Origin of the sequence: Mesorhizobium sp. M0037, assembly GCF_040323635.1 — a bacterium.
Classification (GTDB): Bacteria; Pseudomonadota; Alphaproteobacteria; order Rhizobiales; family Rhizobiaceae; genus Mesorhizobium.
Map to the genome: position 1 here is coordinate 1 of NZ_JAMYVB010000030.1, position 45815 is coordinate 45815.

General features: G+C 63.0%; 48 protein-coding genes and 1 tRNA gene. 20 read left to right on the forward strand and 29 right to left on the reverse strand.

Annotated elements, in window-relative coordinates:
- Nucleotides 1-338 precede the first annotated feature (338 nt).
- The 9 genes from NKJ78_RS29135 to hemE all read right to left on the reverse strand — a co-directional run bounded on the left by NKJ78_RS29135 (nucleotide 339) and on the right by hemE (nucleotide 10964).
- Nucleotides 339-1226 carry a ParB/RepB/Spo0J family partition protein gene (locus tag NKJ78_RS29135; protein WP_352460982.1) on the reverse strand — a complete coding sequence of 296 codons (888 nt, stop codon included), beginning with the start codon at nucleotides 1224-1226 and terminating at the stop codon, nucleotides 339-341.
- A gap of 53 nt (nucleotides 1227-1279) precedes the next feature.
- Nucleotides 1280-2077 (reverse strand): ParA family protein, encoded by a 798-nt coding sequence (locus tag NKJ78_RS29140; protein ID WP_023672118.1) that lies wholly within the window; start codon nucleotides 2075-2077, stop codon nucleotides 1280-1282.
- A 65-nt stretch (nucleotides 2078-2142) separates the two neighbouring features.
- Nucleotides 2143-2775 carry a 16S rRNA (guanine(527)-N(7))-methyltransferase RsmG gene (rsmG, locus tag NKJ78_RS29145; RefSeq protein ID WP_031197487.1) on the reverse strand — a complete coding sequence of 211 codons (633 nt, stop codon included), beginning with the start codon at nucleotides 2773-2775 and terminating at the stop codon, nucleotides 2143-2145.
- Complete coding sequence (mnmG, locus tag NKJ78_RS29150; protein ID WP_352460980.1) at nucleotides 2772-4646, reverse strand: tRNA uridine-5-carboxymethylaminomethyl(34) synthesis enzyme MnmG; 1875 nt, start codon at nucleotides 4644-4646, stop codon at nucleotides 2772-2774. The genes rsmG and mnmG overlap by 4 nt, the downstream gene beginning before the upstream one ends.
- A gap of 429 nt (nucleotides 4647-5075) precedes the next feature.
- Nucleotides 5076-6398: a tRNA uridine-5-carboxymethylaminomethyl(34) synthesis GTPase MnmE gene (gene mnmE, locus NKJ78_RS29155; protein ID WP_352460978.1), complete on the reverse strand. Its 1323-nt coding sequence runs from the start codon at nucleotides 6396-6398 to the stop codon at nucleotides 5076-5078.
- A gap of 397 nt (nucleotides 6399-6795) precedes the next feature.
- Nucleotides 6796-7791: an aromatic amino acid exporter YddG gene (yddG, locus tag NKJ78_RS29160; RefSeq protein ID WP_352562767.1), complete on the reverse strand. Its 996-nt coding sequence runs from the start codon at nucleotides 7789-7791 to the stop codon at nucleotides 6796-6798.
- A 170-nt stretch (nucleotides 7792-7961) separates the two neighbouring features.
- Nucleotides 7962-9227 carry a transcription termination factor Rho gene (gene rho, locus NKJ78_RS29165; protein ID WP_023672113.1) on the reverse strand — a complete coding sequence of 422 codons (1266 nt, stop codon included), beginning with the start codon at nucleotides 9225-9227 and terminating at the stop codon, nucleotides 7962-7964.
- A gap of 163 nt (nucleotides 9228-9390) precedes the next feature.
- Complete coding sequence (gene hemJ, locus NKJ78_RS29170; protein ID WP_352460975.1) at nucleotides 9391-9933, reverse strand: protoporphyrinogen oxidase HemJ; 543 nt, start codon at nucleotides 9931-9933, stop codon at nucleotides 9391-9393.
- Entirely contained in the window at nucleotides 9933-10964 is a 1032-nt protein-coding gene (hemE, locus tag NKJ78_RS29175; RefSeq protein WP_352460973.1) for a uroporphyrinogen decarboxylase, read from the reverse strand. Before hemE ends, hemJ begins: the two co-directional genes overlap by 1 nt.
- 284 nt (nucleotides 10965-11248) lie before the next feature.
- Here hemE and NKJ78_RS29180 point away from each other — a divergent pair, with 284 nt between their 5' ends.
- From NKJ78_RS29180 to dnaQ, 5 genes are all read left to right on the forward strand, one after another.
- On the forward strand, nucleotides 11249-12187 hold the full coding sequence (locus tag NKJ78_RS29180; RefSeq protein WP_373420152.1) for a pyruvate, water dikinase regulatory protein: 939 nt from the start codon (nucleotides 11249-11251) through the stop codon (nucleotides 12185-12187).
- Between the two features lie 58 nt (nucleotides 12188-12245).
- Nucleotides 12246-12845, forward strand: coding sequence for a Maf-like protein (locus NKJ78_RS29185; protein ID WP_023698100.1), 600 nt, complete (start codon nucleotides 12246-12248; stop codon nucleotides 12843-12845).
- Complete coding sequence (locus NKJ78_RS29190; RefSeq protein WP_023740217.1) at nucleotides 12838-13665, forward strand: shikimate dehydrogenase; 828 nt, start codon at nucleotides 12838-12840, stop codon at nucleotides 13663-13665. The genes NKJ78_RS29185 and NKJ78_RS29190 overlap by 8 nt, the downstream gene beginning before the upstream one ends.
- Nucleotides 13666-13692: 27 nt before the next feature.
- The gene (gene coaE / locus NKJ78_RS29195) at nucleotides 13693-14277 is read left to right on the forward strand and encodes a dephospho-CoA kinase (RefSeq protein WP_023698098.1); all 585 of its coding nucleotides are present in this window, start codon (nucleotides 13693-13695) and stop codon (nucleotides 14275-14277) included.
- A gap of 125 nt (nucleotides 14278-14402) precedes the next feature.
- Nucleotides 14403-15107 (forward strand): DNA polymerase III subunit epsilon, encoded by a 705-nt coding sequence (gene dnaQ, locus NKJ78_RS29200; protein WP_023698097.1) that lies wholly within the window; start codon nucleotides 14403-14405, stop codon nucleotides 15105-15107.
- 260 nt (nucleotides 15108-15367) lie between these two features.
- Here the strand turns inward: dnaQ and secB are convergent, their stop codons facing one another.
- Nucleotides 15368-15868 carry a protein-export chaperone SecB gene (secB, locus tag NKJ78_RS29205; protein WP_023672105.1) on the reverse strand — a complete coding sequence of 167 codons (501 nt, stop codon included), beginning with the start codon at nucleotides 15866-15868 and terminating at the stop codon, nucleotides 15368-15370.
- Between the two features lie 164 nt (nucleotides 15869-16032).
- Nucleotides 16033-16533, reverse strand: a complete 501-nt coding sequence (locus tag NKJ78_RS29210; RefSeq protein WP_023714414.1) for an FxsA family protein — start codon at nucleotides 16531-16533, stop codon at nucleotides 16033-16035.
- 196 nt (nucleotides 16534-16729) lie between these two features.
- On the opposite strand from NKJ78_RS29210, the gene NKJ78_RS29215 reads away from it, so the two are divergent.
- From NKJ78_RS29215 to NKJ78_RS29230, 4 genes are all read left to right on the forward strand, one after another.
- Nucleotides 16730-17434: a Tim44/TimA family putative adaptor protein gene (locus NKJ78_RS29215; RefSeq protein ID WP_023672103.1), complete on the forward strand. Its 705-nt coding sequence runs from the start codon at nucleotides 16730-16732 to the stop codon at nucleotides 17432-17434.
- Nucleotides 17435-17513: 79 nt separating this feature from the next.
- The gene (gene mltA / locus NKJ78_RS29220) at nucleotides 17514-18614 is read left to right on the forward strand and encodes a murein transglycosylase A (protein WP_023740218.1); all 1101 of its coding nucleotides are present in this window, start codon (nucleotides 17514-17516) and stop codon (nucleotides 18612-18614) included.
- Nucleotides 18611-19129: a Smr/MutS family protein gene (locus NKJ78_RS29225; RefSeq protein WP_023740219.1), complete on the forward strand. Its 519-nt coding sequence runs from the start codon at nucleotides 18611-18613 to the stop codon at nucleotides 19127-19129. The genes mltA and NKJ78_RS29225 overlap by 4 nt, the downstream gene beginning before the upstream one ends.
- On the forward strand, nucleotides 19129-19497 hold the full coding sequence (locus NKJ78_RS29230) for a helix-turn-helix domain-containing protein (RefSeq protein ID WP_023686054.1): 369 nt from the start codon (nucleotides 19129-19131) through the stop codon (nucleotides 19495-19497). Before NKJ78_RS29225 ends, NKJ78_RS29230 begins: the two co-directional genes overlap by 1 nt.
- A gap of 95 nt (nucleotides 19498-19592) precedes the next feature.
- Here the strand turns inward: NKJ78_RS29230 and NKJ78_RS29235 are convergent, their stop codons facing one another.
- The 4 genes from NKJ78_RS29235 to NKJ78_RS29250 form a co-directional block, all read right to left on the reverse strand.
- Complete coding sequence (locus NKJ78_RS29235) at nucleotides 19593-19799, reverse strand: hypothetical protein (protein WP_023672099.1); 207 nt, start codon at nucleotides 19797-19799, stop codon at nucleotides 19593-19595.
- Nucleotides 19800-20135: 336 nt separating this feature from the next.
- Complete coding sequence (locus tag NKJ78_RS29240; RefSeq protein WP_023672098.1) at nucleotides 20136-20753, reverse strand: transglutaminase-like cysteine peptidase; 618 nt, start codon at nucleotides 20751-20753, stop codon at nucleotides 20136-20138.
- A gap of 192 nt (nucleotides 20754-20945) precedes the next feature.
- On the reverse strand, nucleotides 20946-22223 hold the full coding sequence (locus NKJ78_RS29245) for a polyhydroxyalkanoate depolymerase (protein ID WP_352460971.1): 1278 nt from the start codon (nucleotides 22221-22223) through the stop codon (nucleotides 20946-20948).
- Nucleotides 22224-22475: 252 nt separating this feature from the next.
- Nucleotides 22476-22835 (reverse strand): septal ring lytic transglycosylase RlpA family protein, encoded by a 360-nt coding sequence (locus tag NKJ78_RS29250; protein ID WP_023672096.1) that lies wholly within the window; start codon nucleotides 22833-22835, stop codon nucleotides 22476-22478.
- Nucleotides 22836-23145: 310 nt separating this feature from the next.
- On the opposite strand from NKJ78_RS29250, the gene NKJ78_RS29255 reads away from it, so the two are divergent.
- Nucleotides 23146-23331, forward strand: a complete 186-nt coding sequence (locus NKJ78_RS29255; protein ID WP_023740221.1) for a hypothetical protein — start codon at nucleotides 23146-23148, stop codon at nucleotides 23329-23331.
- A 320-nt stretch (nucleotides 23332-23651) separates the two neighbouring features.
- On the opposite strand, the gene NKJ78_RS29260 is transcribed toward NKJ78_RS29255, so the two are convergent.
- The 4 genes from NKJ78_RS29260 to NKJ78_RS29275 all read right to left on the reverse strand — a co-directional run bounded on the left by NKJ78_RS29260 (nucleotide 23652) and on the right by NKJ78_RS29275 (nucleotide 27428).
- Complete coding sequence (locus tag NKJ78_RS29260; RefSeq protein ID WP_023740222.1) at nucleotides 23652-24455, reverse strand: ATP-binding cassette domain-containing protein; 804 nt, start codon at nucleotides 24453-24455, stop codon at nucleotides 23652-23654.
- Between the two features lie 7 nt (nucleotides 24456-24462).
- Nucleotides 24463-25239, reverse strand: coding sequence for an ABC transporter permease subunit (locus NKJ78_RS29265; protein ID WP_023706945.1), 777 nt, complete (start codon nucleotides 25237-25239; stop codon nucleotides 24463-24465).
- Nucleotides 25236-26405, reverse strand: a complete 1170-nt coding sequence (gene ssuD, locus NKJ78_RS29270) for an FMNH2-dependent alkanesulfonate monooxygenase (protein WP_023702435.1) — start codon at nucleotides 26403-26405, stop codon at nucleotides 25236-25238. Before ssuD ends, NKJ78_RS29265 begins: the two co-directional genes overlap by 4 nt.
- Before the next feature lie 69 nt (nucleotides 26406-26474).
- Nucleotides 26475-27428, reverse strand: a complete 954-nt coding sequence (locus NKJ78_RS29275) for a sulfonate ABC transporter substrate-binding protein (RefSeq protein WP_023687582.1) — start codon at nucleotides 27426-27428, stop codon at nucleotides 26475-26477.
- Nucleotides 27429-27711: 283 nt separating this feature from the next.
- On the opposite strand from NKJ78_RS29275, the gene NKJ78_RS29280 reads away from it, so the two are divergent.
- Entirely contained in the window at nucleotides 27712-27999 is a 288-nt protein-coding gene (locus NKJ78_RS29280) for a GIY-YIG nuclease family protein (protein WP_023710330.1), read from the forward strand.
- Nucleotides 28000-28135: 136 nt separating this feature from the next.
- On the opposite strand, the gene NKJ78_RS29285 is transcribed toward NKJ78_RS29280, so the two are convergent.
- From NKJ78_RS29285 to tauA, 4 genes are all read right to left on the reverse strand, one after another.
- Nucleotides 28136-28318: a hypothetical protein gene (locus NKJ78_RS29285; protein WP_023672089.1), complete on the reverse strand. Its 183-nt coding sequence runs from the start codon at nucleotides 28316-28318 to the stop codon at nucleotides 28136-28138.
- A gap of 80 nt (nucleotides 28319-28398) precedes the next feature.
- A complete protein-coding gene (locus NKJ78_RS29290) occupies nucleotides 28399-29259 on the reverse strand; it encodes an ABC transporter permease subunit (RefSeq protein ID WP_352460969.1) in 861 nt (286 codons plus the stop codon).
- Complete coding sequence (locus tag NKJ78_RS29295) at nucleotides 29256-30047, reverse strand: taurine ABC transporter ATP-binding protein (RefSeq protein ID WP_023740226.1); 792 nt, start codon at nucleotides 30045-30047, stop codon at nucleotides 29256-29258. The genes NKJ78_RS29290 and NKJ78_RS29295 overlap by 4 nt, the downstream gene beginning before the upstream one ends.
- A gap of 160 nt (nucleotides 30048-30207) precedes the next feature.
- Entirely contained in the window at nucleotides 30208-31221 is a 1014-nt protein-coding gene (gene tauA / locus NKJ78_RS29300; protein ID WP_023710332.1) for a taurine ABC transporter substrate-binding protein, read from the reverse strand.
- A gap of 232 nt (nucleotides 31222-31453) precedes the next feature.
- On the opposite strand from tauA, the gene NKJ78_RS29305 reads away from it, so the two are divergent.
- The 6 genes from NKJ78_RS29305 to NKJ78_RS29330 all read left to right on the forward strand — a co-directional run bounded on the left by NKJ78_RS29305 (nucleotide 31454) and on the right by NKJ78_RS29330 (nucleotide 37055).
- Nucleotides 31454-31615: a hypothetical protein gene (locus tag NKJ78_RS29305; RefSeq protein ID WP_023740227.1), complete on the forward strand. Its 162-nt coding sequence runs from the start codon at nucleotides 31454-31456 to the stop codon at nucleotides 31613-31615.
- Nucleotides 31616-32031: 416 nt separating this feature from the next.
- Nucleotides 32032-32508 carry an RrF2 family transcriptional regulator gene (locus tag NKJ78_RS29310; RefSeq protein WP_023692934.1) on the forward strand — a complete coding sequence of 159 codons (477 nt, stop codon included), beginning with the start codon at nucleotides 32032-32034 and terminating at the stop codon, nucleotides 32506-32508.
- Nucleotides 32509-32524: 16 nt separating this feature from the next.
- A complete protein-coding gene (locus NKJ78_RS29315; RefSeq protein ID WP_023672083.1) occupies nucleotides 32525-33892 on the forward strand; it encodes an FAD/NAD(P)-binding protein in 1368 nt (455 codons plus the stop codon).
- Between the two features lie 227 nt (nucleotides 33893-34119).
- A complete protein-coding gene (locus NKJ78_RS29320) occupies nucleotides 34120-35553 on the forward strand; it encodes a pyridoxal-phosphate dependent enzyme (RefSeq protein ID WP_352460966.1) in 1434 nt (477 codons plus the stop codon).
- Entirely contained in the window at nucleotides 35550-36731 is a 1182-nt protein-coding gene (locus tag NKJ78_RS29325) for a trans-sulfuration enzyme family protein (protein WP_023698084.1), read from the forward strand. The genes NKJ78_RS29320 and NKJ78_RS29325 overlap by 4 nt, the downstream gene beginning before the upstream one ends.
- A 132-nt stretch (nucleotides 36732-36863) precedes the next feature.
- On the forward strand, nucleotides 36864-37055 hold the full coding sequence (locus NKJ78_RS29330; protein ID WP_196814852.1) for a hypothetical protein: 192 nt from the start codon (nucleotides 36864-36866) through the stop codon (nucleotides 37053-37055).
- A gap of 39 nt (nucleotides 37056-37094) precedes the next feature.
- Here the strand turns inward: NKJ78_RS29330 and NKJ78_RS29335 are convergent, their stop codons facing one another.
- From NKJ78_RS29335 to NKJ78_RS29355, 5 genes are all read right to left on the reverse strand, one after another.
- Nucleotides 37095-37400, reverse strand: coding sequence for a UBP-type zinc finger domain-containing protein (locus NKJ78_RS29335; RefSeq protein ID WP_023672079.1), 306 nt, complete (start codon nucleotides 37398-37400; stop codon nucleotides 37095-37097).
- Nucleotides 37400-39067, reverse strand: a complete 1668-nt coding sequence (locus NKJ78_RS29340) for an FAD-dependent oxidoreductase (RefSeq protein WP_023740229.1) — start codon at nucleotides 39065-39067, stop codon at nucleotides 37400-37402. The genes NKJ78_RS29335 and NKJ78_RS29340 overlap by 1 nt, the downstream gene beginning before the upstream one ends.
- Before the next feature lie 233 nt (nucleotides 39068-39300).
- Complete coding sequence (locus NKJ78_RS29345; protein WP_084014401.1) at nucleotides 39301-42492, reverse strand: amino acid permease; 3192 nt, start codon at nucleotides 42490-42492, stop codon at nucleotides 39301-39303.
- 884 nt (nucleotides 42493-43376) lie between these two features.
- The gene (locus NKJ78_RS29350; RefSeq protein WP_023681214.1) at nucleotides 43377-43583 is read right to left on the reverse strand and encodes a hypothetical protein; all 207 of its coding nucleotides are present in this window, start codon (nucleotides 43581-43583) and stop codon (nucleotides 43377-43379) included.
- Nucleotides 43584-43657: 74 nt separating this feature from the next.
- The gene (locus NKJ78_RS29355) at nucleotides 43658-43957 is read right to left on the reverse strand and encodes a DUF1236 domain-containing protein (protein WP_023740232.1); all 300 of its coding nucleotides are present in this window, start codon (nucleotides 43955-43957) and stop codon (nucleotides 43658-43660) included.
- Nucleotides 43958-44133: 176 nt separating this feature from the next.
- Between NKJ78_RS29355 and NKJ78_RS29360 the strand changes: the two genes are divergently transcribed.
- From NKJ78_RS29360 to NKJ78_RS29370, 3 genes are all read left to right on the forward strand, one after another.
- Nucleotides 44134-44394, forward strand: coding sequence for a hypothetical protein (locus tag NKJ78_RS29360; protein ID WP_245263031.1), 261 nt, complete (start codon nucleotides 44134-44136; stop codon nucleotides 44392-44394).
- Nucleotides 44395-44442: 48 nt separating this feature from the next.
- A complete protein-coding gene (locus tag NKJ78_RS29365) occupies nucleotides 44443-44751 on the forward strand; it encodes a DUF1236 domain-containing protein (protein ID WP_023710337.1) in 309 nt (102 codons plus the stop codon).
- Nucleotides 44752-44949: 198 nt separating this feature from the next.
- The gene (locus NKJ78_RS29370; protein ID WP_023672069.1) at nucleotides 44950-45294 is read left to right on the forward strand and encodes a low affinity iron permease family protein; all 345 of its coding nucleotides are present in this window, start codon (nucleotides 44950-44952) and stop codon (nucleotides 45292-45294) included.
- A gap of 101 nt (nucleotides 45295-45395) precedes the next feature.
- On the opposite strand, the gene NKJ78_RS29375 is transcribed toward NKJ78_RS29370, so the two are convergent.
- Nucleotides 45396-45480, reverse strand: a tRNA-Leu gene (locus NKJ78_RS29375).
- Nucleotides 45481-45815 lie beyond the last annotated feature (335 nt).

Below are 45815 nucleotides of genomic sequence, written 5' to 3' on the forward strand. Positions count from 1 at the left end.
AACCAGCGCCGGAAACCACCTCGCATTGCCCTTGCCGTCTCTCTCCACGCCCAAAGCCTATAACGCAACGGGCCCCTTGAGGGGGGAGATGTCGCCAAAGGCGACAGAGGGGGTCGCGGCGCGTGGAGCGCTGGCGCCTTTCGCAACGACAAACGAGGTCGGCGCTTGATGGGAGACGACCCTTCTGGCCTGCCGGCCATCTCCCCCTCAAGGGGGAGATCAGCAGTTCGATCCCTTCGGCAATCGCCAATAAAAAGAAGAGCCGGCAACCGCCAAGCCCTTTCTTCATCCTAAGCCAGACTTCATTCGCCGGCTAAATATGGCGCAACCCCAACCCTCTACCGCTCATCCTTCAACCGCCGGCATAGCTCGTCGAGCTGCTCCAGACTGCGGTAGTCCACGCGGATCGCGCCGCCCCTGCCCTTGTGCTCGATGGTGACGATCATGCCGATCGTGTTGGTCATCAGCCTTTCCAGCGCCAGCGTGTCGGCATCCTTGCCCGATACGCCGTGTGATGGTTTTGCCTTGGGCGGCGTGCCGCCCGCCGGCATCTGCGCCAGCGCTTCCGCCTGGCGCACCGAAAGCCCCTCCTCGACAATCTGCTTGGCGAGCCCAGCTGGATCCTGCGCCGTGACCAGCGTGCGGGCGTGACCGGCTGACAGCGCGCCGTCGACCAGCATGTCTTGGATGACGTCGGGCAGCTTCAGCAGCCGCAGCGTGTTGGCGACGTGGCTGCGGCTCTTGCCGATGACATTGCCGAGATCGGCCTGGGTGTAGCCGTGATCGTCGATCAACTGCTGGTAGCCGAGCGCCTCCTCGACCGGATTGAGGTCGGTGCGCTGGACGTTCTCGATGATCGCCAGTTCGAGCGCCGTGCGGTCGTTGACGTCGCGGACGATGATCGGAATCTCGGTCAGCCCGGCGCGCTGCGCGGCGCGCCAGCGTCGCTCGCCGGCGATGATCTCATAGCGCCCGGCCTGCGTCGGCGAAGGCCGCGCCACCACCGGCTGCACCACGCCATGTTCGCGGATCGACTGGGCGAGATCGGTCAGGTCGGCGTCGCCAAAGTGCCGGCGCGGGTTTTTCGGGTTCGGGCTCAGGAACTCTATCGGCACCTTGCCGTCCGCATTCAAGCCCGGCTTTTCGGCTGCCACCGGGCGGTCGATCTCGCCGATCAGCGCCGCCAGTCCACGCCCCAGTCTCTTTCTCGAAAGGTCTTCGCTCATCTCAATTCCAGATTCTTGATCGTTTCGGTGCCGGATCGCTTTGTTTATCGACCCTATGCGGCGCGCAATTTACGCTCGCGGCGGATCACTTCGGACGCCAGCTGCAGATAGGCCTGGCTGCCTGAGCACTTGAGATCGTAGAGGATTGCCGGCTTGCCGTAGGACGGCGCCTCGGACACCCGCACATTCCTAGGAATGATCGTCTCGTAGACCTTGTCGCCCATGTGTGCCCGCACGTCCTGCACCACCTGGTTGGCGAGGTTGTTGCGGCCGTCATACATGGTCAGCACGATGCCCTGGATGATCAGGTCCGGATTGATCGAACGGCGCACCTGCTCCACCGTTTCCAGGAGTTGGCTTAGCCCTTCCAGCGCGAAGAACTCGCACTGCAGCGGCACAAGAACAGAATCGGCTGCCGCCATTGAATTCAACGTCAAAAGGTTGAGCGAGGGCGGGCAGTCGATCAGCACATAGCCGAACGGCGCACCGCGCTCGGTGGCGGCGCGCAGCGCGTTGCGCAGCTTAAGCACGCGATCCGGCGCCGAGGCGATTTCCATCTCGATGCCGAGCAGATCGAGCGTCGACGGCACGATCGACAGGCCGGGCACCGCCGTCGGAATGGCCGCCTCTTCCAGGCCCAGTTCGCCGGTCAACACGTCATAGGAGGAGACGGTGCGATCCTTGCGGTCGATACCGAGACCCGTCGAGGCATTGCCTTGCGGGTCGAGATCGACGATCAGCACCTTTTCGCCGATCGCGGCCAGCGCCGTGGCCAGATTGATGGCGGTGGTGGTCTTGCCGACGCCGCCCTTCTGGTTGGCGACGGTGATGATGCGAGGTCCGGTTTTCATGGGTCTGTGCCAGGTATTCATGTGGGCCAGGTATTCATTGCGTCGCCAAGGTTGCGAAGGAGAGCTTACGCCGTCCGCAGATCGGTCACTTCGAGGATGACGCCATGGGCGTCGGTCATGCTAGGATGTTCTACCAGATCGAAAGCCCAGCGGTGAGTGCTTTCTTCCACCTCGGAGCGGTAATCCCGGCCTTTGTGGAAAAGCGCACGTGACCCCTTGGTCAGCCATGGCGCCGACAGGTCAAGCAGCGCCGGCAGCGCGGCCAGCGCCCGCGCCGTGATGATTTCCGGTGCGGAAACAAGCGCATAGCTGTCGTCGATGCGCCGGGCGACGACCCGTGCCGGCAAACCGAACTGGCCAATGACCGCCTGCAAAAACGATGCTTTCTTGCGGTTGCTCTCGACCAGATCAATCGACGCGCCTTCGCGTTCGACCAGCAGGAAGGCCAGCACCAGGCCCGGAAAACCGCCGCCCGAGCCGAGATCGGCCCAGCGTTTGGCCTGCGGTGCGATTCGCGCCAGTTGCGCGCTATCCAGAATGTGGCGGCCCCAGACGTCGTCCAGCGTCGACGGCGCGGCCAGATTGATGCTTCGGTTCCATTTCAGGAACAGCTGTTCGAACGCCACCAGGCGATCGAATGTTTCACGTGAAACCGGTCCCGCAGCCTCTTGCAGGCTCGCCCATGAGGCAGAGCTCACGCAACGGCCCTTTGGGCGGCCGACTCGGCGTTGCGGACGTGCGCGACGATGATGGCCAGCGCCGCCGGCGTCATGCCTTCCATACGCTGCGCGGCAGCGATCGAACGCGGCTGACGCGTTAGCATCTTCTGCTTCAGCTCATTGGACAGGCCGGGAACATCGGCGAAATCCACCGACGCCGGGATCAACCGGCTTTCCTCGCGGCGGATCTGTCCGACATCCGCCTGCTGGCGATCAAGGTAAACCGAATATTTCGCTTCCGTTTCGAGCCGCTCGGCGGTTTTGACGTCGATTGCGCCAAAGGCCGGCGCAACACGGGCCAGCCAGGCGATATCGACGCCGGGATGAGCGAGCAATTCATAAGCGGAGCGGCGCACGCCGTCCCTGTTGATCTCCAGCCCATGCCGCGCCGCTTCGTTGGGCGTCATCGTCGTCGCAACTGCGAGTTCGCGCGCCCTATCAAGATCCTGTGTGACTTGATTGAACCGCTGCGTCCGCTCCGGCGACACGATACCAAGCCGATTTGCCAGAGGCGTAAGCCTTTCATCGGCATTGTCGGCGCGCAGCGATAGGCGAAACTCCGCCCGCGAAGTGAACATGCGGTAGGGCTCGGCAATGCCGCGGCTGGTGAGGTCGTCGACCATCACACCGATATAGGCTTCGGTGCGGCTGAGCACGATTTGGTCGTCGGCCGCCGCCTTGCGCGCGGCGTTGAGCCCGGCGAGCAGGCCCTGGGCTCCGGCTTCTTCATAACCGGTGGTGCCGTTGATCTGACCGGCTAGGAAAAGCCCCGCAATACGTTTGGCCTCAAGCGTCGGCTCCAACTCGCGCGGATCGACATGGTCGTATTCGATGGCGTAGCCGGGCTGCAGCATGGTCGCCCGCTCTAGCCCGGGTATAGTTTTGAGAATGTCGAGTTGCACATCCTCGGGCAGGGAGGTCGAAATGCCATTGGGGTAGACCGTGTCGTCGTCCAGCCCTTCCGGCTCGAGGAAAATCTGGTGGCCTTCGCGATCGCCGAACTTGACGATCTTGTCTTCGATCGACGGGCAATAGCGTGGTCCGACCCCCTCTATCGAGCCGGAATACATGGCGGAGCGGCCGAGATTGGCGCGGATCAGCTCGTGCGTCGCCGGTGTCGTACGCGTGATGCCGCAATGGATTTGCGGATTCTTGATTGTGTCGGTGAGCAGCGAGAACGGCACTGGATGTTCGTCAGCCGCCTGGCTTTCCAGCGACGCCCAGTCGATGGTGCGGCCATCGAGCCGCGGCGGCGTGCCGGTCTTCAGCCGTCCAAGCGCGAAACCGGCGCGGCTCATCGTCGCCGACAGGCCAAGGCTCGCCTGCTCGTTCATCCGCCCGGCGACAATCTTCCTGTCGCCAATGTGGATGAGGCCGCGAAGAAAAGTGCCGGTGGTCAGGACGACTGCACCGCACGCCAACCGGCGCCCGTCGGCCAGGAGCACAGCGGCGATCCGTCCTTCTTCGATCTCGAAATCCAAGACTTCGCCTTCGACGACGTCGAGACCGTTCTGCTGCCGAATCGCTTCCTGCATGGCCAGCCGGTAAAGCTTGCGGTCGGCCTGCGTGCGCGGCCCGCGCACGGCAGGGCCTTTGCGGCGATTAAGCAGGCGGAATTGGATGCCGGCAGCATCGGCGATGCGGCCCATCAGCCCGCCCATGGCGTCGATCTCACGCACCAGATGGCCCTTCCCGAGGCCGCCGATCGCCGGATTGCAGGACATGACACCGATCGTGTCGAAGCGCAGCGTGATCAGCGCAGTCCTGGCACCGGCGCGCGCGGCAGCGCTCGCAGCCTCGCACCCGGCATGGCCACCGCCCACCACAACCACATCATAGTGATCGATCATTGTCCCTTCCAGATTCAGAGATTTCCCGACACATGTCCCCACGAGAGGACGCTGTCAAGGATTGCAGGTTGATTCGTTCACGGGGAACGGAGTACTGAAAGCCGCAGAGGTGTTTCACGTGAGTCAGGGAAGCGGCGACAATTACCTCGGCTGGCGCTGCCCCTCATCTGCCTGCCGGCATCTTCTCCCGGTGAACAAGGAGGAGCTCAAGCGCTGGCGCGCTTCGGTGGTTGGCGAATCCCGGATAACAGTATCTTTCTCCCCGTCACTGCACGTGAGAAATGCCCGGGAGGACAATGAGGGGCGGGGCCGGCCTTCGGCACTTGCCGTTTTTGCCAAACTCCTCATTTCACGTGAAACACGCACTAGGGCGGCCCCCTGTGTTTCACGTGAGTCACTCACACAGCGCGCCCCCCTGTTTCACGTGAGTCACTTTCCAATGCAAAACTGCGAAAAGATTACGTCCAGCAGGTCCTCGACATCCACCGCGCCGACAATCCGGCCGAGCCGGTCCGCCGCAAGACGCAACTCCTCCGCCCGCAGCTCCTGGCCGCGCTCTTGCCCCGACAAAGCCGAGATCAGAAAGCGCCTGGTCTCATTGAGCAGCTCCACATGCCGCAACCGAGACGGCAGGATGTCACCGGCATCGCCGATAGCAGCCGCGGCGCGCCTGCCGATCTCGGCCAGGAGTTCAGCCAACCCAGTGCCGTCCACCGTCGAGATCAACGCATCATACGCCTCCAATCGCGGCGAACCTTTCAAGAGATCGACCTTGGTGCCGATTCTCAAAACCGGGGCCTCGACAGGCATGTTGCCGATCGCACTCGGGTCCGCCAGATCTTCCAGCAACAGCACCAGGTCAGCCGTGTGCGCCTTGGCCCGCGCCTTTTCGATACCGATCGCTTCGATCTTGCCGGGCACCTCGCGCAGGCCCGCGGTGTCGGTTACCCTGACCCGCACTCCGTGGACATCCAGCACCACTTCGAGCAAGTCCCGCGTCGTGCCGGGCTCGTCGGTAACAATCGCCGCCTCACGCCTGGCCAGCGCGTTGAACAGGCTGGATTTGCCGGCGTTCGGTGCACCGAGGATGACAACCTCAAACCCGTCACGGATGATCTCGGCGGCATGGAAGCCATCGACATGCCGGCCGATCTCGCCCACCATTGCGCGCACATCGGACCAGACCGTGTCCGAAACCGAACCGGGCACGTCGTCTTCGTCGGCGAAGTCGATTTCCGCCTCGATCATCGCCCGTGCATGGATCAGCCGACGGCGCCAGCCAAGATAGAGTTCGCTTTGCACTCCTTCGGCATTCTGCACGGCAAAGCGCCGCTGCGCTTCGGTTTCGGCGTTGACCAGATCGGCCAACGCCTCCGTCTCGACCAGATCCAGCTTGCCGTTGAGAAGAGCCCGGCGCGTAAATTCACCAGGTTCCGCATGACGCACGCCGTCAAACCCGGCAATGATCCCCAGCATCTTGCCGGCCACGGCGCGGCCGCCATGGACGTGGAACTCGGCGACATCCTCGCCGGTAAAACTGTTCGGCCCAGGAAAAAACAGCACCATGCCGTTGTCGATAAGCGACCCGTCCACCGTCCGGAGCTTGCGCAGGGTCGCGCACCGGTCCTTGACCGTGCCACCAGCCACCGTTTCGACGACGAATCGAGTCCTCGGTCCGGAAATGCGGATGACAGCGATGCCGGCGGGCAGGCGCCCGCTGGAAAGCGCAACGATCGAATCGCCCGAAATCATTTGCCCGTTCTCACCAGTCGCCTAGGTGTCAACAATCCCACAGTGTCGCGGCCGTCATGAACCGGCTGTCCGTCAATATCAAGGTCGATCGCGAGAGCGACCGGATTACCAAATCTGTATAGCCGCCTTGTCATCCATGTGCGAGCAGGCGGGTCCTAATCCCGACGCCAAGCAGTTCTGGGAGGGCCAGCAAGCCCTACGGCTGGCCGGCATCGTGAACGCCTGTTCCTGGCCCGGAACCGTGAAGCTGGAGCCCATCTCCCCATGGGGAAAGCCTCGTTCCGGTTGCGAATCGGAAATCCCGACCCGCGTCACGCCGATCGTCGCCCGATTGGAACGTATGCGAATCGACTTAACATTGGCCAGTGGCATCCGGCCGCCGACCGGCAGACCGGGGCTATGCACCGCTATCATGCCGGTGGCGATGGATCCGTAGGAACCGAGCCGCTGCTGCGACGCCGGTAGCGCAACCCGTGTTTCCGTCCAACGCCGAACGAAGCGGCTTCACATCAATGGATGGCGGCCGCGGCCCGAACAGCAAATCCTTGGCTGCGACCACCGCTCCGACCGTGATCAGGATGCAAGCAACAGCCACCGACCAGTGAAACACACCAAAGCCTGCCAGCAAAAGCACGATGACCGAGAAGAGGGGCGCGGCATAGGAGAGGGCGCCGAGGATCATGATGTCCCCGTGCTTGCAGCCATAGTCCCAGGCGTAAAAGCCGGCGCCTAGCGGTATTACGCCCAAGATGACGATGGCGCTCCACTCCGTCGCCGTCTGTGGCCAGACGGTGGTCTCAAGCGTGAGGTGCAGCACCAAGGCGACCGCAGCCGTGATGAAGCAGTAACCGACGACCACATCGGTCGGCACCTTGCCAAAGCGGCGCGATAAAACCGAATAGCCGGCCCAGATGAAAGCGCAGAACAGCGCGATGACATGCCCCTTCATCACACCATTGGCCAGTCCGATCGTGCCGCCCTTGGTGATCACCACAATGGCGCCGGCAAGGCCGAGCATGACGCCGGCAATGTGATGGGCCCTCAGCTTTTCTCCAGGCAGGAAGGCGGCAAAGACGACGATCAGCAACGGCCAGAGATAGGCGATCAGGCTGACCTCGACCGGCGGCGCCGACTGGATGGCGAAGAAATAGGCGCAGTGGTAGATGCACAGCCCCGCTGTGCCGAGCGCCCAGACCTGCCACGGCTGGCGCAGCGACTTGATCGCCGCCGGACGGACAAGCCAGCTCGACGCGCCGACCAGCCCGCCAAGCAGAAACGTCATCGCCGCCAGCTGAAAGGGCGGAATCGGTCCCGCCGCCGTCGAAAGCAGCGCCAGGAAGGACCATGTCAGGATGGCCGAGAAGCCGATCAGGGTCGGGATTGTTTTCTCCATGCGGCTTCCGATCTTCGAGACGCGATTACTCGCATGACGACAGCTATGGAAATTGCCGCCCAAGGCCACGCCCTGTCGGAAATGCGACCTGTTTGCCCCCGCAATGAAAAACCCCGTCCCGGTTTCCCGGAACGGGGTTTCATGCATGACCGATGATCCGGTGAAACTGCTTACGTGTTCATTGAATCGAAGAAATCGGCGTTGGTCTTGGTCTGCTTCAGCTTGTCTATCAGGAACTCGATCGCGTCGGTGGTTCCCATCGGCGCCAGGATGCGGCGCAGGACGAAGATCTTCTGCAGATCCTGCTTGGAGACCAGCAGGTCCTCCTTGCGGGTGCCTGACTTCAAGATGTCCATGGCCGGGTAGATGCGCTTGTCGGCGACCTTGCGGTCGAGCTGGATTTCGCAGTTGCCGGTGCCCTTGAACTCTTCGAAGATGACTTCGTCCATGCGGCTGCCGGTGTCGATCAGCGCGGTGGCGATGATCGTCAGCGAGCCGCCTTCCTCGATGTTGCGGGCCGCGCCGAAGAAGCGCTTCGGCCGCTGCAGCGCGTTGGCGTCGACACCGCCGGTCAGCACCTTGCCGGAGGACGGCACAACGGTGTTGTAGGCACGGCCGAGGCGGGTGATCGAATCGAGCAGAATAACGACGTCGCGGCCATGCTCGACCAGGCGCTTGGCCTTTTCGATGACCATTTCGGCGACCTGGACGTGGCGCACCGCCGGTTCGTCAAAGGTCGAGGACACGACCTCGCCCTTCACCGAACGCTGCATGTCGGTCACTTCTTCTGGCCGTTCGTCGATCAGAAGTACGATCAGATAGCATTCCGGATGATTGGCCGTGATCGAGTGGGCGATATTCTGCATCAGCACCGTTTTACCGGTACGCGGCTGCGCGTTGATGAGCGCGCGCTGTCCCTTGCCGATCGGCGCCACCAGGTCGATCACCCGCGACGAGATGTCCTTGCCGGTCGGATTGTCGATCTCCATCTTCAGCCGCTTGGTCGGATAGAGCGGCGTCAGATTGTCGAAATGGATCTTGTGACGAATCTTTTCGGGATCGTCAAAATTGATCGTGTTGACCTTGAGAAGGGCGAAATAGCGCTCGCCCTCTTTTGGGCTGCGGATCGGCCCTTCGACGGTATCGCCGGTCTTCAAGGAGAAGCGGCGGATCTGCGAGGGCGAGATGTAGATATCGTCGGGACCCGGCAGATAATTGGCGTTGGCTGAGCGCAGGAAGCCGAAACCGTCCTGCAACAACTCGACCACACCATCGCCGATGATCTCGACGTCCTGGGCGGCCAGTTTCTTCAGGATGGCAAACATCAGTTCCTGCTTGCGCATGACGCTGGCGTTTTCCACTTCGAGCGATTCGGCATAGGCGATCAGCTCTGGCGGCTTCTTGTTCTTGAACTCTGCGAGTTTCATTTCTTGCATAGACGGACTCTGAATCTGCTTTGGGGAAAATATATCGGCTGGATGCGATAAATGCCGGGCGCGGCCGAAAGCAATCAAGGGCGGCGCATGACGGGAAGGAAGACCCGTCTTTTATCGTCGGTCGGGGGAAAGAGCAAGCTGCGTTTTGTCGACCGAAATGGGCCTAGAACGGCTTGACGACAACCAGGATGACGATGGCGATCAGCAGCAATGTGGGGATCTCATTGACGATTCGCCAGTGCCGCGCCGGTTTTTCATTGCGGTCCTCGGCGAATTTCCTGACAGCACCGGCCAGATAGCCATGCACGCCCGACAGCAACAGCACCAAGCCTATCTTGGCGTGCAGCCAGCCGCCGTGAAAGCCAAACACTTTCCAGGCAAGCCAAAGCCCGAACACCCAGGTGACGATCATCGCCGGATTGATGATGCCGCGCAGCAGACGCCGCTCCATCACCTTGAAGGTCTCCGATTGGACGGACCCCTTCTCTGTGTCGGCGTGGTAGACCAGCAATCGCGGCAGATAGAGCATGCCGGCCATCCAGGAGATGACGGCCAGGATATGGATTGCCTTCGCCCAGGGAAAGAAACCCTCAGGCGCAAAGAAAAACAAAAGTGCGGTGAGAACAACCAGCACTCCGATGCCGATGGTCATCCGCATCATCGCCCCACGAGTGCTGTTGCCGCCCGTATTATCTGATTGAGCCATCAGCGTGTCGCGCTCCGCACCTGCTTCACCATCGCCTCGACATGCGCCACCGGTGTCTCCGGCGTGATGCCATGGCCGAGATTGAAGATCAGCGGTCCGTCTCCCAGCGCCTTGAGGATCGCATCGACGCCGTCCGACAGGGCTTTGCCGCCGGCCACCAGGCGCAAGGGATCGAGATTGCCCTGGACCGCCCCTGAATGCTGCAGTTCGTTCGCAGCCGCCAGGGGCACGGTCCAGTCGATCCCCAGCCCCGTCACCCCGGTCTTCTCACGATAGGTCTCGTAGCGGGCGCCGGCGCCCTTGGGAAAGCCGATGATCGGAACATCGGGATAAACCGCACGAACTTGCCTGACGATCTCCGCCACCGGCTGCACGCAGAACTGCTCGAAAGACGCATCATCAAGCACGCCGGACCAGGAATCAAAGATCTGCACCACGTCGGCACCGGCTTCGATCTGGCGGATCAAATAGGCCGCGGAGTGATCGGCGAGCACTTTCAGGAGATGCTTGAAGGCCATCGGTTCGCGATAGGCAAACAGCCGCGCCGGCGCTTGGTCGGGTGTGCCGTGGCCGGCGATCATGTAGGTCGCCACGGTCCACGGCGCGCCGCAGAAGCCGATCAGCGTGGTCTCGTCAGGCAATCTTGCCCGCAGCCGGCCAACCGTCTCGTAGACCGGTTCGAGATTCACGTGAAACGTTTCGCCGTTGAGAGCCGAAATCTCATCTGCAGTGATTGGCGTCAGCAGCGGCCCGCGGCCCTCCTCAAAGCGGACATCGCGCCCCAGCGCATGCGGCACGACCAGAATGTCCGAGAACAGGATCGAGGCATCGAAGCCAAAGCGCTCGATCGGCTGCAGCGTCACCTCGACGGCCAGATCAGGATTGTAGCAAAGATCGAGGAAGGACCCGGCGCGCTTTCTGGTCTCGCGGTACTCCGGCAGATAGCGCCCGGCCTGGCGCATCATCCAGAGCGGCGGCGGAAATGCTGCCTCGCCTCTCAGCACGTCCAGCACGATGCGGTTCTCGGGCATTGAGCGCTCTCTTCCCCTGCCTTCTCTATAATTAAATAGTTTATTTCTAGAATCTTCTGATTCTAAGAGTCTGTTGGTATCGGTGGTTGTCACCTGTCCCGCTTTGCCCTGGAAAAGACCAGCCAGCATTTTGTCGCGTGCTTCTTCCGCGGGATTGGCAAAGAGTGTGGATGACCAGGATTCCATCACTGGCGTCAATGGTTTGGCGTAGCCGCTGAAAAACCGCCTCTGTGGATGAAGCGCTGGCAAAAACGCCCGTCCCCAGATTTGTCCCCAGCCGCACCGTGGAGCTGACAGCGCATCGAATTGTGGACAACTGGCCTTCTGATACAGTCGCCTCCAGCCGGTCGCCTTTGCGGTCCCTATTTATCCACACAAGCCCACAGCCTGAGGCGCCCCCTGTGAACAAACCCCAGAGCTTCTTTCACCTGCACCTGATCTCCGACGCCACCGGCGAGACGCTGCTGGCGGCCGGCCGCGCCGCCTCGGCGCAATACAAGGATGCGCGCGCCATCGAGCATATCTATCCGCTCATCCGCACCGAAAAGCAGGTGGCGAAAGTCTTCGAGGACATAGAGGAGGAACCGGGCATCATCCTCTACACCGTCGTCGACCAGAAGCTGGCGCGCGGCATTGACGAGCGCTGCGCCACCATGGGGCTGCCCTGTGTTTCGGTGCTGGAGCCGGTCCTCACCGTCTTCCAGTCCTATCTTGGCACGCCGGCCGGCCGCCGCGTCGGCGCCCAGCATGTGCTCGACGCCGATTATTTCCACCGTATCGACGCACTCAATTTCACCATGGAGCATGATGACGGCCAGCTGCCGCTCAATATGGACGACGCGGATGTGGTGCTGATCGGCATTTCCAGGACATCGAAGACGCCGACCAGCATCTATCTCGCCAACCGCGGCATCAAGACCGCCAACATCCCGATCGTGCTCGGCGTGCCGGTGCCCGAAAGCCTGGTCGCTGCCACCAAGCCGCTGATCGTCGGGCTGATCGCCACCGCCGAACGCATCTCGCATGTCCGGCAGAACCGCGTGCTCGGCAACAGCAGCACCTACGAAGCGACCGATTATGTCGACCGTGCCTCGATCGCCGAAGAGCTCGCCTATGCCCGCCAGATCTGCACCCGCCACAATTGGCCGATGATAGACGTCAGCCGCCGCTCGATCGAAGAGACCGCGGCAGCCATTGTTGCCCTGCGGGGGAAGAATAGATGATGGGATGGCAACGCGACCTCCTGCCCCAATCAACCACTATCGACCAGGCCCAGAACCCATGACCGAAAAAATCATCCTCGCCTCCGGCAGCCCGTTCCGCAAAGCAATGCTCATCAATGCCGGGCTCGGCATCGAAGCGGTGCCTGCCGATGTCGACGAGCGTGCGCTCGAGGCGCCGTTGCAGGACAGCGGTGTGTCGCCGGAAGATGTCGCCCTGATACTCGCCGAAGCCAAGGCGACCGAGGTCAGCGAACGCAGATCGGGCGCCTTGGTGCTCGGCTGCGACCAGACTTTGTCACTGGGAGATGAAGTGTTCCACAAGCCGGCCGACATGGAAGGCGCCCGCCGCCATCTGTTGGCGCTGTCAGGCAAGACGCATCAGCTGAACAGCGCCGCCGTGCTCTGCCGCAACGGCAAGGTGCTGTGGCGCCATGTCGGCATCGCCAGCCTTACCATGCGCAAGCTCGATCCGGCCTTCGTCGGCCGGCACCTGGCCCGCGTCGGCGCCAAGGCGTTGTCGAGCGTCGGCGCCTACCAGATCGAGGGCGAAGGCATCCAGCTGTTCGAAAAGATCGAAGGCGATTATTTCACCATTGTCGGCCTGCCGCTGTTACCGGTGCTGGCGGAATTGCGTGCGCTCGGAGCCATCGATGGTTGAGAAAAAAGCTTTCGTCACCGGCCATCCGATCGCGCATTCGCGCTCGCCGAAGATCCACGGCTATTGGCTGAACACATACGGCATCGACGGCAGCTATTATGCGATCGATGTCGCGCCGGCCGATTTTCCCGAGTTCCTCTCGTCGCTCGAGGCCAATGGCTATCAGGGCGGCAACGTCACCATTCCACACAAGGAAGTCGCCTTCGCCCGGGTCGAGCGCCGCGACGAGGCGGCGGAGATGATCGGCGCGGTCAACATGCTGTGGCTGGACGACGGCGTGCTGTGGGGCGGCAATTCGGACTGGATCGGCTTTGCCGGCAATCTCGACGAGCATGCCCCGGGCTGGGAGAGAAGCGCTCCGGCCGTGGTGCTCGGCGCCGGTGGCGCCTCGCGCGCGGTCATCCACGCGCTTAAAGTGCGCGGCATTAAAGATATCCGCATCGTCAACCGCACATTGGCGCGGGCGCAAGAACTCGCCGACCGCTTCGGGGCCGGCGTCTCGGCGCATGGCGCGGTCGGCGACTTGCTTGGCGATGCCGGCTTGCTGATCAACACGACGGCACTTGGCATGCATGGCGATGCGACGCTGGCCGCCGATCCGGCCGGCCTGCCAGCTCACGCCATTGTCGCAGACATCGTCTATGTGCCGCTGGAAACACCGCTGCTTGCCGCTGCCCGCGCGAGAAATTTGAAGACGGTCGACGGGCTCGGCATGCTGTTGCACCAGGCTGTGCCCGGTTTCGAACGCTGGTTCGGCAAGATGCCGCAGGTCACGCCTGAGTTGCGACAGATGATCGTCGCCGACATCCTCGCCAAATGATGGGTCGCAAATGATGGGCGCCAAATGATGACCGTGCTCGGCCTCACCGGATCGATCGGCATGGGCAAGTCGACGACGGCGAAAATGTTCGTCGACGCCGGCGTGCCGGTGCATGACTCCGACGAGACCGTGCATCGCCTCTATGCCGGCAAGGCAGCACCTCTCGTCGAGGCGGCCTTTCCCGGCACCGTGATTGCCGGTTCGGTCGACCGCACCGAGTTGGCGCGCCGCGTGCTCGGCAACGCTGCTGCGCTGAAGACATTGGAGGCGATCGTCCATCCGCTGGTGCGGGCCGATGCCGATGCCTTTCTGGCAAGGCACCGCGCCGCCGGCGCGCCGCTCGTCGTGCTCGACATTCCGCTGCTGTTCGAAACCGGCGGCCGCAACCGTGTCGACAAGGTCGTCGTCGTCACCGCGCCGGCCGATATCCAGCGCGCCCGCGTGCTGGCGCGTCCTGACATGAGTGAGGAAAAGCTGGCGGCAATCCTGGCCAAGCAGGTGCCCGACGCCGAAAAGCGCCGGCAGGCCGATTTCGTCATCGACACCGGTGAAGGCATGGACGCCGCCCGCACCGCGGTCGGCGCGATCATTGCCGAGCTCTCAGGACGCTGAGCTCGCCTGCTAACTCCTGGGGGATAAGTCGCGCCCATCAGGCCCCTGACGGCAGGCTGTCGGCATTACCCATTGCCATTTTGTTCCGCTCCATGATTCTACTCCTCCAGGAGTAGGTTGATTCTATGCGTGAGATCATTTTCGATACCGAAACCACCGGACTCGACATGCGCGACGACCGCATCATCGAGCTTGGCGGCGTCGAGCTGGTCAACCGCTTCCCGACCGGCCGCACCTTCCACAAATTCATCAATCCGCAGGGGCGCGCCGTCCATGTCGAGGCGCAAGCCGTGCACGGCATCAGCGCCGCCGACCTCGTCGGCAAGCCGACCTTTGCCGAAATCGCCGAGGAATGGCTCGCCTTCACCGACGGCGCCAAGCTCGTCGCCCACAACGCCAGTTTCGACATCGGCTTCCTCAACACGGAATTCGGGCGGCTCGGCCAGCCGGCCATAGACACCGGGCGCGTCGTCGACACGCTGGCGCTGGCGCGGCGCAAGCACCCTATGGGACCCAATTCGCTCGACGCGCTCTGCCGCCGCTACGGCATCGACAACGGCCACCGCACCAAGCACGGCGCGCTGCTCGATTCCGAGCTCCTGGCCGAAGTCTACATCGAACTCATCGGCGGCAAGCAGGCCGCACTTGTCCTCGACGCCGTCGTGGTGCAGCTCAACAGCAATGGCGACGTTGCCGATATCGACATCTCGATCGCCGCCAGGCCAATTGCCCTGCCGCCGCGCCTGACCGAGGGCGAGCGAGCGGCGCATGCGGGGCTGGTGGCGACGCTCGGTGAAAAGGCGCTGTGGCTGAAGGTGGCGGCGGGGTGAGCGGATCGCGGAGGTAGCGTTCCGTCACACCCCTCTCTGGCCTGCCGGCCATCTCCCCCTCAAGGGGGGAGATCAGCAGCTTCGCCGCTCCAGCCCATTCCTGCAACGTCTAAAGTTGGCGAAGGTCGCGATGACGGCCATCTCCCCCCTTGAGGGGGAGATGCCTGGCAAGGCAGAGGGGGGTGCTGTCCCGCCAGCATCTCAGTAGACAAAACCCGGCACGAAGCCGGACTTTCAATTCATGCGCGCGACGCGAGCCTTCAGCTCACCTTGACCTTGGATGCCGCCTGGTCCTCGGCCAGCTTCTGCTGGAACATCTGGGCGAAATCGATCGGGTCGAGCATCAGGGGCGGGAAGCCGCCATTGCGGGTGGCTTCGGCGATGATCTGGCGGGCGAACGGGAACAAAAGCCGCGGGCATTCGATGAACAGGATGGGCAGCATGTGCTCCTGCGGGAAGCCGGCGATGGCAAAGACGCCGCCATAGACCAGTTCGACATTGAACAGCACTTCCTGGTCGAAGGACGCCTTGGCGTTCAAGGTCAGATTGACGTCGAACTGCTTGTCGGAGAGCGGGTTGGCATTGACATTGACGTTGATCGCGATGCCGGGGGCCTTGTCGCGGCCGCGCAGCGAGTTCGGCGCGCCGGGGCTTTCGAAGGACAGGTCCTTCACATACTGGGCAAGCACGTTGAGCGACGGCTGCGCCGTTTCGCCGTTGCCGTTGGCGGCGCCGACCGGCGCGTCATCTTTGCTGGCCATGAGCCTTGTTCCTTTTGCCTGGACAGCAGCGCTGACCGAATTGAAATCGGGCGTTGGCTAGCATGGTCGGCATGACAAGACAAGGTTTGCCGCCTTCAGGCCGAAGGGGTCGATGTAGCCTCAGTCGTCCTGAAGGCGACGGTCAGTCGTCCTCAAGGCGACGGTCAGTCGTCCTTCAGGCGGCGCCACGGCGAGTTATGGTCGGGACCGCGCTTGAAATCGTCCTCGCGCGAATAGTCGCCGTCGTCGAGGTCGATGACCTTGTCGCGCGACCTGCCGCGAAAACCGCCGGCGGTGAAATCGGTCGCGACGACGATGCGGCCCTTGAGCCTGCGCCAGGCAAGGTCGCGCACCGGCGGCAGGAACAGCAGCAGGCCGATAATATCGGTAATGAAGCCGGGGATGATCAACAGGATGGCGGCGACCACGATCATGGCGCCATGCGCGAGCTGGCGGCTGGGGTCGCCGCCGCCGGCCATCTCGGCGCGGACCCGCGCCATGACACCAAAACCCTGGTGCCGGAGCAGAAGCACGCCGGCAATGCTTGAAGCCAGCACCAGGCCGACCGTGGCGAGCGCCCCGACCTCGCGGCCGACAATGACGAAACCGGCGATTTCCAGCAGCGGCAGCGCAAGCAGGAACAGAGGAAGGAAGGAAATGCGCAAGTCTTGACCGATCGTTTCCATGTTTGCCGGGCGGCGCATAATCGCCGCTGGCACTGAGGCCGTTAGATAGGTATGCCTGCCTTTGATTTGAATGATTGCGCCATGCGTTCTATATGCTTTGCATGTTTAACGCCATGCGACCGCCGCCCGATTGGCTGGCGGTCCCGGCCAGGTCAGGGATTGATTGGCGAAAGATATGGGATTCTTCGACTTCGGCACCATTTTCTTTCTGATTGCGGCGGTGGTGATCTTTTTCCAGCTGCGCAACGTGCTTGGCCGCCGCACGGGCAGCGAGCGCCCGCCCTTCGATCCGTACACGGCCAGCCGCACCGAGAAGGACGCGACCCAGAAGCCCGAAAATGTGGTTTCGCTGCCACGCAAGCGCATGCCGGGCGAGACGGCTGCCGAGACCTATGCGGCCATCGATGCCTTCGCAAAGCCCGACACCGACCTCAACAAGGGCCTGCGCGCGATCAAGGATAATGATCCCTCCTTCGACCCCAAAGTCTTCGTCGACGGCGCCAAGATGGCTTATGAGATGATCGTCATGGCCTATGCCGATGGCGACCGAAAAACGCTGAAGAACCTGTTGTCGCGCGAGGTTTTTGACGGCTTCGTTGCCGCGATTGGCGACCGCGAGGCGAAAGCCGAAAAGATCCAGTCCTCCTTCGTCGGCATCGACAAGGCCGACATCGTCTCGGCCGAGATGAAGGGCGGCGAGGCCCACATCACGCTGCGCATCGTGAGCGAACTGATTTCGGCGACCCGCGACAAGGCGGGTGCCGTCATCGATGGCGATCCCGAGACGGTGGCCGAGGTCAAGGATGTCTGGACCTTCGCACGCGACACACGCTCGCGCGATCCGAACTGGAAGCTGGTCGCCACCGAGGAAGAAGACTGAGCCTATGCATGTCGCCCGGCGCGGGCAGCTTTTTTGGGATAGCGACATGCAGGCAAACATGGGCAGTGGCGAGGCTGAGGTGTCGCTCTCGCCGCTTTTCGTGGAAAAGTCCTTCGATGATCTTCCCGGTTGGAATTCCGATGACCATCTGCCCGCTTTCGAAGCCTTCCGCCGTTCGGCCTTTCATGTCCTGAACAAGCCCTACCGCACCGGTTCGTTGGGCGTCCGGTTCGACGCGTTTGCCGGCGCTTATGACGAGGCGCGTACCGTTTCGCCGGCGAATCGGTCGGCGGCCAAGGGTTTTTTCGAGCGCCATTTCGCCCCGGTCCAGATTCGATCCGAAAACCCCGGCCTGGTCACCGGCTTCTACGAGCCGGAAGTCGAGGCCTCACCAGTGCGCACGGATGAATTCACGGTGCCGCTGCTGGCGCGGCCTTCCGATCTCGTCGACATCGATGATGCCAACCGCCCCAAGGGCATGGACGACTATCTCGCCTTCGCCCGCGATACGCCGCAGGGCCTGGTGGAGTATTTCGACCGCAGTGAGATCGAGAGAGGCGCGCTGGCCGGCCAAGGCCTGGAAATCGCCTGGCTTGCCGACAAGGTCGACGTCTTCTTCATCCATGTGCAAGGTGCGGCCAGGCTGAAGATGACCGACGGCCGGCTTTGCCGCGTCACCTACGCCGCCAAATCCGGCCAACGTTTCAGCGGTCCGGGGAAGATTCTCGCCGAACTCGGCGAAATCCCACTGGAAAAAGTGACGATGCAGTCTATCCGCGCCTGGTTCAGGGCGCATCCAGACCGCATCGACGAGATCCTCTGGCAGAACCGCTCCTACATCTTCTTTCGCGAAGCCGATGTCGACGATGCCGCACTCGGTCCTATCGCCGCCGCCAAGGTGCCGTTGACGCCGGGCCGTTCGCTCGCGGTCGACCGGCTGCTGCACACATTCGGTACCCCCTTCTACATCGACGCTCCGTCGCTGACCGCCTTCGACGGAAAACCGTTCCGGCGGCTGATGATTTCGCAGGACACCGGCTCGGCCATCACCGGACCGGCGCGGGGCGATCTGTTCGCCGGCTCCGGGGATGCGGCCGGCGAGATCGCCGGCGTCGTTCGCAACGCGGCCGATTTCTATGCCTTGGTTCCACGCGCTCTCGTTTCGGAATCGAATCGATGAGCAAGCGTCCCGATAAACTCAATGAAGACGACCGGGTGCTGTGGAACCTGGTGGCGCGCACCGCCCGACCGCTGAAGGGCCGGACCGCGGTCGACATTCCCGACATCGTCGTCGACCCTAAGCCGGCACAGACGCCGGTCGCTGTCGGTCCGGTCCTCGCCGCCAAGCCGAAGGCGCAGCATGTTTCGCATGCGCTGGACGAACCGACGCTGGACAAGCTTAGGAAAGGCCGGCTGCCGATCGAAGGCCGCGTCGATCTGCATGGCATGACCCAGGACGAGGCCTATTCGCTGCTGTTTTCGTTCCTGCACCGGGCCCATGCCGGCGGCATCCGCTATGTCCTCGTCATTACGGGAAAAGGGTCGTCGTTGGGCGGCGACGGCGTCTTGCGGCGCGCCGTGCCTGCCTGGCTGTCGACGCCTGCCTTCCGGCCGCTGGTCTCCAGCCACGATCACGCCGCCCGCAACCACGGCGGTTCGGGCGCGCTCTACGTTCGGCTCAGGCGAACCCGCTGATGACGCCGTTCGGCGAAAAACTGCGGGCGCTTCGAGCCGAGCGCGGCTTGCGCCAGAAGGACATGGCGCAGGCGATCGGAGTCAGCGCCGCCTATCTGTCGGCGCTGGAACATGGCCGCCGCGGCGCGCCGACCTGGACGCTGATCCAGAAGATCATCGGCTATTTCAACGTCATCTGGGACGATGCCGAAGAGCTGGCGCGTCTGGCCGAGGCCTCACATCCGCGGGTGAGACTCGATACGTCCGGCCTCAGTCCTGCCGCCACCGAGTTGGCCAATCTCCTGGCCGAGAACATCGAGAAGCTGAGCGAAGCCGAGCTTGCCCGCATCACCGCCTCGATCCGGGCCGCACTGGAGCGGCGTAAGTAGGGCGGCGCCAAGGCCACGAATGCTCATCAATAGCGCCGGCATTTCATCCTGAAGGCGATGCCCGCCGGCCGTTAGCCAGCGGGCATATAGCGAGATTACTTCGCGCCGGCCTGGCCGCCACGGCCGCCAGTGCTGTCATGATCGCCGCCGCGGCCGCCACCCAGGCAGTCCGAGGTGAGATCGCAACAGCGATTGCCCCACTGGTTGTTCTTGGCGCAGCCGGTCTGGTCGGCCATAGCGGATCCGGCCAGGGACGATACCGCGATGGCGGCGAGGAAAGCATTACGCAGGAAAGCAGTCATTTGAAGTCTCCATGGTTGGGTTTCTGTTTACGGCTGTGTGTCGCCGCTGGAGACGGTTTGGTTCACGCAGGTAGCGAAACTTTTTGAGGAGGCGTTTCGAGAGATAAGATTTCGAGGTCAGCGCTGCCCTCATCCGCCGCGCTGCGCCTATTTTGCAACGTTGACGATTGGCGAAATCACCGATGGCAGCATCTTTCTCCCCGTCACTATACGGGGAGAAATGCCCGGCAGGGCAATGAGGGGCAGCGCCGACTTGCGGTTATCTCGTGAAAGTTATTAGCCGCGGGCTTCCCACGAAGCTGTTCGCAGCGACGCGCTCACATGCATCGTCCTTATTTACTGAACCGCGCCGACCAGCACCTGCTGGCCGCCGCGGATCGAGACCCAGCGGCCGGTGTTGTCGATGGCCTGCCGCTTGAGGAAGCGATAGCCGGTGGCGTCCCAGATCTTCACCTTGTCGGTCAGATTGTCGAGGACGTAGTCGCCCTTGTCGGTGCGCACCGTCAGCACGGCATGGCCTTCGCCGTCCGGCTTGCGCACGACGGTGATCAAGAGATCGGCCAGCGACACGCCAGAGCGCGAGAGCTGGCGGCGCTTTTCCAGCACATAGTCTTCGCAATCGCCGACGCCCTTGTCGGGATAGGCCCAGACCTCGTCCTTGCCATAGATGTCGTAGTCGCTCATCGGCTTGACGGCGGCGTTGACCCTTGACGTCACGTTGATCAGCTTGCGCATGAAGGCGTCGGTCATCGCGGCGGGGTTGAGGTTGCTCGGCCGGATCGAGCATTCGCCGGGCTGGGTTTTACAGAAATCATAGTGGCCGATCGGCTGCGAGGTCATGCCGCCCGTCGCCATGGCGCCGCCTGCAAGTGCCGGCACTGCCCAGCACGCAGAGATCGCCAGCCCTGCTGCCGCCCACAAGCGCAGCGTCCGTGCCATCGGTGAGGAAGTCATTGTCCCCGTTCGCCCTTGTTCTTAACGAAAGGTTAAAGGGGATTTACACTCCGTGTCAATTATCGGGGGAGCCAGATTCTTCGGCATGGTTACCCGCGCCCGCCCAACAGCGTCTATTGTGCAACAGAACGCCTGTGGCGCGCAAAATCGCCCCGCTTTTGCGGGCAATGCACGCTGCAGCCGGATCGAGCCTCAGCCTTTGGCGGAGCGGACCAGCTTGGGTTTCACCGCTACGCGTGTTTGGCGGCCGTAGCTTGTGATGAAATCGACGATGCGCGGCACGATTTCCGAGCGGAATCGCGACCCGTTGAAGACGCCGTAATGGCCGACGGCCGGCTGCATGTAATGCGCATGCCGGTCAGCCGGGATGTTGGGGCAGAGATCGTGGGCGGCCTGGGTCTGGCCGAGACCGGAAATGTCGTCGTTCTCGCCTTCGACCGTGAACAGCGCGACATTGCGGATCGCCTTGGTGTCGACAACCTCGCCGCGATGCGTCATCTCGCCCTTGGGCAGCGCATGGCGCACGAACACCGTGTCGACGGTCTGCAGATAGAATTCCGCCGTCAGGTCCATCACCGCCAGATATTCGTCGTAGAAATCGCGGTGCTTCTCGGCATTGTCGCCGTCATGCTTGACCAGGTGCATGAAGAAGTCCTTGTGGGCGGTGATGTGCCGGTCGAGGTTCATGCTCATGAAGCCCGACAACTGCAGGAAGCCCGGATAGACTTCGCGGCCGAAGCCCGGCACCGGCCAGGGCGCGTGCATGATGACGTTGTCGCGGAACCAGTCGATGCCCTTTTCCTTGGCCAGAAGATTGACCGCGGTCGGATTGCGGCGGGTGTCGATCGGCCCGCCCATCAACGTCATGGTCGAGGGCACGAAGGGATCGCCGCGCTTTTCCATCAGCGCCACCGCCGCCAGCACCGGCACCGAAGGCTGGCACACCGCCATCACATGGGTGTCCGGCCCCAGCGCATGCAGCATGTCGATGATGTAGTCGATATAATCGTCGAGGTCGAAATGGCCGTCGGTCACCGGCACCATGCGGGCATCGACCCAGTCGGTGATGTGCACGTCGGCATAGGGCAGCACCGCCTCGACCGTGCCGCGCAGCAGCGTCGCATAATGGCCCGACATCGGCGCCACGATGAGAAGCTTGGGGTCGGCCTTGCGCCCGGCGGGCACCGACCGCTCGAAGCGGGTGAGATTGCAGAACGGCCGCGACCACACGGTCTTTTCGCTGACCTCGACGCTTTTCCAGTCGACCACGGTCTTGCTCAGGCCGAAATGCGGCTTGCTGTAGCGGCGCGTCGTGCGCTCGAACAGTTCGGCGGTGGCAGCGACCGAGCGGCCCCACGGCGTATGCGAAAACGGATTGAGCGGGTTGGTGTAGAACAGCCGCACTGCATCGGCATAAAGCCGCGCGGGCTGCAAGGCGGCATGGTTCATTTCATAGAGCTGATAGAACATCAGGTACTCCGCAGCTGCCGTGACCGAAGGGACGACGGACAGCGCCGAGCCTTGAATGTCTCGCGCGGAGGTTAACAAGATATTGCTGCGATGCAATACGTCACGTGGCGTGACATATGCCAATTTTTCGTCCAAGGCCTTGAGAAACCGCGTTGGGCGGGTGCAGCCGGCTCAATGTGCACTGCAAAATGCAAGGCTGTTGGACGACGGGGCAGGATGTGTCCGGCCCGATCGGGCCGGACTTGGACAGATCTAGACGCGCGCCATGCACACCGAGGTATGGCCGGAGCCGATGAAGCCGAGTTGGCCGGCGGCACCCTTGGACAGATCGAGCACGCGCCCTTTGATGAACGGGCCGCGGTCGTTGATGCGCACGATGACGCTGCGGCCATTATTCTGGTTGGTCACTTTCAACTTGGTGCCGAAAGGCAGGCTGCGGTGCGCGGCGGTCAGCGCCGACGGATTCATGCGTTCGCCATTGGCGGTCCTGGAATGCAGTGCGTACCAGGAGGCGCGGCCGCACTGGCCGGCGGCGGAGGAGGCGGATGCACCGACCATTAGGCCAGCCGCGATCGTTACCGCGACAAGCGCGGTCTGGTTTGTTTTCTTCATGTTGGGGGGATTGGCTCCGTTTTCGACAGACCCCAGCCGTTAAGTGCCGAATAAGGCGGGAAATGCGGCAAGCATCGGGCAGTTCCGTGGCACCGGCACACGTTTGGAGTCGCTGGGAAACAGTTTGTCAGGCATCTTTCGTGTGGCGCGGCCGTATCGCCGGCGATATTGCGAGCTGTTTCACAGATTCCGTGAGCAAGGCAGGACGTTATAGTACAAGTAGAAGAGAGCGCGATTGGGCGCCGTCCTTTCGCTCTGTCATCACGGTCATGGCGCAGTTGACGATCGACTTCGGAAAGGAATCTTGGCGATGAGACTGTTCAGATATCTGCTGGCTCTGATCGTACTGACCATCGGCGCGCTGTGGTCGCTGCAAGGCATTGGCGTGGTCGGCGGCAGCTTCATGACCGGCCAGTCGCAATGGCTCTATATCGGCATCGTGACCATGCTGGTCGGTTTCGCCGGGCTGGTATGGGCGAGCCGTTCGCCGGGGTGAGTTGCGACGAAAGTCGACCGCCACAGATCGACCCCCACTCCGTCGGGCGTCGCTCGGCACCACTGCCCCGCTCGACGGGGGGGGGGAAAGGCGCGAGCCTTGCAGGGGCGCGGACTTTTGCGGCCGGGCTCCCCACCACACCCTCCGGAGGGGGGAGAGGTGGCGCCGCGAAGCGGTGACGGAGTGGGGGAAGGCGCTGGTCAAACCCGCAGTCGCAAACAGGGCCAACCCGGCGAGCAAGAAAACAGCCACCCCATATTGCCGGTCCATTCTGTTACCTATCTATCCGGTTCGGATAGAATGCCCTGCCCGCGACAGCACTACCCGAACAGCTGATCCAGAATCCTGCCCTCCAGCCTGGCAAGCTCGACCGAACCGCGCCGGCGCGGCCGCGCCACCGACACGTCGAGATCGAGCGCGATGCGGCCGTCCTCGATCACCACCACCCGGTCGGCGAGCGCAACCGCCTCGGCGACGTCATGCGTGACCAGCACCGCGGTGAATTTTTGCTCCAGCCAGATGCGTTCCAGAAGCTGCTGCATTTCGATGCGGGTCAGCGCATCGAGCGCGCCGAGCGGCTCGTCGAGCGCCAGGATCCGAGGCTGGCCGATCAGGGCGCGCGCCAGCGCCACGCGCTGCTTCTGGCCGCCCGACAGCACCGAGGGCCATTCGTCGGCGCGGTCGGCGAGGCCGACTTCACCCAGGATGGCGAGCGCGCGCCGCCTGGCTTCCGCACCGGTGGCAAGCCCGGTCAGCCCGACCTCGACGTTTTTCACCACGCTGGCCCAGGGCAACAGCCGCGGCTCCTGGAACATGAAGCGGCTCTCTTCCCCGGCGCCGGCCTTCGCCTCCGGCCCGAATGTAAGGGATCCAGCGGTTGGCCGATCGAGCCCGGCAAGCAGCCGCAACAGCGTACTCTTGCCGCAGCCGCTCTTGCCGATGACGGCCACAAACTGTCCGACGGGCACATCGAGATCGATGCCGTCGAGCACGACCTTGTCGCCAAAGCGCTTTTCCATGCCCTTGAAGGCAAAGGCGCGCTGCCTTTCGACGGCCTCCTCCGGCCGTGACGGTTCCGGCGCGGCGACGAAGGAACGGATGGCGGTCAGGCTGGCGGTTGGCATCGAACCCTCAGGCGTTCTGGAAGGCGGGATGCCAGCCGAGCGACAGCCGCTCGAGCAGGCGGGCGAAGCTGTCGGCAAGCTTGCCGAGCAGCGCATAGATCAGGATCGACAGCACGACCACATCGATCAGCAGGAATTCGCGTGCCTGCATGGCCATGTAGCCGAGGCCGGAACTGGCCGAGATGGTTTCGGCAACGATCAGCGTCAGCCACATGATGCCCAGCGCATAGCGCAGGCCGACGAAGATCGCCGGCAGCGCGCCGGGCAGGATCACCTGAAAAAACAACGCGCGGCGGTCCATGCCGTAGACCCGGCCCATCTCGACCAGATGCGGGTCGACGCTCTGGATGCCGAGCAGCGTGTTGACGTAGATCGGGAAGAACACGCCGAGCGCCACCAGGAACAGTTTTGCTTCCTCGTCGATGCCGAACCACAGGATGACCAGCGGGATCAGCGCCAGATGCGGGATGTTGCGGATCATCTGCAGCGTCGTGTCGGTCAGGCCGCGGCTGAGCGCCGACAGCCCGTTGGCAAGGCCGAGTGCAAAGCCGATCGAGCCGCCGATGGCAAAGCCGGCCAGCGCGCGCAGCGTGCTGACGCCGATGTTCTGTATCAGCTCGCCCGACAGCGTCAGCCGCCAGAAGGCCTCGGCCACCGCGCTCGGCGCCGGCAGTACATTGGCCGGCATCACGCCGGCGCGGCTGGCGGCTTCCCAGCCAATTATGACCAACGCCGGCAGCAGCCAGCCGATGCCGTTCTGTTTGACCCGTTGAGCCAGGCTCATGACGACGCCTGAAGGCGGTTGGCGCCGTGGAAGCCGACGGCGAATTCATTGGCGATGTTCTCATGCGCCCGTGCCCGCCTGGTGCCCAGGCCGAGACGCGGGAACAGAAGCTCGGCGACGCGGTAGGCTTCCTCGAGATGCGGGTAGCCGGAGCCGATGATGGTGTCGATGCCGATCGCCTGATACTCGCGGATGCGCTCGACGATCTGCTCGGGCGAGCCGACCAAAGCTGTGCCGGCGCCGCCGCGCACCAGGCCGACGCCGGCCCACAGATTGGGCGAAACCACCAGCCTGTCGCGGCGGCCGCCATGCAGTTCGGCCATGCGCCGCTGTCCCACAGAGTCCATCTCCCTGGTGAAGCGGGCCTGGGCATTTTCGATCTGGGCATCGGTGACGTGGCTGATCAGCCGGTCGGCGGCGCGCCAGGCCTCTTCCTCGGTCTCGCGCACGATGAAATGAAGCCTGATGCCGAAACGCAGTTTGCGGCCGCGCCGTTCAGCCTTTTTGCGCGCCGCGCTGAGTTTTTCCGCCACCTGCGCCGGCGGCTCGCCCCAGGTCAGGTACATATCGACGAGATCGGCGGCGAGCTCCTGGCCGGCATCGGACGAGCCGCCGAAATAGAGCGGCGGCCGCTCCTGTTGCGGCAGAAGGTCAAGGCGGCCATTGTCGACGCGGTAATATTTGCCGTTGAAGTTGACGCTCTCGCCCGACACCAGCGCGCGCCAGATGGTCAGGAACTCTTGCGCCTGCGCATAGCGCTCGTCATGCGGCAGGAACACGCCATCGCCGGCAAGCTCGGTCGGGTTGCCGCCGACCACGACATTGAGCAGCAGGCGGCCATTGCTCAGCCGGTCGAGCGCCGCCGTCTGGCGCGCCGCGAAGGTGGGCAACGTCACGCCGGGCCGTAGCGCCACCAGGAATTTGAGCTTTTCCGTCAGCGCTGCAAGGCCGGAGGCGGTGATCCAGGAATCCTCGCAATTCTGCCCGGTCGGCAAAAGCACGCCGGGAAAGCCGAGCCGGTCGACGGCCTGTGCGATCTCCTTGAAGTAAGCGAACTCCGGCGGCCGCTGCTGCTGTTCGGAGCCGAGATAGGAGCCGTCGCCATGCGTCGGGATGAACCAGAAGAAATCGAGCGGGCCGGCTTGCGGGCTTGATGAAGCGGTCATGGCGAAATCCCTGAAGCTTGAAACGGCAAAGGCGCCGGGCGTTTTCCGCCCGGCGCCACACAAGAAAGTTCAATTGCCCGGTGCGGTCCACACGGCGTCGGAGATGCGCACCGCGTTCGGGATCAGCTTGAGCTTGTAGAAGCGATCGGCTGTCGCCTGCTGGCCGGCGATGATCTCGTCGGTGATCGGGAAGATGCCGAATTTGGTGCGGTTGGCCGCGATCGTCTGTGCATCGAGCGGCACGCCGGTCACCTCATGCAGCGCCGCGGCAACCTTGTCGCGGTTCGCGTCCGCCCATTTCGCCGCCACGCCGAGCGCCGATATCGTCGTGGCGATCGTCTCCGGATGCGCCTTGGCGAAATCCTTGTTGGCGAGGAAATAGGTGTTCACCTTCAGCACCTCGCTGGAGCGCGCCAGCACGCGCGGTTGGTAGCGTGTCTCGGCGATGGCGTAGAACGGATCCCAGACCGCCCAGGCATCGATCTGGTCGCTGGCGAAAGCCGCCGCAGCATCGGCCGGGCTGAGATAGACCGGGGTGATCTGGTCGAAGGGGATGTTTGCTTTTTCGAGTGCCGCGACCAGCAGATTGTGCGCGCTGGTGCCTTTGCCGACGCCGATGCGCTTTCCCTTGAGGTCGGCGAGCGACTGGATCGGCGATGCCGGCTTGACGAAGATCGCTTCGCCGTCGCCATTGGCCGGCAGTGCCGCCGCATAGACGATGTTGGCGCCGGCCGACTGGCCGAAGATTGGCGGTGCGTCGCCGGTCCAGCCGACATCGATGGCGCCGACATTGAGCGCCTCGACCAGCGGCGGGCCGGCGGTGAATTCGACCCATTTCACCGCGACACCCTTGTCGCTCAGCGCCTTCTCGATCACCTGCTGCTGCCGGGCGATGACCGGCAGGCCGGTCTTCTGATAGCCGATGTTGAGCTGCTTCAACTCCTGCGCCGAGGCACTGAGCGAGGCAGCAATGCCCGCCGCCAAAAGGCCAAGGCCGAAAACGCGTCTGGTCAGGCTGAACATGATCCCTCTTCCTTCGCTGCGAACCGGCGCCGGGAAGGGCTCCCTGCCGTGGATGAGAGACAAGGCTAGGTAGGTCTATAAATTTAGTAGAGAAACGATTTTGCGAGTTGGCTGCTTGACGTGGAAATATTTTCTTCAGAACCCAGCGCTCGTCATCCTAGGGCGAAGCAAGGAGCGAAGCGACGCGGCGCAGACCCTAGGATCCATGCCGTGACGTTTGCCGTAGAGTGGAACGGATCAGAATGTCGCTTGTGCGCGAACCGAGGCTCGATACCCTGAAACCATGACCGGCTACGTCTACATGACTGCAAGCCAAAAACGCGGCACGATCTACATCGGCGTCACCAACGATCTCGCCCGCCGCATGCCTGAACACAAATCCGGCCAGGGCGCAGGCTTCACCAGCCGCTACGGTGTTCAACGGCTGGTCTGGTATGAGGAATTCTTCGACATCACCGATGCCATTCAACGCGAGAAGTCGCTGAAGCGATGGCCGAGACAGTGGAAGATCGAACTGATAGAGAAGGCCAATCCGGAGTGGTTTGAGCTGTTTCGCGGAACCGGGTGGTAGGCGCCCGGTTTGTTGCTCCCCTGGAGCGTAGCATCAGCGTCTCGGCATGGATCCTAGGGTCTGCGCCGCGTCGCTTCGCTCCTTGCTTCGCCCTAGGATGACGAAATCGCGAAGGCTGGCGCTAATCACCATCACCTCACTGCGACCAATACTGCCAGGCCCAGTAAAATCCCTCGTCGCGTGGCGGCAGGCGGTCGCGTTCGGCGTCGAGTTGCACGGGGGCCGGCGATTTCGGTTGCGGCTGTGACGACGAGTTCTCCCGCCAGGCGAGCAGCCAGTTGCCGAGGTGGGCGAACAGCACCGCGGTGGACTGGGTCATGACATCACTCCTTCTGTTCCGGATCGGCGGTCGCCGTGCTGCGAAGGGAAGCAGCCGGTCAAACCGGCAGAAACTTGTTGTCATTCCTTTCCCGCCCACGAAACCAGCTGACGCTCGATCCGGCGGATGATGAATTCCAGCACGAAGGCTATTGTCGCGATCACCACTATTCCCATCACCACGACATCGGTGACCAGGAACTGGGCGGCCGACTGGATCATGAAGCCGAGGCCGCGCGTTGCCGCCACCAGCTCGGCTGCAACCAGCGTCGACCAGCCGGCGCCGAGCGCGATGCGCAGGCCGGTGAGGATCGACGGCAGCGCGCTGGGCAGGATGACATGGCGCACCACTTGGCGCTGCGTCGCACCAAGCGAACGGGCCGCATCGATGCGCTCCTTTGAGACACCGCGCACGCCCGAGGCCGTCGACAGCGCCACGGGCGCCAGCATGGCAATGGCGATCACCAGGATCTTTGACGGCTCGCCGATGCCGAACCAGATGATGACCAGCGGCAGATAGGCGAGCGGCGGGATCGGCCGCAAAAATTCGAGCAAGGGATCGAAGATGCCGCGCCCGACCGTCGAAATGCCCATAGCCAGCCCAACCGGAACGCCGATGACGATGGCCGCGAGCAGCGCCGCGAACACGCGGCCGAGGCTGGCGACGATGTGCTGGAGCAAAGTCGCGTCGACGAAGCCGTCCTTGATCACCACGATGAACTTGGTCCACACGGCAGCGGGCGACGGCAGGAACACCGGCGACACCAGTTGCAGGCGCGCAGACAGCGCCCATGCCGCCAGCGCGGCCAGGATGGTGACGGCGCTGATCGCCCGCGAGGAAACCCCGCGCCGCTTCCGCACCGGCCGCGACCACGGCACCGAAATGGCATCGGCCTCGCCGGTCCCGGTGGCTGGCCGCTCGCTGTAGGAGGTGACGCTCATGCCGCCTCTCCTTCGAAGATCGCATCGGTCAGATCGCCGCGCGCCGCGGCAAAGGCTGGATCGGCCTTGATGGCGCGGATCGGCTCGCCTGCGGCATAGCGCCGGCTGAAACCGGTCTCGAATGTCCGCACCACGCGGCCCGGTCCGGGCGCCAGCACGACGATGCTTGTGGCCAGCACCAGCGCCTCCTCGATGCCATGCGTGACCATCAGCACGCCAACCCGGCTTGCGGTCCACAGGTCGAGCAGCGTCGTCTGCATGCGCTCGCGCGTCAGCGCATCGAGTGCGCCGAGCGGTTCGTCGAGCAGCAGGAATTCCGGTTCGGCGGCGAGTGCACGGGCGAGTCCGACGCGCTGGCGCATGCCGCCGGACAATTCCCAGATGCGTTTGTCGCCGACGCCGTCAAGCTTGACCAGCGCCAGCAACTGGTCGGCGCGGCGCGCCCGCTCGGCTCGCGGCACGCCGCGCAGCCTGAGCGCAAAGGCGACGTTTTCACGAGCCGTCAGCCAGGGAAACAGCGCATCGTTCTGGAACACGACCGCCCGGTCGGAGCCTGGGCCGGTGATCGGCCTGCCGCCGATCGTGGCGACTCCGCGCGCGGGCTCGACCAGGCCGGCGGTGACATTGAGCAGCGAGGTCTTGCCGCAGCCGGAGCGGCCGACCAGCACGACGAAATCGCCCTTGGCGACATCGATGGAAACTCGGTCGACCGCCGGCGCTGCCTGGCCGTCATAGTGAACCGAGACCTTGTCGAGTACGAGATGCGGGTCGAGTACGAGATGCGGCATGAAAAGGGGCTCCGGAAGAAAATCAGCCTGCCCCGGCCCTCGTTAAGCGGATCCGGGACAGGCAGCACGCGGCGTCAGGGAAGAGGAAACCGCGCGTGTTCAGAGCATTCCAGGAAAAGTGTGAAGCGGTTTTCCGTCCGGAATTGCGTAAAACAGAAGATCAGTTCGAGGCCAGAGCCTCGGTCACGTATTTCGACGACACGTATTTCGAATAGTCGGGCAGCACGGCGTCGATCTTGCCCTGCTCCTTGAGGAAGGCCGAAGCTGCCTCGATCGCCTTGACCGTGCCGCCGCCGAGGAATTTGTCGGAAGCCTGCTCTTCCAATGTCGGGAAGACGTAACCCTTGAGGAGCTGCGGCACCTCTTCCAGTTTGGCGCCGGTGATCTTGGCGATCTTGGCCGCTTCCGGCGACGAAACCGACCATGCCTCGGGCTTGGCCAGGAACTGGGCATAGGATTCGCCGGTCACCTTGACGAAATCGCGCACGGCGTCCGGGTTCTTTTCGGCGAAGTCGGTGCGCACGATCCAGGCGTCGAAGGTCGGCGCGCCCCAGGCGGCAACCTGCGAGGAATCCAGCACCACCTTGCCTGTCGTCTTGATCTGGCCGAGCGCCGGATCCCAGACATAGGCCGCGTCTATGTCGCCGCGAGCGAACGCGGCGGCTATTTCCGGTGGCCTGAGATTAAGGATTTCGACCGACTTCGGGTCGACGTTTTCGTGCTTCAGCGCGGCAAGCAGGCTGTAATGCGTGGTCGACACGAACGGCACCGCCACCTTCTTGCCGGCGAGGTCGGCGATCTTCTCGATGCCGGATCCATTGCGGGCGACCAGCGCCTCGGACTGGCCGATCAGGCCGACGACAAAGATGGTCTGGATCGGCAGTTCGCGGCTGGCGGCCGCGGCCAGCGGACTCGAGCCGACATAGCCGATATCGACCGAACCGGATGCAACGGCGGCGATGACATCGGCGCCCGAATCGAATTTGCGCCAGTCGATCGTGGCCTTGGTCGCCTTTTCATAGGCGCCGTCGGCCTGCGCTACTTTGGAAGGTTCGACCACCGTCTGGTAGCCGATGGTGATGTTGAGGTCCTGCGCCTGGGCCGGGCCGAGGAAGGCCGCACCCGCCAAAGCTGCCGACGACAGGAGGACAATGCGTCGCGAAATGCTGGACATGAAAGGCTCCATGAAAAATGAGAAAAACCGGATGCCTGTTCATAGTCAGCTAATTCTATCATTCTTGTAGAGTTAAATCCTTCCAAGCAAGAAGCACTTGTTAGAAAAAAACCACCGGCTGATGCGGGCGCGGTGACCGGCCCGTGTCGAACCGTGCGCAAACGCAAACGGCGCCCGAAAGGTGCTGAAGAGTTGGTGGTCCTGCCAACCCTGGCTACGGAAGAGGCCTGATTTGGTGCTCGGCGCGCCGCTTGCGGCCTGCCGCAGGATCGATGTCGAGCCGTTGAGCCTCACCGACTTCCGCAGCGACGGCCACCGCTGGATGCTGCGCTCAAGCGGCGTGCCGGTGGCCGCCAAGGCCGCCCGGTCTCAGAGCGACAACGCGGCGTCCTGATATCGGGCGCAGGGCGGCGCCCGAGTTGTCGGGAGTCATGTTTCGCCGATCCGCGGGCTGCGACCCAAAATTCCTGGCAAAGCCCCAAATGGCGCAAATCCATGCTGTAAAAGACGGTTGATTTGAAAACACGTTCCGCGTGTTCGACGGTAAGTATAGTAATCTTATCGACATTGGGAGCAGGAGCCGCCGCTCATCGCCGCTATCGCTCGCGGCTGGCTGTGACCTTAACGGCACAAAGCCTTGCCAAAGTGGCCCCTGCGGCGTGAAAACGAAGCAAAATCAAGGTTTCTCGGCTTGTATATCATGTCAGTAGAATTTATGTGTCGAAGCAGCTTGCACGCGGCGGGGAGGCACGTCAGGCGTTTCGCAACCGATGGTTTTGGGCCATCGCCTGACAGAGAAACATTCGGTCTATGCTCACCAAAAAAGGCAAGTACGGCCTCAAGGCGCTGGTCCATCTGGCGCAACTGCCGACGGGACAGCTCGCCTTTGTCGGCGACATCGCCAGCGGCAACAACATTCCGAAGAAATTCCTCGACGCCATTCTGGGCGAATTGCGCAATGCCGGTTTCGTCCAGAGCCGCAAGGGCAAGGATGGCGGCTATCGCTTGGCGCGCCCGGCCGACGAGATCAAGGTCGGCCATGTCGTGCGCGTCCTCGACGGACCGCTGGCGCCCATCCCCTGCGCCAGCCGCACTCAGTATCAGCGCTGTGAAGACTGCAATGAGGCGACATGCCAAGTCCGACATCTGATGCTCGAGGTCCGGCAGGCGATCGCCGAGGTGCTCGACCAGCGCACGCTGGCCGAGATGCGCGACATCGTCCTCGACGACCTTCCGGTCGCGAGGGACATCGACGAGCTTGCGCCGGCGCAAAAGGTCCCCGCCTGATCCTGAGCGTGCTCGCATGAGCGTCGCGCGCGCCAATTCGATCATCCGCAGCTCGATCATCATCGTCGGTGGCGGCGCCAGCGGCGTCGTGTTGGCCGCGCATCTGCTGAAGTCGCCCAACCCGGACCTTCGCGTCACGCTGATCGAAAAGCGTCCGCATTTCGGCCAGGGCATCGCCTATTCGACGCTCTTATCGGCGCACGTGCTGAATGTCAGCGCCGCGGGGATGAGCGCCTATGCCGACGATCCCCTGAATTTCTGGCGCTGGTTGCAGGGGCGCGGCCTGATAAGCCAGGAACAGACGCCGCAGACACCCTTCTATGCACCGCGCAGCGTCTATGCCCGCTACCTCAAGGAAGTGCTCGACGAGCTCGAAGCGCGCGAAAAGGAAACCGGCCGTCTCAGGCTGATTCGCGAGGAAAGCCTGTCGATCTCGCCGACATCGTCCGGCGTCGAAGTTGTGCTGGCCAACGGCACCAGCGTCGTCGCGCATCTGGCGGTGCTTGCCACCGGCCATGACGAGCAGCCCGGCGCCGGCCAAGGGCACGCAATCCGCATGGGCACCGAGGCCGACACCGCGCTCGATCCTGAAGCCCGCGTGCTGGTGCTGGGCACCGGGCTCAGCATGGTCGATGCCTTTCTGTCGCTCGAGCAGCGCGGCCATCGCGGCGAGATCGTCGCCGTGTCGCGGCGCGGCCTGCTGCCGTCGCCCCACCGCAAGGGCAACCCGATCAAGCTCGACGTCGCCGACATTCCGCTCGGCACGCAGCTCTCCTATTTCGTCGGCTGGTTCCGCGACCTGATCCGCGAAAACCAGAAGGCCGGCATCGACTGGCGCGACGTCGTCGATGGGCTGCGACCCTTCAACCAGAAGATCTGGCAGAACTGGCCGTCCTCGGCCAAGCGCCGCTTCGTCGAGCACACCAAGGCCTGGTGGGACATCCATCGCCATCGGCTGGCGCCCGAGGTGCATGCCCGCGTCACCGAGGCGGTGCGCACCGGCCGCATCCGCCCGGTCGCCGGCCGTGTCGTCGGCATCGAGGCTGGCGATGGATTCACCGTCGGCATCCAGTCTCGCCACACAAAGGCGCTGGAAACGCTGCAGGTCGCCCGCATCTATGATTGCACCGGCATCGCCCGCGACATCTCGACGACGTCGAACAGCGTCGTGCGCTCGCTGGTCGACCGCGGCCTGGCGCGGCCCGACCCGCTGCGGCTTGGCCTCGATGTAACGGCCAAGTGCGAAATCATCGCCGGCGACGGCACCGCATCGGCCAAGATCCTCGCCGTCGGGCCGCTGACCCGCGGCACCTTCTTCGAGATCGACGCCATCCCCGACATCCGCGTGCAATGCGCTAGGCTGAGCAAGCAGCTGCTAGGGTAAAGCTGTTGACGTCGGCGGGATAGCACGCCCCTCAGAGGGGGGTGGGAAGGATCGCTACGGAGGGTGTTGGGCTTGAGTCCAAAGCCGGCCTAAAACTGGAATTCCATTCCCCCTCTCGCCGGTTGATTGGCACGATCTACCTTCTTTCCGACTGCAAACGGCCGGAAAAGAAGCTACGCTGCCGCTCTGCCCCCGAGGCGGTCGCTTGTTCAAGGGAGCACATCGATATGAGCGAGCACGGAATAGCTGCGCCAGGCAGTTCGGACGGCGCGTTATCCCGCCTGCGTCCGCCCTACGCCTCGGTGCTCGACCTCATCGGCCAGACGCCGGTGGTCGAACTGACCAAATTCGACACCGGCAAGTGCCGGCTGTTCATCAAGCTGGAAAGCCAGAATCCAGGCGGCTCGATCAAGGACCGCATTGCGCTGTCGATGATTGCCGCGGCCGAGAAGGAAGGCAAGCTCAAGCGCGGCGGCACCATCGTCGAGGCGACCGCCGGGAATACCGGCCTCGGCCTCGCCCAGGTCGGCATCCCCAAGGGCTACCGCATCATCCTCGTCGTGCCCGACAAGATGTCGCGCGAAAAGATTCAGCATCTGCGCGCGCTCGGCGCCGAAGTGCGCATGACGCGCTCCGATGTCGGCAAGGGCCATGCCGAATATTACCAGGACATGGCCGAGAAGATCGCATCGGAAACGCCCGGCGCCTTCTACGCCAACCAGTTCGCCAACCCGGCCAACCCCGAGGCGCATGAGACCACCACCGGACCGGAAATCCTTGCCCAGCTCGACGGCGACCTCGACGCCGTGGTCGTCGGCGTCGGCTCCGGCGGCACGCTGACCGGGCTTGGCCGCTACTTCGCCAGAACATCGCCGAAGACCGAAATGGTGCTGGCCGATCCCGTCGGATCGGTGCTGGCGCCGCTGATCAAGACCGGCAAGATGGAAGAGGCCGGCAGCTGGACCGTCGAAGGCATCGGCGAGGATTTTGTGCCGCCCAATGCCGATCTGTCGCTGGTCAGGAAAGCCTATTCCATCCCAGACAAGCAGAGCATGCTGGCCGTGCGGGACCTGCTTTCGAAGGAAGGCATTCTCGCCGGCTCGTCTTCCGGCACGCTGCTGTCGGCCGCGCTTCGCTATTGCCGCGAGCAGACGACAGCAAAACGCGTCGTCACCTTCGTCTGCGACAGCGGCAACAAATATCTGTCCAAGGTGTTCGACGATTTCTGGCTGGCCGAGCAGGGGCTGGCCGAACAGGAACAGCATGGCGATCTGCGCGACCTCGTCATGCGCTCGCACCGCACCGGCGACACCGTTTATGTCGGCCCCGACGAAAGCCTGCTCAACGCCTATGGCCGCATGCGCCGCTCCGATGTCTCGCAGCTGCCGGTGCTGGACAATGGCAAGCTGGTCGGCATTATCGATGAGGGCGATATATTGGCCAAGGTCGACGGCCCCTATGAAGGCCGCTGGGACCGCTTCAACGCTCCGGTGCGCACCGCCATGACCTCCAATCTGCACACGCTGCAGGCCAGCCAGACGCTGGATGCGCTGCTGCCGGTGTTCGACCGCAACGAGGTCGCCATCATCTTCGATGGCGACGAGTTCGTCGGCCTGATAACCCGTATCGACCTGATCAACCATTTGAGGCGCGCACGATGACTGCTGAAACACCCCCATCGGGCAAGAACCGCCTGGCTTTTTCCACGCGCACCATCCATGGCGGCCAGAGCCATGACCCGCTGACCGGCGCGGTGATGGTGCCGATCTACGCGACCTCGACCTATGGCCAGCAGTCGCCCGGCGTGCACAAGGGGTTCGAGTACGCCCGCAGCCAAAACCCGACCCGCTTCGCCTTCGAGCGCGCGGTGGCCGATCTCGAAAGCGGCTCGGCCGCCTTTGCATTCGCGTCCGGCCTGGCGGCGATCTCGACCGTGCTCGAGCTGCTCGACAGCGGCGCCCATATCGTTGCAACCGACGACATCTATGGCGGCTCGTTCCGGCTGATGGAGCGGGTGCGCAAGCGCTCGGCCAATCTGCAGGTGAGTTTTGTGGACTTCACCGATCTGGCGGCGGTGGAAGCAGCGATTCGCCCGGAGACAAAACTGCTCTGGGTCGAAACTCCGACCAATCCGCTGCTGCGCATCGTCGACCTCGAAGGCGTTGCGGCACTCGCCAGGCGCAAGGGCGTATTGACGGTCGCCGACAACACGTTCTGCAGCCCCTACATCCAGCGGCCGCTGGAACTCGGCATCGACATCGTCGTGCACTCGACGACGAAATATCTCAACGGCCATTCCGACATGGTCGGCGGCGTCGCCATCGTCGGCGACAACAAGGACCTCGCCGCCCAGCTGAAATTCCTGCAGAACGCCATCGGAGCCATCTCCGGTCCCTTCGACAGTTTTCTCGCGCTGCGCGGCATCAAGACACTGGCGCTCAGGATGGAGCGGCATTCCACGAACGGCCTGAAGATTGCGCAGTGGCTGGAGGCGCGAAAAGATGTGCGCCGCGTCGTCTATCCCGGCCTGGCCAGCCATCCGCAGCACGCCATCGCCGTCCAACAGATGCATGCCTTCGGCGGCATGATCTCGGTCGACCTCGACCGCGACCTCGCCGGCACCAAACGCTTCCTGGAACGGACGCAACTGTTCACGCTGGCTGAAAGCCTCGGCGGCGTCGAAAGCCTGATCGAACACCCGGCGCTGATGACGCACGGCTCGATCCCGGCGGAAAAGCGCGCGGAAATCGGCATTTCGGATTCGCTGGTGCGGTTGTCGGCGGGGATAGAGGATGGCGATGATCTGATCGCCGACCTGGACCAGGCGCTGCGGGGGTAGGCGTACCGGATGCGTACCGATGACAATGAGGGGCGGCGCTGACCGTCGAGATTAAATCCCAATCCGCCGCGCGTTAACACATTCAGCAGCCTTTGCTTAACTCGTCGCCGCTATGTCCCGCCCCGGGGAGGCATGGCGAGAGTGAGTGTGATGGACAACAACCCGGAAAAGCGCAGCGAATGGCGCGCCATTTTTTATGTGCAGGCCCGCGTGGCCATCCTGTTTGTCCCGGTCGTCGCCAGCCTTCTGATCATTGCCGCTCTTGCCGGCAACGACCACAGTTCCGACGCCCTCGACCGCACGGTTACGGGCTCGGTGAAATAGCGGCACGGCCGTCGGCTTGCCTGCCCGGGAACGGCCGCCTCAGAAAAACTTCGGGATCGGGCCGTTCTGCGGCGTCACGTCGCCTTCCAGATCGATGAACGCCTCGTCGACAAAGCACCAGGCCCAGCCTTCCGGCGGGTCGTAGCCTTCGATGATCGGGTGCTTGGTGGCGTGGAAATGCTTGGTGGCGTGGCGGTTGGGCGAGTCGTCGCAGCAGCCGACATGGCCGCAGGTGCGGCAGAGCCTGAGATGCACCCACATCGAGCCGCTCTTCAGGCATTCCTCGCAGCCGAGCGCGCTCGGCGTCACCGTCTTGATGTCGCGCGTGTGTTTGCATTCATCCATTATGCTCTCCTGGCCAGTTCGGGCGCTGCTGCGTCGGGTCGCGCGAGATAGGCGTGCAAGGCAGCCACCACCTGGGCGCCTTCGCCGACGGCGGCGGCGACCCGCTTGACCGAGCCGGAGCGCACGTCGCCAATGGCGAACACGCCGCTGCGGCTGGTCTCCATCTGGCCCGCCCCTATGTCGGCGCCGGTGCGCACGAAGCCCCTGGCGTCGAGCGCGATATCGCACCCAGCCAGCCAATCGGTGTTGGGGTCGGCGCCGATGAACAGGAAGAGATGCTGGATCGGCCGCATCTCGACGCCGCCGGGGTTGCGCCAACGCAACTGGGTGAGATTGCCGCCTTCGCCTTCCAGCGCCTCGATCTCGGTCTCGCCAAGCACCTCGATGTTGGGTTGCGCCTCGATACGCTCGACCAGATAGCGCGACATGGTTTCCCTGAGGCCGCCGCGGCGCGCCAGCATCGTCACCTTGCGCACCTGGCTGGCGAGATAGACCGCCGCCTGCCCCGCCGAATTGCCGGCGCCGACCAGCGCCACTTCTTGCCCTGTGCATAGCCGCGCCTCGATCGGCGAGGCCCAGTAATGCACCGACGTGCCCTCGAACTCGGCCAGCTTGGCGATGTCGAGGCGGCGGTAGCGCGCGCCGCTGGCGATCACCACCGTGCGTGCGCGCAGGCTTTCACCGTCGCCGACGGTAAGCGTGTAGCCCTCGCCTGCTGCACCGAGCAGCTTGGCCTCGTCGGGGATGACTATTTCGACGCCGAATTTCTGCGCCTGGTTGTAGGCGCGCGCCATCAGCGCCATGCCGGAAATGCCGGTGGGGAAACCCAGATAGTTCTCGATGCGCGCGGAGGCGCCGGCCTGGCCGCCGAAGGCGCGGCAATCGAGCACGATGGTCGACAGCCCTTCGGATGCCGCATAGACCGCGGCCGCCAGCCCCGCCGGCCCGGCCCCGACAATGGCGACGTCATAGACCATGTCGGGATCGATCGGCCTCAGCAGGCCGATGCAGCGGGCAAGTTCGGTTTCGCCGGGATTGTGCATCAGCTTGCCGTTGGGGCAGAGCACGATCGGCAGATGGTGCGGGTCAACATGAAAATGCTCAATCAGCGTCTTGGCGCACGGGTCGCTGTCGGAATCGAGCGCGCGGTGCGGCTGGCCGCTGCGGCGCAGAAATCCCTGCAGCCGCAGCGTGTCGCCATTGCCGGCCGGGCCGATGACGACCGGCCCGCTCGAGCCGCTTTCCAGAAGCCCGACGCGGCGCAGGATCAGCGCCCGCATGATCCGCTCGCCAAGGCTTGCCTCCTGCACCAGCAGGTCGCGCAGCCGCTGCGAGGGGATGACGAAGGCCTCGACCGGCTCGGCCGCCTCCGCATTGACCAGCGACGGCCGGCTGGAAAGCTGCGCCAGCTCGCCGATGAAATTGCCGGGACCATGAGTGACGATGGTCTCGCGCCGGCCGGGCCTGGCATCCTGGGTGATATCGACCGTGCCCGACAGGATGACGATCAGCCCCGGCGCCACGGTGCCGGCGGTGACGATGTGCTCGCCGGCGGCATAGGAACTCGCCTCGCCGAACCGGCGCATGCGCTCGATATCGGCGTCGCCCAGGATGGGAAACATCTGGTCGCGGCGGGTGACGGTGATCGGCTGGGTGGGTGGGGCCATAGGTGCGAGCGTAGCGCCACGGCCGCCGGGTTTGAAGTGGTTTGTTGGGGGACTGGCCGGAAGGGGAGGTGGCTCCCGCGCCAGCTGGTTCGGAGCTTCGCATGGCCCCGCGCTGCAAGGCAAACAGCGCGCCGACCAGTGCGACCTTTATAAGGGCGAGCCCGAGCAGTACCGCCAGCAGTCCTCGCTCACCAGTATGCTGCAAGAGCAGCGCGCCGACGGTCGGCGCCGGGCTATCGCGTTACGCCAAGCGCCTGAGGTGCGGTGGTATCCTCGGGCTCCCCGAAGGCAGATCGTGGCGAAATCCCATTCGTCACATCTTTGTAGAGCGCTATCGGATGCGGGCGCCCCACCAGATATCCTTGGATTTCGGGACATCCTTCCTTCATCAGGAAGGCACGCTCGTCCTCTGTTTCGACACCCTCCGCGATGACAGGCAAGGTCAGCGCATTCCCCAGGCTGAGTATCGTGCGCACGATGGCCGCCGATTGGACATTCGAACCGACACCCGAAACAAAACTGCGATCTATCTTGATCTTGTCGAATGGAAACGCCTGCAACGAGGACAGCGAGGCATATCCCGTGCCAAAATCATCCATCGAGACCCTGACGCCCAACGCCTTCAACCTCCGCAAAACCGACAAGGCAGTTGCCCGGTCGCGGATGAGAACCCCTTCCGTGATTTCCAGTTCCAGCCGCCCTGGAGCAAGGCCGGTCTCGTAGAGGATAGAGTGAACGAGGCCTACCAGGTCCCCGAAACGGAATTGCACGGGAGAGAGGTTCACGGCGATCTGCAGCGGTGAGGGCCAGGAGGCCGCGTCTCTGCACGCCTGCCTGAGCGTCCATTCACCTATCTCAACGATCGTGCCATCCTGTTCGGCAAGCGAGACAAACGCGTTTGGGGAGATGAGCCCATGCTTTGGATGGTGCCATCGGGCGAGTGCCTCGAAGCCGAAGATTTCGCCGTCCATCCTGGCTTGCGGCTGATAATGAAGCACAAGTTCGCCATGGGCGACCGCAGAGCGCAAATCTCGCTGCAAGGCGTAGCGCTCTCTTAGCCGCTTATCCATCTCAGGATCGAAGAATTGCACCATTCGACGACCGTCCGCCTTGGCCCGGTAGAGCGCTGCGTCGGCATTTGCCATCAGCGCCGCTGCATTCTCTCCGTCTTTCGGATAGATCGCCGCCCCGATGCTCACCCCGATCGAAATGTGCTGGCCCCGGATTTCGAATTTGCCTGCCGCCGATTCGAACAGACGGTCCGCAACGTCCTTGGCACTCGCGGACCGGTCATCCATGGCCAGGACAACCGTGAATTCGTCGCCACCCATGCGCGCGATAAAGGCCTCAGGCGCCGCGGTTTGGAGACGCCGGGAAATGGTGCAAAGCAGATCGTCGCCGGCGGCGTGCCCGAAAACGTCGTTCGCCTCTTTAAAATGGTCAAGGTCGATGCTGAAGACGGCAAAGCTGGCGTGCGTTGCTTTTGCGCGCTCGAGCGTCGTGGCCAGGTGTGCTGCAAGCGCGGCTCGGTTCGCCAGGCCGGTAAGCGGATCGTGGTGCGCGAGATGCGCGATTTCCTCGTGCCGTGCCATCAGTTCGGTGCGCGCTACGTTCATGTTCTCGCGCGCGTCGTCCAGGCCGTGGGCGGCTTCCCTCACCTTGTCCTGGAGCAGGTTGAAGCTTTCGGCCATCTCTCCAAGTTCGTCACGAGAGTTTACCGTAACCGGCATGATATTCACGGAGGCATGCGCCGCAGCGAGGTCTCCCCGCCCCAGGGCGACCATGGCGAGAGAGAAATCCTTCAGCGTTCCGGATGTCAGACGCTTTGCCGCGTTGCTCACCTCGGTCGCCGAATGGGTGATCATTCCCGGCAAGATCAGGCCAACGCTGATGGTCAGCAGCGCGACAACGACAAAAATGTCCTCCAGCGCGGCTACCAATGAAGTGTCGCCTTGGGGAACGCTGCCGATCGCCAGGAAATAGCCGGCACCGTCAAGCACGAGCACAAAAAGCATGGCTCCGGTAAGCTTCAGGTGAAGCGTATGTGGCAGCAAGGGTAGACCGAGTGCGTATCGATCCTCCATAGCGCGCCAGGCGTAGAGCGCAGCACCCGAATATGCCAAAGCCAGACCGAACAGGACGGTAGGAAGGCCAAATTGCTGAAATCCCAGTATGGCGGTCAACAGCCATATTGCAGCCGCGCCTACGCCAAGGATGATCGTTCCCCTGGGAGCCCGGAAGGGTCGCTCGGCTTCGGGACTATCACGGCGCAAGAGCCAGACTGCGATGTTTGGCATGCAGATGCTGATCAGGTACGTAAAATTGGCCGCGGCGATCATCCAGAGCGGATACCCGCACAGCATGAAGCCGATTGCCGCGGCAGCTGTGAGCAGCGTTGCCGCCCAGGGACAATCTGTTGAGGTGCGCCTGGCCAGGAAGCTCGGCAGCAGGCCGTCTTCGCTCAGCTGCGCAAGGGTCCGCGCGGCGCCTGCCAATGGCTGCAACGTTCCATGGAACATGTTCAGCATGATGAGCCAGATGGCGGCCGCCTTGCCGAAACTCCCCAACAAGGGCGCAAAGGTGGGCCCGAGAGCTATGGCGAGGTCGGTGCCGAGCGGCTCCGGCCCGAGCACACCCAGCCAGACAACCGGCAGGACCAGGAAATAGACGCCGGCCATTGCGGCGCTGGCCCACATCGCCAGAGGAATGTTGCGGTTGGGATCGATGGTTTCGCCAACATGGCAGGCTGCAGCCTCAAATGCCGGTGCGGCAAACCCGATCAGGTACAGTCCCGCCATCACCGACGTGATATCGCCGAACAGGCCGGTAAACGGGCTGGTCAGGGCAAAATCCGTCGCCTGCCGCCAGTCGACCGAGCCACTGATGACCGGGACGAGGGATGAGAGAAACGCAAGCGTCGCGGAGGCAGTGGCGATCGGGATCGCCAGTTGGACCACCCACTTGATTCCACACAGGTTGACCGCCGTAAAGAATGCGATGAGCCCGCAGGCGACCGCCTCCACGGGGAGGCCCGGCAGGTACCATTGCTGGATTGCAGACGCTGAAAGAACCGCTGTCAGTCCGCAGGTCGGCACCCAACCCCACCAATAGCAGGTGCCCGTCAGAGCCGAGAGAACGGGACTGTAAGGTCGGAAGGCTTCGGCGCACGCTGCAGAGATACCGCCGACGCGGTTTGGCCACATGAGAACCAATTCGGTCCACGCAGGCGCGGCGGCCCAGCCTAGAAGCAGACCAACAACGAGCAAAGGAACCGCAGCGCTTCCTTGACCGGGAATATTCCCCTGACCGACAAAAAGGGCGGCAATCAGAAACAGGCTTTGATTGCTGCCACCCATGGCGAGCGCTGTCGTGCCCATCCATCCCAAGGTTCTCGGGTGCGGTCGTGAAGGCGTGAGGCCCGGCATTCAGAGACATCCATTCGAGTGCGGAGCGCTGTCTGACTGGCGAATGTAACCTGCGGAGATATGTCTGTCGAACGTCGCGCTCCCGAAGTCAAAGTTGGACCTTAGGTGAGACGTATTAAGACTTCGTACCAAACCAGATCCGCCCGATGATCGCTGTCAACTTGCGGTAGCTGCGGTTCAATCATGCTGATGCCGGCCCGAATGGATCGATCTCCTCCGATCCGGGATACATATCAATTTTATCTAATCGCCCACTATGAGGGATAGTCGCGAATACAGCCTAATATTGATTATTATCGACAAATCTCGTGATTGCGGGGCGCCATCATTCGAAACGGCGGCTGAAGTCGACTGTAGATCGCTAAGCACATTGACCGCTGTTGACTTCGTACCTCGCCATCGTGGGGGCAAGCACCGAGACTTCACGCCGTGCCTCAAGTTGGAGCTAACTTGTGCGAGCACGCCGCATAGCCCCGCGTTGCAGGGCAAACAGCGCGCCGACCACGCTGGGCGCGGCGGTCGGCCTTGGCGCGCTGGTGGGTCCTTCCCAGGCCGGCGCCCGTACGGTCGATATGGCGATCGCTCGCTACCATCATCCGATCTGCACCAAACTGGCCTCGGTGACATTTCTGACCATAGGCGTGGCGACGCTCTGGACCGGCCTGCCCGGTTCTGCCGGCCGCGGTGATTTTCTATGGCGCCCGCATCGGCTAGCATGGCCGAGTATCGTCACATGCGGCGACATGGTGTTCTGGACGATGCTTGAGCGCGACGCGACCTCGCCAGCGGGCACGCCTTCGACGCCGGCCCGTAGCAGGAATGTGTTCAGCACCAGAACACTTGGGATCAGCGTTGCGGGAGCCTGCACACGTGAGTACTCCGCCTCACAAGCCTTCCGGCTGGTCCTCGAGGACGAACGACGCTGCAATCAGGTCATCGCCGCTGATGCGGCCACTGCCGCCAACCATGATGGATGCGACTTTCTGAAAGGTCTTCATGTCGGCCTCTGTTATGCGCGCATCGCGCATTCTCGCCCTGAGAGAACCCAAGCGGGTATCAAGGGCTGGCGATGTCTCGACGTCATCGATCATCTTCGATCATCCTGGAGCGCAATGTGAAATCCGCTGCCCGCCGCCATGGCCGGCGGCGGGCGGCAGCTATTCGATCAGTCGTAGACCTTCACAATTTTCCGGGTGCTGGGATCGACCAGGACGGTGCGGTTGTCGACCACGACGTAGCGGTATTTGACGTTGGGAACTTCGTGCAGCTCGACCGTATCAGGCAAGGCACTGCCGACGTTCAGCTCCACGCCCGGGATCTTCACCGAAGCCAGCGGCTGCTTTTTTACGTATTCGCGGACGACCGTATCCTGCTCCGGTGTGATGACGACATCCTGAGCTGCGGCGCTGCCGACGCCAGCCAAAAGCAACAAGCCTGCAGCGGCACTTGCAAAGTGGATTTTCATGGTTTTCTCCTCGCGTAATCCGGCGACGGCACCACGCCTGTTCGCCGAGGGACCGAACTTGAGATCAGCCAGATTGTTCCTGTGACTTCAGTCTGCGGCGAACCAGACCAAAGTCGGATATCAGCTAAGACCCAAGTCCCGAGGCGGAACGTTCAAGTGGGGCAGGCGTTTCCCAAATGCAACTAAATAAAACAGGAGAGGAACACATGGCCGACGGCCCAACTGTTGTTAATTCTGGTGGTGGTGGCGGCACTGCGATTGCCGTTGTTCTTGCACTTATTGCAGTCGTAGTATTGCTTATTTTTACCGGCGTCATCAATATCCGCGGCGACGGCGGCAAGGATATCAACGTCAAGGTTGAAGCGCCAAAGGTGGAAGCTCCGGCTGTACCCGCAAAGCCTGCGGCACCTGCCCCAGCCCCTGCGAGTGGCGGCTGATCTGCTCGTATCCACGCTTCCGAACTGACCTATGAAAAGGAAATTCCCATGACTAAATATTTCGTCAGCGCCACCGGCGCCCTCCTCCTTATGGCGGGCATCGGCACCTCGTTTGCCGAGGACGTTATTGTTCTCAAGCCCGAACAACAGACGGTCGTTCGCGAATATATCCATAAGCAGAAGCTGGCCTCAGTCAGTTTGCTCGGCGTCGAACTCAATGTCGGCACGGCACTTCCAGACACTGTCGAGCTCCACGCAATCGACGTTCCGGATGTCCGCTACAAGTATACGGTTGTCGGAGATCATGCGGTTCTCGTCGATCCCGACACGCGCAAGGTCGTGCAGATCATCGAATAACGCGCGAGCCCGCCGCTCCGGTCTGGAGCGGCGGGCTGTGGCTGCCCTGTGAAAGTCTACGGGCAGCCTTTTCTCAACGGGAGGATGTCTGATGTTTAGCGACAAGGAAACTTGGGTCCTGGAAGCTGCCTTACTCGCGGCAATTCCAATTTGCGTAGCCGTCACCGCACTCGTGGCATTTTTGACCGCGGCCTGGATATGAACCGCTTCCTCTTTGTGATGGGCGACTTTCTATCCCGGCCACCGGGCTTCTATGTCCTTCTTGTAGCCATGCTGCTCTGTACTGCGTTGGTGCCATTCGGCCTGACGAATGTGGTCACCTACGCATTGTCGGTAGCGGCCATCGTGATCACCGGCGTTGTGCTGATCCAGGGTTACCGCGACACGGCCGCCATTCACGCCAAGCTTGATGAGATTATCGTTTCGCTGAATGAGACCAGAAACGATGTCGTCGGCTTGGAGCATGCCGAGCCGGAGGAGATTCGGGAGAAGCTCCAGACACTCGAAGAAGAAGCAATGAAAGCGGTTCGCCCGCCGCATTGACCCTCCGCTGGACTATCTGTCATCCATCAGCAAAAAAGCCCGGGAACCGGGCTTTTTTGCTTCGCGTCTAAATCATTTCGGACTTATCCGAAACGGGAATTTGGTGCCCAGAAGAGGACTCGAACCTCCACTCCTTGCGGAACACGGACCTGAACCGTGCGCGTCTACCAATTCCGCCATCTGGGCTGGTGCGGGCTCATGTAAGCGGGCAAACGATATGTGTCAACGCGCTTTTTCGAGGGCCGCTGCCTGCCGGCTTAGTTTCCCGGGGGTCAGCGCCGCCCCTCACCCGCTTGCCGGCATCCTCTCCCCGTTCAGTGACGGGAAGAGGGGCGCTCTCATCGATGAATTTTCGCCAGTCACCCGCGTCACAAGAAGAGCGCCGAGGCTGCGGCCAGCCCTTTCTCTCCGTCACTATACGGGGAGAAATGCCCGGTGTCCGAACCGGATAGATAGGTAACAGAATGGACCGATAGCATGGGTGACAGTTTTCTTGTCCGCCGGAGGACCGGCGATGGTTT

What these genes read in the sequence shown, in the direction of transcription:
- NKJ78_RS29135 (WP_352460982.1), bottom strand. Translation starts at nt 1,226, where the DNA reads ATGAGCGAAGACCTTTCGAGAAAGAGACTGGGGCGTGGACTGGCGGCG.
- NKJ78_RS29140 (WP_023672118.1), bottom strand. Translation starts at nt 2,077, where the DNA reads ATGAAAACCGGACCTCGCATCATCACCGTCGCCAACCAGAAGGGCGGC.
- mnmG (WP_352460980.1), bottom strand. Translation starts at nt 4,646, where the DNA reads ATGATCGATCACTATGATGTGGTTGTGGTGGGCGGTGGCCATGCCGGG.
- mnmE (WP_352460978.1), bottom strand. Translation starts at nt 6,398, where the DNA reads ATGATTTCGGGCGATTCGATCGTTGCGCTTTCCAGCGGGCGCCTGCCC.
- yddG (WP_352562767.1), bottom strand. Translation starts at nt 7,791, where the DNA reads ATGGAGAAAACAATCCCGACCCTGATCGGCTTCTCGGCCATCCTGACA.
- rho (WP_023672113.1), bottom strand. Translation starts at nt 9,227, where the DNA reads ATGCAAGAAATGAAACTCGCAGAGTTCAAGAACAAGAAGCCGCCAGAG.
- hemJ (WP_352460975.1), bottom strand. Translation starts at nt 9,933, where the DNA reads ATGGCTCAATCAGATAATACGGGCGGCAACAGCACTCGTGGGGCGATG.
- hemE (WP_352460973.1), bottom strand. Translation starts at nt 10,964, where the DNA reads ATGCCCGAGAACCGCATCGTGCTGGACGTGCTGAGAGGCGAGGCAGCA.
- NKJ78_RS29185 (WP_023698100.1), top strand. Translation starts at nt 12,246, where the DNA reads ATGACCGAAAAAATCATCCTCGCCTCCGGCAGCCCGTTCCGCAAAGCA.
- NKJ78_RS29190 (WP_023740217.1), top strand. Translation starts at nt 12,838, where the DNA reads ATGGTTGAGAAAAAAGCTTTCGTCACCGGCCATCCGATCGCGCATTCG.
- coaE (WP_023698098.1), top strand. Translation starts at nt 13,693, where the DNA reads ATGACCGTGCTCGGCCTCACCGGATCGATCGGCATGGGCAAGTCGACG.
- dnaQ (WP_023698097.1), top strand. Translation starts at nt 14,403, where the DNA reads ATGCGTGAGATCATTTTCGATACCGAAACCACCGGACTCGACATGCGC.
- secB (WP_023672105.1), bottom strand. Translation starts at nt 15,868, where the DNA reads ATGGCCAGCAAAGATGACGCGCCGGTCGGCGCCGCCAACGGCAACGGC.
- NKJ78_RS29215 (WP_023672103.1), top strand. Translation starts at nt 16,730, where the DNA reads ATGGGATTCTTCGACTTCGGCACCATTTTCTTTCTGATTGCGGCGGTG.
- NKJ78_RS29225 (WP_023740219.1), top strand. Translation starts at nt 18,611, where the DNA reads ATGAGCAAGCGTCCCGATAAACTCAATGAAGACGACCGGGTGCTGTGG.
- NKJ78_RS29230 (WP_023686054.1), top strand. Translation starts at nt 19,129, where the DNA reads ATGACGCCGTTCGGCGAAAAACTGCGGGCGCTTCGAGCCGAGCGCGGC.
- NKJ78_RS29235 (WP_023672099.1), bottom strand. Translation starts at nt 19,799, where the DNA reads ATGACTGCTTTCCTGCGTAATGCTTTCCTCGCCGCCATCGCGGTATCG.
- NKJ78_RS29240 (WP_023672098.1), bottom strand. Translation starts at nt 20,753, where the DNA reads ATGACTTCCTCACCGATGGCACGGACGCTGCGCTTGTGGGCGGCAGCA.
- NKJ78_RS29245 (WP_352460971.1), bottom strand. Translation starts at nt 22,223, where the DNA reads ATGTTCTATCAGCTCTATGAAATGAACCATGCCGCCTTGCAGCCCGCG.
- NKJ78_RS29250 (WP_023672096.1), bottom strand. Translation starts at nt 22,835, where the DNA reads ATGAAGAAAACAAACCAGACCGCGCTTGTCGCGGTAACGATCGCGGCT.
- NKJ78_RS29255 (WP_023740221.1), top strand. Translation starts at nt 23,146, where the DNA reads ATGAGACTGTTCAGATATCTGCTGGCTCTGATCGTACTGACCATCGGC.
- NKJ78_RS29260 (WP_023740222.1), bottom strand. Translation starts at nt 24,455, where the DNA reads ATGCCAACCGCCAGCCTGACCGCCATCCGTTCCTTCGTCGCCGCGCCG.
- NKJ78_RS29265 (WP_023706945.1), bottom strand. Translation starts at nt 25,239, where the DNA reads ATGAGCCTGGCTCAACGGGTCAAACAGAACGGCATCGGCTGGCTGCTG.
- ssuD (WP_023702435.1), bottom strand. Translation starts at nt 26,405, where the DNA reads ATGACCGCTTCATCAAGCCCGCAAGCCGGCCCGCTCGATTTCTTCTGG.
- NKJ78_RS29275 (WP_023687582.1), bottom strand. Translation starts at nt 27,428, where the DNA reads ATGTTCAGCCTGACCAGACGCGTTTTCGGCCTTGGCCTTTTGGCGGCG.
- NKJ78_RS29280 (WP_023710330.1), top strand. Translation starts at nt 27,712, where the DNA reads ATGACCGGCTACGTCTACATGACTGCAAGCCAAAAACGCGGCACGATC.
- NKJ78_RS29285 (WP_023672089.1), bottom strand. Translation starts at nt 28,318, where the DNA reads ATGACCCAGTCCACCGCGGTGCTGTTCGCCCACCTCGGCAACTGGCTG.
- NKJ78_RS29290 (WP_352460969.1), bottom strand. Translation starts at nt 29,259, where the DNA reads ATGAGCGTCACCTCCTACAGCGAGCGGCCAGCCACCGGGACCGGCGAG.
- NKJ78_RS29295 (WP_023740226.1), bottom strand. Translation starts at nt 30,047, where the DNA reads ATGCCGCATCTCGTACTCGACCCGCATCTCGTACTCGACAAGGTCTCG.
- tauA (WP_023710332.1), bottom strand. Translation starts at nt 31,221, where the DNA reads ATGTCCAGCATTTCGCGACGCATTGTCCTCCTGTCGTCGGCAGCTTTG.
- NKJ78_RS29310 (WP_023692934.1), top strand. Translation starts at nt 32,032, where the DNA reads ATGCTCACCAAAAAAGGCAAGTACGGCCTCAAGGCGCTGGTCCATCTG.
- NKJ78_RS29315 (WP_023672083.1), top strand. Translation starts at nt 32,525, where the DNA reads ATGAGCGTCGCGCGCGCCAATTCGATCATCCGCAGCTCGATCATCATC.
- NKJ78_RS29320 (WP_352460966.1), top strand. Translation starts at nt 34,120, where the DNA reads ATGAGCGAGCACGGAATAGCTGCGCCAGGCAGTTCGGACGGCGCGTTA.
- NKJ78_RS29325 (WP_023698084.1), top strand. Translation starts at nt 35,550, where the DNA reads ATGACTGCTGAAACACCCCCATCGGGCAAGAACCGCCTGGCTTTTTCC.
- NKJ78_RS29330 (WP_196814852.1), top strand. Translation starts at nt 36,864, where the DNA reads ATGGCGAGAGTGAGTGTGATGGACAACAACCCGGAAAAGCGCAGCGAA.
- NKJ78_RS29335 (WP_023672079.1), bottom strand. Translation starts at nt 37,400, where the DNA reads ATGGATGAATGCAAACACACGCGCGACATCAAGACGGTGACGCCGAGC.
- NKJ78_RS29340 (WP_023740229.1), bottom strand. Translation starts at nt 39,067, where the DNA reads ATGGCCCCACCCACCCAGCCGATCACCGTCACCCGCCGCGACCAGATG.
- NKJ78_RS29345 (WP_084014401.1), bottom strand. Translation starts at nt 42,492, where the DNA reads ATGCCGGGCCTCACGCCTTCACGACCGCACCCGAGAACCTTGGGATGG.
- NKJ78_RS29350 (WP_023681214.1), bottom strand. Translation starts at nt 43,583, where the DNA reads ATGATCGATGACGTCGAGACATCGCCAGCCCTTGATACCCGCTTGGGT.
- NKJ78_RS29355 (WP_023740232.1), bottom strand. Translation starts at nt 43,957, where the DNA reads ATGAAAATCCACTTTGCAAGTGCCGCTGCAGGCTTGTTGCTTTTGGCT.
- NKJ78_RS29360 (WP_245263031.1), top strand. Translation starts at nt 44,134, where the DNA reads ATGCAACTAAATAAAACAGGAGAGGAACACATGGCCGACGGCCCAACT.
- NKJ78_RS29365 (WP_023710337.1), top strand. Translation starts at nt 44,443, where the DNA reads ATGACTAAATATTTCGTCAGCGCCACCGGCGCCCTCCTCCTTATGGCG.
- NKJ78_RS29370 (WP_023672069.1), top strand. Translation starts at nt 44,950, where the DNA reads ATGAACCGCTTCCTCTTTGTGATGGGCGACTTTCTATCCCGGCCACCG.